Genomic DNA, 55,495 nt, shown 5'->3' on the forward strand with positions numbered 1-55,495 from the left:
GCGACCGCAGAGGAGCACGTCAGCGCCTTCGCGCGCCAGCGCCACGGCGATACCGTGTCCAAGTCCCTTCGAGGACGCCAGGATGAGTGCGCGTTTTCCCTTGATGCCGAGATCCATTTTGGTCGTCCTTCATTTTCGATGGCCTGTGCCGATCCGCTTCATATAGAGCGGCGGCCGGCGGCGCATAAGAAAAATGCGCTGTCTTTTCCATCTGTCCCTTGGCCACGGCATGAAAACTCGGCTCACGGTCGATTGTGCGAATTGGGGGAGCCAGCGTCGCATCCCGGCTCGACAATCCCATTCCGTTTTGACAAGAGATAAGGCAAAACGGGGACAGGGCCGCGCGCAGGGCCAAGTGGAGACGACGCAATGACCGATGCAATGGAACTGCCGGAACGCGAAAGCATGGAATTCGACGTCGTCATCGTCGGCGCCGGTCCGGCCGGCCTGTCGGCTGCCATCCGTCTGAAGCAGGTCAATCCGGACCTCACCGTCGTCGTGCTGGAAAAAGGCGCCGAGGTCGGCGCGCACATCCTGTCCGGAGCGGTTGTCGATCCTGTCGGCATCGACCGCTTGCTGCCGGGCTGGCGTGAAGAGGAGGGGCACCCCTTCAAGACGGAAGTCAAGGCCGACCATTTCATGCTGCTTGGCCCTGCCGGCTCCATCCGCCTGCCGAATTTCCTGATGCCGCCGCTGATGAGCAATCACGGCAATTACATCGTCTCGCTCGGCCTCGTCTGTCGATGGCTGGCCGAGAAGGCAGAGGGGCTTGGGGTCGAGATCTACCCCGGCTTTGCCGCGACGGAGGTGCTCTATAATAGCGCCGGCGCCGTTATCGGCGTTGCCACCGGCGACATGGGCGTCGAGAAGAATGGCGAGCCCGGCCCGAATTTCACCCGCGGCATGGAGTTGCTCGGCAAATACGTGCTGATCGGCGAGGGCGTCCGCGGTTCGCTGGCGAAGCAACTGATCGCCAAGTTCGACCTGTCCAAGGATCGCCAGCCGCAGAAGTTCGGCATTGGCATCAAGGAACTGTGGCAGGTGAAACCCGAGAACCATAAGCAGGGGCTGGTCCAGCATTCCTTCGGCTGGCCGCTCGACATGAAGACTGGCGGCGGCTCTTTCCTCTATCATCTCGAGGACAATACGGTGGCGGTCGGTTTCGTAGTCCACCTCAACTACAAGAACCCCTATCTCTATCCCTTCGAAGAGTTCCAGCGTTTCAAGACCCATCCCGCGATCCGCAGCACGTTCGAAGGCGGCAAGCGTCTTTCCTACGGCGCCCGCGCCATCACAGAAGGCGGCTGGCAGTCGGTGCCGAAGCTCACCTTTCCGGGCGGTGCGCTGCTCGGCTGCTCGGCCGGTTTTGTCAACGTTCCGCGCATCAAGGGCAGCCACAATGCGGTGCTGTCCGGCATGATGGCGGCCGACAATATTGCCGCTGCTATTGCCGCCGGTCGCGCCAACGACGAAGTTGTCGAGATCGAAAACGAATGGCGCAGCAGCGACATCGGCAAGGATCTGAAGCGGGTGCGCAACGTCAAGCCGCTATGGTCGAAGTTCGGCACGGTGCTCGGCGTCGCACTCGGTGGCCTCGACATGTGGACCAACTCGCTGTTCGGCTTCTCATTTTTCGGAACAGTCAGCCACGGCAAGACCGATGCCGCCTCGCTGGAACCTGCGGCAAAGCATAAGAAGATCGACTATCCGCGTCCGGATGGCGTACTGACCTTCGACCGCCTGTCGTCCGTTTTCCTGTCCAACACCAATCACGAGGAAAACGAACCGGTCCACCTGCAGGTCAAAGACATGGCGCTGCAGAAATCCTCCGAACACGACATCTACGCCGGCCCCTCGACGCGCTACTGTCCCGCCGGTGTCTATGAATGGGTGGAGAAGGACGGAGCTGAAACCTACGTCATCAACGCCCAGAACTGCGTCCACTGCAAGACTTGCGATATCAAGGACCCAAACCAGAACATCAACTGGGTGCCGCCGCAGGGTGGTGAGGGGCCGGTCTACCCGAACATGTGAGGAGCGCCGGGATGACGGGAGATCCAGCCGACAGCTTCATCATCCGGCTGGCCCGGCTTGAGGAGTTGCCACGGCTGACGGAGATCGAACTCGATGCCTTCGCGACGCTCGCCGATGCGCGCGGTGGAAGCCGCGAGGCCCATGCCTTGCCGGAAAGCCTGCTGCGGCAATCGCTGGATGACGATCTGCTGTTCGTTGCCGCAGACAAAGAGAACCAGCCGATAGCCTTCCTCGCCGGCACGCAAAGCGACGAAATGCTTTATATCCGGGAGGTAGACGTTGCACGTGCCTGGCAACGCAAGGGCGTCGGCCGGCGCCTGATGGCAACTGCCATCGAAACCGCCCGCGCCAGTCGCCTGCGCGGCGTGACGCTGACCACAGATCGCTTCGTGCCCTTCAACGCGCCGTTTTATGCCCGGCTGGGATTTTCAGAAATCGTCGACAGCGACCTTGTCCCTGAACTGCGCAAGGCGCTGGAAAAAGAAGTCTCCGTCGGCATGGGTGCAGACCGGCGTGTGGCCATGATCCTGCGTTTTGCCTGATGGTTTGCACGTCGAGCGCAATCCGCCGATGATTGGCGGGCGGCAGCCGCCCGCCTGAGAGGCCTCAGAGCAAGGTGCCGCTGAGGATCGCCAGGGCAACAGTGAAATAGATCACCAGGCCGGTGACATCGACCAGCGTCGCCACGAACGGCGCCGAGGCGCTGGCGGGATCGAGCCGCATCTTCTGCAGGATGAACGGCAGCATCGAGCCGCAAATCGAGCCAAAGGTGACGATGCCGATCAGCGCTCCGAACACCGTCAGCCCCACCAGCTGCCAGTGCGGTCCGTAGTCGAACAACCCCAGTTGCTGCCAGGCAACGATACGGATGAAGCCGACAAGCCCGAGGATTGTGCCAAGCGTCACGCCGGTCGGCAATTCGCGCACAAGCACTCTCCACCAGTCCGAAAGCTTCAGTTCACCGAGCGCCAGCGCCCGGATGATCAGCGACGTCGCCTGCGACCCGGAATTGCCGCCGGAGCTCATGATCAGCGGTATGAACAGCGTCAGCACGACCGCCTTTTCCAGTTCGCCCTCGAAATGCTGCATGGCGCTTGCCGTCAGCATTTCGCCGAGGAACAGCGCCGCCAGCCAGCCGGCGCGCTTGCGGATCATGCCGGTGAAGCTGATCTGCATGTAAGGCTTTCCGAGCGCTTCCATGCCGCCGAATTTCTGGGCGTCCTCCGTGGTGTCGGCAATCATCGTGTCGATGACGTCGTCGACGGTGACGATCCCCAGCATCTTCTGTTCGTCGTTGACGATCGGCAGCGCCAGCAGGTTGTGCTTGCGGATCAGACGCGCGACATCCTCCTGTCTCATCAAAGGATATGCCGTCACCGGTTCGCCCATCTGCGCGACCGTGAGGATCGACGCATCGTTCTCGCCGTTGATCAGCCGCCGCAGCGTGACAACATGGGTCAACGCATGCGTCAGGCTGTCGAGCACGTAGATGGCGTAGACGGTCTCGCGCGAGCGCTCCACCTGGCGGACGTGTTGCAGCGCCTGGCCGACTGTCCAGTCGTCCGGCACGCTCACATACTCCGTCGTCATGATGGCACCCGCCGTGCGTGGCGGATAGCCCATCAGGGCCTTGATCGCTTGTTGCGTGGCAAGGTCCAGCCGCGCGACGAGGGCATCCCGGACATCCTCGTCCATTTCGAGGATAATATCGGCAACGCGGTCGTTGGCGGTGGCGTTGAGCAACTTTGCCGCATGCTCCGGCGGCATCGCGGTCACGATGTCGACCGCGTTGTGCAGCTCCGGCTGGTTGAGGACGTGCACCGCCTTCTGCAGCGATAAGGTCGCCAGTGTCGCGGCTGCTTCCTTCACGTCGAGGGCATTCAGCCGCTCGACGCGTTCTGCGGTCGTGATGCCGCGCGTTTCGTGAAGGAGATTGAGGGCGGCGTGGCCGGCCCGAACGGGTAAGCTGTTGAGGTTCATGAGCTCGCCTTTCTGTCGATCCGCCGCAGCGGCGGATCGTGGCGAGCCGACAGGAGTCGGTTAGTGCACGAAGGCCGCTGACGGCATAGGCAATCGACTGCTACTGTCGCTAGGCATCGTAAGATGACTCCGGTTGATCGGCATGGATGTCGTTGACGTCCACGCCGCGAGAGATCGCGCCAAATGCCCGAAAAGTCAAGCGCGATAGGGGCTTGCAGCCGTTGCCGCATCGCTTTTTTCACGACCGTCAAAAGCTGCATCGGCGGGTTGAGGAGGGGCAGTTTAGCAATTTGAGGCAGTAAAGCCGGGTGGTGACCCGGCTCCAATGTCTTCGTGAGTCTTCGTGATCCTCAGGAAGCCGTGAAAGCTTTAGAACCCTGCCAGGACGATCTTGCCCTTCGTCGTGCCACTTTCCAGCATCGCGTGTGCCTTCTTCATGTTGGCGGCGTTGATGGTGCCGAGCGTTTCGGTCAATGTCGTGCGAACCTTGCCTGTGTCCACGAGCCCTGCCACCTCGGTGAGAAGCTTGTGCTGCTCGATCATGTCGGCGGTTTTGAACAGCGAACGCGTGAACATCAGCTCCCAGTGCACCGAGATCGATTTACGCTTGAAAGCCATGATATCGAGCGTCTTGGGGTCGTCGATCAGCGCAAAGCGACCCTGCGGAGCGATCGCCTCGACGATGTCGGCAAGATGCTTTCCGGTGTTGGTCGTCGAGAACACGAACGCCGGTGCGCCGAGGCCAAGTCCCTCGATCTGGGGCGCCAATGGCTTGGAATGGTCGATGACATGGTGGGCACCGAGTTCCCGGACCCAGCTTTGCGTTTCCGGCCGTGAGGCGGTGGCAATGACGGTCAGGTCCGTCAGCGTCCGCGCCAGCTGGATGGCAATCGAGCCGACGCCGCCGGCGCCGCCGATGATCAATATCGTCCGCGAAGCACCTGGAACAGTGTCCTGAACCTTGAGGCGGTCGAACAGTGTCTCATAGGCCGTGATGGCGGTCAGCGGCAGGGCCGCAGCCGCTGCGAAATCGAGACTTTTCGGTTTCAGTGCGACGATGCGCTCGTCCACAAGATGGAATTCGGCATTCGAGCCGCCGCGATCGATGGCTCCGGCGTAGTAGACCTCGTCTCCCGGCTTGAACATCGTGACCTCAGCACCCGTCGCCTTGACGATGCCGGCCGCATCCCATCCGAGAACCTTGTATTGCCCGGCATCGGGTGTGACGCCGGCACGGACCTTGGTATCGACGGGGTTCACGGAAACGGCCTTGATATCGACGAGCAGATCCCGCCCGCTGGCTTCCGGCATCGGCAGGTCGACGTCGATCAATGCGCTTTCGGCTGAGATCGGCAGTGGATTCTGATAGGCGACGGCGCGCATGGGGAACTCCTGTGTTTGTAGCGAGACACGTTAGATGCGCATCGTTCACTGGCAACGCAAGAAGCATCGAACGAGTTCGACGCCACCGAGGCTGTCAAAGTGCGCTGTGAATTTCCGGGGAGGAGGCAGGCTAGGCGATCCCGTCCTTGCGCTCCAGCGCAACGGATATGCCGAAGACCACGAGGCCGCCGACCGAAAGGATGGCGCCGACATAGCCGGTGGCCGCCGCCGTATATCCCCAGGCGATGGCAATGCCGCCCAGCCATGCGCCGAGCGCGTTGGCGACGTTGAAGGCGGAATGATTGGAGGCGGCGGCGAGCATCTGGGCATCGGCTGCTACGTCCATCAACCGGGTCTGGACGGCGGGACAGGCCGCAAAGCCGCAGCCGATCAGGAAGGTGCAGATGCACAGCATGACTGGCTCGGCAGCAGTCATCGAAAACAGCGTCATGATGACGACATTGAAGGCCAGCATGCCGCCGATTGTGCCCTTCAGCGAGATATCGGCCAGCCGCGAACCGACGACATTGCCGACATTCATGCCGATGCCGAACAGCGCCAGCACGACGGGGATCATTCCCACCGAGAGGTGGGCGACATCCGTCGTCGTCGAGGCAATGTAGGTGAAGATCGAGAACATGCCGCCGAAGCCGACGGCAGCGATGGCGAGCGTCAGCCAGACCTGGACGCGCACCAGAGCGCCGAGTTCGCGCAAAACGCTGGCGCCCTCGGTAACCTTGTCTTTCGGCAGGAACAAGGCGATCAGCAGAACCGTCAGGGCGCCGAGGCCGCCAACCATCATGAATGCGGCCCGCCAGTCGAGCAACTGCCCAAGGAATGTGGCGATCGGCGTACCGATCAGCGTTGCGATGGTGAGCCCGAGCATGACGCGTCCGACAGCCCGAGCGCGGCGATGGATTGGCACCATCGAGGCAGCCACCAGGGCTGCAACCCCGAAATAGGCTCCATGCGGCAGACCGGTCAGGAAGCGCAGCAGGGTGAAGCTGGCAAAGGTGGGCGCGAAAGCGCTCATGATGTTGCCGGCGGCAAATACCGTCATCAGCAGCAGCAATAATGTCCGCCGCGCAAGCTTGGCCGACAGTACCGCAATCACCGGCGCGCCGATGACGACGCCAAGCGCATAGGCGCTGATGACATATCCTGCTTCCGGCGTCGTCACATGGAAGGTATCAGCGACGTTGGGAAGCAAGCCCATGATGACGAACTCGCCTGTCCCGATGCCAAAACCGCCCATGGCAAGTGCCAGCATGACAAGCGCGACGGCCGTGCTCGATGGAGCTTCGACTGCGGATGGCGGATCGAGGTTGTCGATGACAAGGTCGGTCACGAAAGCTCCAGATAGGCTGGCTGCAGGAGGCTTTTCGCAGCGCCAGTAAATTTGGCGCCAGCCCCGCTCACAGATCGGAAAAATTGGGATGGCGCGATGCGCCTGGAGATTACTATGAATCAAAAGGATAGCCGCGTCCCCTGCGTTTTTCGCACCGCAGCATGGCCGGTTGTGCATACGTAGGTCTACGACCGGAGCTCACCTTTCTTCACGTTGCCGTGACACGAATGTCTTGATTTCGCTCGACGACAGGCCATCTTAGCGAGAGAATTGCATGGGCTGTCCAATATCGACTGTCCGAACTGAGGAAACCGGGATCCTCTATGAAGCTTATCGGACTTTTCAACCAAGACGGTGGCACATTCCGGACAACGGACATGAATGCCTATCGTATCCATGCGGAAAAGGTTTTCCGCGACGCCGGCCATGACTTCGAGTGTCAGGTGGTGTCGGGAAAGGAAATCGTGCCCGCCATGGAACGGGCGGCGCGGCGCGATGACATCGAGGGCATCATTGCCGGCGGTGGCGACGGCACGATTTCGGCGGCCGCCTCCGTCGCCTGGAAGAACAAGATCGCACTCGGCGTTGTGCCAGCCGGTACCATGAACCTCTTTGCCCGCTCACTTCAGCTGCCGCTGGATATCTGGCAGGTGCTCGACGTGATTGCCAATGGCGAGGTCGATGCGGTCGATATCGGCAGCGCCAACGGCCGGCCCTTCATCCACCAGTATTCTGCCGGGATGCACGCGCGCTTGGTGCGCTATCGCAATTCCTTCACTTTCAGCTCGCGCATAGGCAAGATGTCTGCCAGCGTGCGGGCCGCCCTCGGCGTTATCTTCAATCCACCGGAATTCGATGTCGAGTTCGATATCGACGGCAAGAAGGAGCGCCGTCACGTGTCCGCCGTGTCCGTATCGAACAACCCGTTCGGACAAAATGCATTGCTCTACGCCGACGAGCTGACGACCGGAACGCTTGGCTTCTATCTCGCCAAGCCTATGAAACCGTTGGGCGTAACCCGGCTGGCCTTCGATATGCTGCGCGGCAAGTTTCGCGATAATGTCGATGTCATGGTCATGCACACGCAGTCGCTGCACCTGCATTATCCGAAAATGAGGTCCAGGGCTCACTGCGTGATCGACGGTGAATTGTTGCGGCTCGAGCGCGACGTCGAGCTGAAACTCCACCCGCGCGAGCTCAAGGTAATGGTTGCCCATGGAACGGCGAGCCGTGTTGCCGTCGAGCAGAGCAACGAGCCCGCACCTGTCTGAGCAAGATTCTTATATGCGTGGCAAATATGTACGGTAGTCGAAATTCGAGACGCTGCGCAGGAAATGGATGGCTTCCTTTTCCTTCGTATCCGCAAACAGCGTCTGGTACCTCTCGCCAAAAATCTCCCTTGTGAAGGCCGAGGCGCGAAACCGCTCAACGGCTGTCAGAAAATCATGGGTCAGCTTCGGTGCGTCGATAGCGGCCGCATGGGCGGTGGTCTCAGGCCCGGGATCGAGATCTTCCGTCAGGCCGCCCAGCATGCCGCCGAGGATGGCGGCAATTGCGAGATAGGGATTGGCATCCGCGCCGGCAACGCGGTGCTCGATGCGAGCGCCTGCACCGTTTTTTTCGGGAATACGCAGCGCCGTGCCGCGGTGATCGTAGCCCCAGTTAATGTCGACCGGTGCAAACGATCCTGGCTGGAAGCGGCGATAGGAATTGGCAAAGGGTGCAAACACCAGTTGCGTTTCCTGCATCGTCCGCAGCAATCCGGCACACACCGATTTTAGCTTGGCGGGATCGCCTCCCTCGGCGTCAAGAATATTGCGGCCATCCTTGTCGAGAATGCTGACATGGACGTGAAGTCCGGAGCCTGCATGATCGGTATAAGGTTTGGCCATGCAGGTCGATTTCAGCCCGTGCTGTCTTGCTGCCTGGGCCGCGATCCTTTTCAGGCCGATACAGTCATCGGCGGCAGCCAGAGCGTCGGGCCTGTGCAGCAGGTTCACTTCGAACTGGCCCGGCCCGAACTCGGCAGTCGTCGCATCGGCGGGCAGACCCTGTGCCCGTGCATAGGCGCGCAGCGTCTCGAGATAATCGCCGAGCACGTCGACGGCATCCATGTCGTAGAGCTGAAAGCCGTCCGGCTCGCCACGATAGGTGAGGGCCGCGGGCGGCGACGGGATGCCGGTCTCGCGCCAATCCGCCGCCAGCAGGTAGAACTCCAGCTCCGTCGCGACCACCGGCGTCAGCCCCATCAGCCGATAGCGCTCGACAACGGCAGCAAGGATGGCACGCGGATCCATGAAGCTCGGACCGCCACTCAGCTCATGCATCGTCGCCAGCACCTGGCAGGATCCGGCCGGCGCCCAGGGCATCGGTGCCAGGGTGCGCGGATCGGCGATGCAGCTTCCGTCGGGATCGCCGATCGTCATCGACAAGCCGTTCAACTCATCATTGTCGTAACCCCAGATATCCAGGGTTTGCGTCGACAGGGGCAGCCGCACGTCGCCGGCCCAGACCTTTTTTTCAGCCGAAAGCGGGATCTGCTTGCCGCGCAGCCGGCCGTTCATGTCGACGGTCAGCACCTCGATGCGAGCCGCAGCGTCCAGCGTGTCGTCTTTTGCGGTCCCGACCGTCATGCTCTTGAAAATCCTCGAATGCCCGGCCATGGTCGTAGCCGATCAAGCCCGGCCTTTCAATTCCGAAGGATTTGCAGACGATGACGGAGACGAAACCCTTGTCCAATCTCGCCGCCATCGATGCAGCCCATCACCTGCATCCCTTCGCCGATACCGGGAAGCTGAACACTGAGGGCACGCGCATTATCCAGCGCGGCGAGGGCGTCCATATCTTCGACAGCCTCGGTAAGAAATACCTCGATGGATTCGCCGGTCTCTGGTGCGTCAACATCGGATATGGACGCAAGGAGATCGCCGAGGCGGTCGCAAGGCAGATGAACGAGCTGCCCTATTACAATACGTTCTTCGGCACGACCACCACGCCGGCAACCCTGCTTGCCGAGAAGGTCTGCTCCCACGCCGGGCCCAACTTCAACCACATCTTCTTCACCAACTCCGGTTCCGAGGCGAACGACACATGGTTTCGCATGGCGCGGGTTTACTGGAGCGCTGTCGGCAAACCTTCCAAGAAGATCGTCATCGCGCGCCGTAACGGCTACCACGGCTCGACTGTCGCCGGCGCCAGCCTCGGCGGCATGAAATACATGCATGAGCAAGGCGACCTGCCGATCCCGGGGATCGTCCATATCGGACAGCCCTATTGGTACGCCGACGGCGGCGATCTGACGCCCGAGGCTTTCGGGCTCAAGGTGGCAGGCGAGCTTGAGGAGAAGATCGACGAGCTCGGCGAGGATAACGTTGCCGCCTTCGTGGCCGAACCGATACAGGGGGCAGGCGGCGTCATCATACCGCCCTCGACCTACTGGCCGGAGATCGACCGCATCTGCAAGGCACGCAACATCCTGCTGGTTTCAGACGAGGTGATTTGCGGCTTCGGACGCCTTGGCGAATGGTTCGGCTTCCAGCACTACGGTTTCACGCCGGACCTTGCACCCATCGCCAAGGGCCTTTCATCAGGCTATCTGCCAATTGGCGGCGTGCTGGTCGGAGACCGTGTTGCCGATGTGCTGATCAACGACGTCGGCGAATTCAACCACGGCTTCACCTATTCCGGCCATCCGGTATGCGCGGCCGCCGCACTCGAAAACCTGCGCATCATCGAGGACGAGCATCTCGTCGAGCGCGTGCGCAATGACATCGGACCCTATTTCGCTGCAGAATGGAGCAACCTTGCCGATCACCCCATGGTCGGTGAAGCCGTCAGCGTCGGCTTGATGGGCGCCCTGCAGCTTGCCGCCGATAAGACTACGCGCCGCCGCTTCGACAAGCCGGATGCCGTCGGCGCCATGGTTCGCAATCACGCGCTGGCCAACGGCCTAGTCCTGCGCGCCACCGCCGACCGCATGCTAGCCTCGCCCTCCCTGATCATCAGCCGCGAGGAGGTCGACACGATGGTCCGCATTGCACGTCTGGCGCTGGACGCGGTCTGGGCGGGAACCACCGCCTAAACCGACCATCCAAGTCAGACGATCCATTTCCCTGCCTTGTTCAGAGCAAGGGTCAAGGCTGCGACATGAATGGCCTGGATCATCTCTCCAGCCAGCATCATCCTGATGGCTTCGCGAATAGGCACTCGAACAATCTCGGTCCGCTCTGTCGGATTGTCATCCGGAAGCGCGTTGCATTCAATTCCGAGCGCCAGAACGATATGGCAAAGATTGGTATGGGTTGCCGGGTTCGGGGACAAAGACGCCACCGGCAGCCACTCCGCCGCCGAAAATCCGGTTTCCTCCCGCAGTTCACGCTGCGCCGCCTGCACCGGGCTGCCATCTTTAGCATCAATAGCACCGCCAGGCAATTCCAGCGAGATACGGCCTAAGGCATGACGATATTGTCTGAGCAAAAGAATATTGTCCTCGGTATCGATCGCCACGACCTGAACCCAGTCGCTATACTCGAGGACATAATAGGGAGCGATTTCAACGCCTTCGGATGTGACGCAATCGTCGGCCCTGACCGTCAGCCAGCGATCGCGCAGCGGGTAGCTCGACCTCTTGATTTCCCACGGAGCAAGATTGATAGGCGCGGGCTGGGTCTGATCGCTTGCAGCCATGGCTTGCCTCCGAGTTTTGAAGAACGGATAGCCGCAGTCGTTACTGCGGATAGATCCACGCATAGGCAAAATGTGCCGTGTCACCGGGCTTGCCGTGGATATAGCCGACATCCGCCTGGCGAACGACCGCGTTTACATATTGCGGTCCGAGCGAGGTGCTTACCCATTCGGCAAGAACGGGTGGCATGGCATCACGACCCTTTTTCGGCAGCCAGACGAGCAGCACCGGCCTCTCCGCCGTCCACTGATAGGGCAGCGTGAGGTTGCCGAAAAACCGCGACATGACGGGCACGCCAGCAAACTGGAGCTTGAGGTTGCCGGCCGGAAGCCAGTCGTCCGTCATCACCAGCCCCGGCTTCTTGGCTTCTGTGCTGACAATCTGGCTGGCAAAATCGGCATAGGGAACATTGTAGGCTTCATAAGAGCCGAACAGGCCCGGCACGGTCACGCGGGTCAGCAGGGCCGTCGGGATGAGCAGCATAAGTGCAATCGGAATGTAAACGAAACGCTTGGCAAAATCTTCGGCACGCAGCCCGGCAATTTCCATCTTCAGGCAAAGGTAGATCGGCAGCAGGAATAGAAACGGCAGCAGCCATCGGTCGCGCATTGCAGTCATGCCGATGCCGAAAATCAGAACCAGCACCAGAATCGCTATGGCAACGAAGATTGTCGCAAGGAAACGCGTCCATTCGTTCGACATCTTCAGGCTGGCAAACAGGGCTTTCCCGAACACCAGAGCGTAGACGATAGCGGTCGGCAGGCAGATGACGATGGCGAGCTTGAAAAACTCGAGCGGTCCCTGGACGAGTTTCGCCCAATGGCTCTTCGGCGCGTCCTGCTCCATGATCCCGAGCGTGCGACCGGAGGCCAGATCGAAATTGTGGAGCAGCCACAGGCCGTGCGGCAGGAAGATGATCAGTGCTATCAGCACAGTCACAAGAAACCGCTTGTCGAAAATCCGGGCGCGGCCTTGCGGGTGCAGTAACACGGCAACGACGGTGGCGGCGGCCAGCAGCGCAAAATTGTATTTCGACAGCATGCCGAGGCCAAGTGCCACGCCGGTGATCAGGTATCCGGTCCAGGACGGCGTCTTCAGCGTCCGGATGACGCCGTAGAGAAACAGGTTGATGGTCACCATCTGGGCGACCGTATGGGTGAGATCGCGCTGAGCTTCCCAGAAAAGCTGCGGAATGGTCAGCAGCGACAGGGTGGCGATCACTGCAAACAGCTTGTCGGCCAGGACCAGGCGGGCAAGCTTGTAATAGGTCACGTAGATCAGAAACAGCACGAGGTTCTTGACGACGGAAATGATCGCCAGCGACAGGCCGAAGACCGAAACGAACGCTGTCTGCAGCCAGTTATACAGCGGTGGTTGCGAATCGTAGCCGAGCGTCAGCCATTGCGAAAAGAATGCCTGCTGCGATTCGTCGTAGCGCATGCTGTGCGGCATGAGCATGCGGACGACAAACTCGAGGCAGAAGTAGGCTGCCAGAAGGAGGATCACGGCATCTGGCTTGCGGACCAGCAGCCTATGCATGGGGATGATCCCGATCGAAGATCGTCCGGACGATGTAGTTCGGCGACGTGTCGTCGCGGTAATAGTTGCGGGCAATCATCTCGGCCAGAATGCCGGTCGTGACCATCTGCACGGAGGCCAACAGCAGCACGACGCCGACCATCAGCATCGGCCGGGTGCCGATATCGTTGCCCATGATGAATTTGTCGACGAACAGATAGGCCATGATGACAAGCGCCAGCGCGCCGAAGCCGAGGCCGAGCGACCCGAAGAAATGGCCGGGACGGGCCTTGTAGCGCATGAAGAACATCACTGAAAGAAGGTCGAGGATGACCCGGAACGTCCGCGATATGCCGTATTTCGACTTGCCATGGGCGCGGGCATGGTGGCTGACGACCATTTCGCCGATCCGCGAACTCGGCACCACGCTGGCGACCCAGGCCGGGATGAAGCGGTGCATCTCGCCCATCAGCTTGACCTGCTTGATGATCGCAGCCCGGTAGATCTTCAGGCTGCAGCCATAGTCGTGTATCTTGACGCCCGTCGTCCGGCCGATCAGGTAATTGGCGCACCATGACGGGATCTTGCGCAAAAGCAGTCCGTCCTGGCGATCCTTGCGCCAGCCGACGAGAAGATCGAGATCGCGGCGTTCCAGTTCGGCGACCATGGCAGGAATGTCTTTCGGATCGTTCTGCAGGTCGCCGTCCATCGTCGCGATCAGGCGGCCGGTGGCCGCGTCGATGCCGGCCTGCATCGCCGCCGTCTGGCCGAAATTCCGCTGCAGTTCGACAAGTCGCAGGATCAGGCCTTCCTGGCCCAGATAGCTCCGGGCGTTTACCAGCGTCGCATCCGTGCTGCCGTCATCGATCAGGATCAGTTCCCAGCGACCGGGGAAAATGGCCATCGACTGGGTGATACGCTCGATCAGCGGGCCGACACTGTCTTCCTCGTTGAAAACAGGCACGACCAGCGAAAGCTCGACTGGATTGACGGTATCCGCGTGAAGCCGATTAGACTCTGCCGTTGTCTGCAACGCTACTTTCTCCTAAAAGCCGCTATGATCGGTGGCCGGGCGAGCAAAGTTCGTGCCGTCAGCCAGAGCTCACACGGGTGCTTTCCTACATGAAGAGTCCAATGGTTGCCACCCGACAATCCTGGTTTATTCGAAACCGGATGACGCTGCTGACCCTGGGCGTCGTCTTGCTCTACGCGGCCTTCATAGAATGGTTCTGGGGCTGGAGCGTCATCCTTGCAGAATGGGCAAAAGTTGGCGTCTTGCCGATCGTCGTCGCCCTCGCATTGCTGACCGGCACCTACTTCCTGCGGACGTGGCGTATCTACGACTATTTTCCCGTCGAGACGAAGGGTCACTTCTCAGCCCTTTTCCGAGTCACGCAGATCCACAACTTGCTCAACATCATGATGCCGTTCCGCACCGGCGAAACCAGCTTTCCGCTTTTGATGCGCTCGGAATTCGGCATTCCACTGGTCCGCAGCACCGCGGCGTTGCTGGTCATGCGGTTGCTCGACCTCCACGCGCTACTCGCCGCCGCCGGCATGGGCCTCGCCGTAACATCACCGCATAAAGCCGTTGCCTGGTTGCTCTGGTGCTGTTTTCTGCTCTTGCCGGTCGCAGCCTTTGCCGTGCGCCGCCCGCTGGTCCGGTTCGCCGCGGAGGCGCTGCCTGCAAAGGCGCAGTCCGTCGTCCTCGAGATCGAAAGGGGACTGCCCATAAACGCATCCGCTTTTGCACGGGCCTGGCTGATGACCATCGTCAACTGGCTGGTCAAGGTACTCGTGCTCGCCTGGGCACTCGGCCTTATGCAGGTCGTCCCGCTAGCGGCGAGTTTTGGCGGCGCTCTCGGTGGTGAGCTTTCATCCGTGCTGCCGGTGCACGCGCCGGGCGGCGTCGGCACCTATCCGGCGGGCATTACCGCCGGTGCGCTGGCCTTCGGTGCCCCCTCCGACACGGCGTCGCTCACCACGCTGGCGCAGGCAAGCATCAACGGCCATTTACTGGTGATCGTTTCCGCACTCATCGGTACGGCGCTGGGACTGGCGATGTCGAAAGGCCGGGTCCAAAAGTCGGCCTGATGCCACCGCTCTCTCACCGCGTTGGCAAGAGGGCGGTGCGTGTGTTCCTACTGGAACGCCGTCTCGAAAAAGCTGCGTAGCTTGCGTGAATGCAGCGCTTCTGGCGGCATGGCAGCGAGCTTCTGGATGGCGCGGATGCCGATCTGCAGATGCTGGTTGACCTGCGTCCGATAGAAGGCGGTCGCCATTCCCGGTAGCTTCAGTTCGCCATGCAGCGGCTTGTCCGAGACGCAGAGCAACGTGCCGTAGGGCACGCGGAAGCGAAATCCGTTGGCCGCAATCGTTGCCGATTCCATGTCGAGGGCGATGGCGCGGGCCTGCGATAGGCGCTTGACCGGCCCTGCCTGGTCGCGCAGTTCCCAGTTGCGGTTGTCGATGGTGCCGACCGTGCCGGTGCGCATGATCCGCTTCAGCTCGAAACCCTCGTAGCCGGTAATCTCGGCCACCGCTGCCTCCAGCGCCACCTGCACCTCGGCCAGCGCCGGGATCGGCACCCAGACGGGCAGGTCGTCGTCGAGCACATGGTCTTCACGCATGTAGGCATGGGCAAGCACGTAGTCTCCGAGCCTCTGGCTGTTGCGCAGGCCGGCACAATGGCCGAGCATCAGCCAGGCATGCGGTCGAAGCACTGCGACGTGGTCGGTGATCGTCTTCGCGTTGGAGGGGCCGACGCCGATGTTGATCATGGTGATCCCGGCATGGCCCTTCTTCTTCAGATGGTAGGCCGGCATCTGCGGTAGTCGCGGCGAAGCGATATCAGTATCCGGCGAGCTCGATCCGGCGTTGGTGATGATATTTCCCGGTTCGACGAAAGCTGTATAGCCTTCGCCGCCCTTGGCCATCAGGTCACGTGCCCAGGTGCAGAACTCGTCGATGTAGAACTGATAGTTGGTGAACAGCACGAAATTCTGGAAATGGGCCGCGCTGGTCGCCGTGTAGTGAGCGAGCCGCGCCAGCGAATAGTCGATGCGCTGGGCGGTGAACGGTGCCAGCGGCGAGGGCTGGCCCGGAGGCGGTATATATTCGCCATTGGCGATCTCGTCGTCGGTCGTGTTCAGATCCGGCGTATCGAAAAGATCGCGCATCGGAATGTCGGCAAATGTCGCCGCCGATGCCTCTACGTGCGCTCCTTCGCCGAAAGCGAAATGCAACGGGATCGGCGTCGTCGATTCGGACACGACAATCGGTACGTTGTGGCTGCGCATCAAAAGCGCCAGCTGCTCCGTCAGATAATGCCGGAAAAGCACGGGCCTGGTGATCGTGGTGGTGTAGATGCCGGGCGCGGTGACGTGACCGTAGGACAGCCGCGAATCGACATGTCCGAAGCTGGTAGTCTCGATGCTCACCTGCGGATAGAAGGCCCGGAAGCGAGCAGAGATTGGCTCCCCCTCGGCAAGTTCGGCGAATTTGCCGATCAAGAAGGCCGTGTTCCTGTCGTAGAGCTCGGTCAGAGCATCGACAGCTTTGACCGGATCGTCAAAGGTAACGGGCGCGAAGGGTTCGGGTGAGGATACGTCCAGCGGAGAGAATTTGTTGCTCATGCGCCATTATAGAGTGCTGTCTCCAACAAGCAAATGACGGCAACAGTGGCAGCCGGGATTTCCGCAGGATTTTTTTCCCCATCTGCGGCTCCGGGAAGATGCCAGCCCGCGACCCTTTACTGTACCGTCGAGCAATAAGAGCTTGTCGATTGCAGGCAGGTGAAGTTTGCGCCGAAGTGCGATTGCGAACCGCTGCCCCCGCTGTGCAGGACGGCTGCCGAAAAGCTGATGGCGAAAACTGCGGAAACCAAAGTGATGATGGTGAAGCGCCGCGCCAGAATTGCCATGTCCATTTCCCCCGTTGTTGGAACGGATCGCCCTTGATCCTGACGCCTTTCTGCCACGGTTCGTCTGAACGGCGGCTGATACGGCGGTTCATCCGGCATTCAGCTTGCCGGGTCGGCCTCAATTCGCATCGCCAAGACGGTGAATTCAGGCAAATACGAGCCGGGAAAAATCACGCGCCAACAACCGCGGCTCGATTCAGGGTTAGCAAAGGGTTGATTTGCAGATCCTAATTTTTCGTAAAATGCCAGGCAAAGTCCTTAATTCGCAAGGCCTGCGATGTTTAACAAAATCCCAAGTTTACCAAGCATTTGCACTTTGTTTGCATCAAATTAAGCAAGCATTTTAAGCGCTTTTTGAAGTCCTTATGCGATACTCAAATCATCAAACGAGCGGGGAAAACCCGCCACCCGGAAGGCCACCAAGCTGCGTTAGACGGCAAAGGCCCAACGGAAAACAGGGATTGCACTAACAGGCTGAAACAGGGACCGAACCGATGGCACGCTTTGAAATGACGACGTCTGAAATGGCCACCATGGGTGGCGAAAAAAATGCCGATATCTTTTGCGAAATGGGCCTGATGTACGCAACCGGCCGCGGTTGCGACATCGACCTGATCTCGGCCCACAAGTGGCTGAACATCGCTGCCATCAAGGGCTGCGACCGCGCCGCCGAGCTTCGCGCCGACGTCGCTGCCACGCTAACGAAGATGCAACTGGCAGCAGCCCTTCGCTCCGCTCGCGAGTGGATGACCATGCACTGAGGCAACGTCCTCAGACGATCATTACCAAGAACAATAACCTCGCAAAGAGGGGGAGCGTCAATGTCAAAAGGCAGACGCAACAGCGCGACCGCGACCGGCCGGGACAAGGCCGGCGCGGTTTTTGGCGCGATGATTACCGGAGCGTCTGAAGGACCTGCGGCAGGGCCTGTTCGAAAAGGTCGAGATCGGCTTTCTGTCCGGCGCTGACGCGGACACACCGGTTGAGCGGCGCCACGCCGGGCATCCGGATAAACACGCCGTGATCGAGCAGCCCATCGACAACGGCCTTCGCGTAGACCGCATCGCGCCCACAGTCGATGGCAACGAAGTTGGTGGCCGATGCCAGCGGCATAACGTCGTTGTCGCGCGCGATCATGGCGATCCGTTCCCGGGCGTCGTGGATCTTGCCGATGACCTCTTTAAGATAGCCCTGATCGTCCAGCGCGGTTAGCGCCCCGACGGTTGCCAGCCGGTTCATGCCGAAGTGATTGCGCAGCTTGTCAAACGCTGCCACGGTTTCGGGAACGCCGATCGCATAGCCGACCCGCGCGCCGGCAAGCCCGTAGGCCTTGGAGAAGGTGCGGGTACGCAGGACATTGGGCATGTCGATGAGGGACGCGATCGGTGGCAACGACGACGCCGGCGCAGTCTCGCTGTAGGCCTCGTCTAACACCAGCATGCAGGTCTCCGGCAAGGCCCTTGCGAAGGCGATGACGCTTTCCTGATCCCACCAGCTTCCCATCGGATTGTCGGGGTTGGCAAGATAGACCAGCGGTGCATTCTCCCGCCGGACTGCATCGAGCAGTCCCTCAAGGTTCTCACGGTCGTCGAGATACGGGACGGTGACGAGCCGACCGCCGAAACCGGCGACGTGGAAGTTGAAAGTCGGATAGCCGCCATGGGACGTCACCACCGGCGTGTTGGCGGAAACGATCATCCGGACGATCAACCCGAGCAGCGAATCGACACCTTCGCCTATGGCAATGTTGGCGGAATTTATCCCGAGATGCGTTGCCAGCGCCGCCTTGAGGTCGAAATTTTCCGGGTCGTTATACTTCCAGATCTCGCCAGCTTCCCGGCGCATCGCCTCGATCACCCGCGGCGAAGGACCGAAGCCGCTTTCATTGGCGCCGATCCGGGCCTTGACAGCGACGCCGCGCTGCCGCTCCAGCGCTTCCGGCCCGACAAACGGCACGGTCGAGGGCAGGGCGCTGGTGAGCGGTGTAAAACGCGAAAAGACAGGCATGCTGGTGATTTCCCGGCGAAGCGATTGCAGTCGCCCGCACCATAAGCGCTTGTTGCCGGGTTTCAAGAGACGAGGCGGCTGGCGTCAGCGACGCATGGACCTTGCGGCATTGGCTTCGCGGTTGCCGATCATGAAGTCGGCACGTACCACCAGCCTCAATGTCTCGGGCGTCAGGAAGTTGATGAACCGGACGCCGATCCGGTCGCCATGCCGGTAGGTCTCGGCGCAGCCGATGCGATAGGCGAGACCGAGGATGTTGAGGTAGTAATGTTGCGGCAGGCCCGCAGTGCTGCCGACAAGGAAGGTCGCGCCGCCCTGCGAGATATCGATGATCTCGGCACTGCGCATCGAGACCCCGGTAAGGCAGGGTTTGACGGCGATAAGTCGTGCCGGCCGCTGGACGAAAAAGCGCTCGAAGCTCCGCTCGTAGACCTCGGATTTGACGGACGCCAGATGCGTTGAGCGAAGCATGTTATTCCCCGGACGGTGGCTTACCGAAATCATCTCGGTTTAAGACACAAGCGTCGCACGAAGGCTTTGCGCATTCGTCAATCATATGGATGGCATTTTAGTAATCTGACATTTAGCTGCCAGATGAGTCGATTTCAGGAGAAATACCGCGCGACCGCATATCCGCCGCCCGCGGTGGCAGCCGTGACAACGGTACCCCAGGCCATGTCGACGACGCTGACCATGACGGGCCAGTTCTTCAACGTCGAAAGGTTGGTGATATCGTAGGTCCCGTAAGCTGCAAGGCCAAGCACGGCGCCAAACAGCAGAGCCCGCGTCAACGAACCGGCACCAACCGCAGGCATCACTGCGAGCATGACGACGGCAACGGTGAAAAACAGGTAGAAAAGTGCTGCGATCCCGAAATTCGGCTGAGGCAGCATCAGGTCGCCTAACTGGTCGCGATAGAAGGTGCGCGCCACAAGCCCGAGCCAAGCGGCATCGAGAACAAGCAGCGTCACGAGACAACCTGCGTAGGCGGTAAGCGCTGTCTTGATCATGGGTCGAGCTCCTTTTTCAAAAAGTCCTACGCCGTTCGGCGACGGTCGGATTACCTTTCGTCAAATGATATTCGAACCGTGTGGGCAATTGGGCGTTGTATGTGGGACGATATTGCACGGATTCTTCGGGCGTAAGGTCCGCCCTGACGGAATGCTGCAGAAGTCAGGCGTAAAATTCAGTGACCGATTTCCCGGTCGGCAAAGCCTAGCGCCGAGTGGCTGCTGCTATGTCATCAGGGGAAGGAGAAGCGCGGGGCGGCGGCCCCGCGCTTCTTTGATTCGGGCCGTCGGGTCGAGACGCACGCAGGTGAGCCGCTTTCACGTCCTAGACGCCGACCTCGAAGTTCAAACGCAAGACATGATGTAGAAACTCGGCATTGATCAGCATGTTGAAGCTGACGATGACCCGCGAACCCTCACGTTTGACGAGGGTGCAGCCGATCTCGTCGCGAATGCCGAGGATCTCGAGGAAAAAGTGATTGGGCAGATCGTGGCCGGTGCCCACCTCGAGCGTGGCGCCGGATTGCGACATGATCTTGATCATGCAGTCCGTTTGTACGCTCGTGCTGAGATGATGGCCCACGAAGATGATTTTGCCGGGTCTATCGACAACGAATTCCTGAAGCGCGGGCTGCTGGTCAGTGTTCGTCATGAGGTGCATCTGAAGGGGCATGTTGCCCTCCGCTGGTTGAATGATGTCAGAATAGAACGCTTCGCTTGATGAAGATTTAAGAGACTCCTTAAAAAACAAAGCATGTGTGCAAATAAGCCGCAAATGCTCGTTGCCTGGGCATTCTCGGGCCGGGATATACGCCCCCGGCGCCCTCTCTCCGTATCCGCTACTCTCAGGCCTTTACCAGCCAGGCATGTTCCGGGGCATTGTAGAACTTCCACACCCGTTTCGGCCCCGCCATGACATTCAAATAATAGAGATCGTAGCCGTGGCAGGCTGCGCATGGGTGATAGCCCTTCGGCACCATCGTCACGTCGCCATCTTCCACAGCCATCACCTCGTCGAGCGACCGGTCGTCGGTATAGACACGCTGGAAGGCAAAGCCCTGCGGCGGGTTAAGGCGATGATAGTAGGTTTCCTCGAGATAGCTCTCGTTTGGCAGATCGTCCTGGTCGTGCTTGTGCGGTGGGTAGGAAGAGGTATGGCCGCCGGGCGTGATCACCTCGACGACGAGCAGCGAGTGGGCGGCACCATCGTCTTCCGGCATAATGTTGTTGACGTATCGAACATTCGTCCCCTGGCCTCGCGTCAGCGCCGGATGCGTGCCGGGCGGAATGGCGCGCGCCGGGTGATCGCCGCCACCGGGTGCCGAGCAGACGGCCAGTTCGAGATCTGTTTCCGCGGTGACGGACCAGCTGGACCCGGCCGGGATGTAAAGCGCATGCGGAGCGCCGTCGAATGGGCTCATCCGTTCGCCCAGCAGCCCGAAATCCACATCTCCGGCTGTCGCCCGGCCTTTTCCACTGACCCAGACAAGGCAGACCTCCCGCTCACCCGTATCACCCGCCGCGCTCTCACCCGTCTTCAGGCGGTACAGGTCAAAGCCGACATAGGTCCAGCCGGCTGTTTCCGGGGTCACGTGATGGACTTTGCCAGTGGTCCCGCTGGGGCTGACATGCAGGTGGGACTTCGTCATTTTGAGATCTCCTGTAAACACTGGCGAAGGAACGACAGCCGTTTCATCCCTTCGGAAAACCCTGCGTCTCAACCGTATAGCCGGCCAATGTCATGACGCGCATCAGTTCGGCGTGACCAATTTCAGCCATCCGTTGCGGCGGCGCCTTGCGCGGATCCTGCTCGGCTTCGACCACGAACCAGCCCTCGTATCCGTAGTCGGCAAGCCGCTTGACGATGGCTCCGAAATCGAGCGAGCCGTCGCCCGGCACCGTGAAGGCGCCGAGTGCCACCGCATCGAGAAACGACTGCCGGCTGCGATCAAGTCCGTCGACCACAGGCTTGCGGATATCCTTGACGTGGACGTGGTTGATCCGACCGTGGTGGTTGTCGATGGCGCGCAGCACGTCTCCACCGGCAAAGGCCAAATGGCCTGCATCGAGCAGCAGCGGAATGCCTTCGCCGGAATGCCGCATGAATGCGTCCAGTTCAGCCTCGGTCTCGACCACGGCCGCCATGTGGTGGTGGTAGGACAGCGGCATGCCCTTGTCGGCGCACCATTCCCCAAACTCGGTCAAACGATGTGCATAGGCCTTCATTTCGTCGTCGGACAGGCGTGGCTTGGTGGCCAGCGGCCTGGAGCGGTCGCCCTGGATGGAACGGCCGACTTCGCCATAGACAATGCAGGGCGCATCGACTGCCTTGAACAACTCGATCATCGGCGCGATGCGATCCTTGTTGGCGGCAAGCTCCTCGTCGACAAGCGTGCCCGAGAACCAGCCGCCGCAGAGCGTGACGTCGGCAGCCCGAAGGATCGGCAGCATCACGGCCGGATTGTCCGGAAAGCGGCGGCCCTTTTCCATGCCGGTAAATCCTGCACTGCGGGACTGCCTGAGGCATTCCTCCAGTGATACGTCGTCGCTCAGTTCCGGTAGATCGTCGTTCCACCAGGCGATGGGCGACATGCCGAGTTTGGCTTTCATCATGCTCTCCTCAAGATGTGATCCGGCGATTGTCCGCTATCCGATCCGCTGGGCGGCCCGCTTGGCGACGTAGTTCTTATGGGCCTCGTTGACTTCCGGGCGCAAACTCACCTCGGGAACGGCTACATCCCACCAGTGGCCACCTTCCTCGGTGGTAACCAGCGCATCGGTATCGATGACGAAGACAGACGTCCGGTCGTTCGTCCGGGAGGCTTCTATCGCCTGCTCGAGCTCAGTGATGGACGACACCTTCACGGCGATGGCACCCATGCTTTCCGCATGAGCGCGGAAATCGATGGCCGGCATCACCTCGTGATAGGAGTCCTTCAGGAGGTTGTTGAAGTTGGCACCGCCGGTGGCCATCTGCAGCCGGTTGATGCAGCCATAGCCCCGGTTGTCGAGCAGCACGACGGTTAGCTTCATGCCGAGCATGACGGACGTGGCGATCTCGGAATTCAGCATCATGTAGGAACCGTCGCCGACCATGACGACGACCTCCTTGTCCGGCCGCGCCAGCTTGGCGCCGAGCCCGCCAGCGAGCTCGTAACCCATGCACGAAAATCCGTATTCCATGTGGTAGCTGCCCGGCACCGTCGCCGGCCAGAGCTTGTGAAGTTCGCCCGGCAGACCGCCGGCAGCGCAGAGCACGATGCTGTTTTCGCCGCCGATCGTGCGGGCCACCGCGCCGATAACCTGCGCGTCGGAGGGGAGGGTGGCGTTTGTCGTCGCCATCGCCTTGGTGGCAGCCTCCATCCAGCGTGTCTTTTCAAGCGCTGCTCTCTCGGCGAGCGCTGCAGGGGCTTTCCATCCGGCAAGCCCGGCAGACAGAGCCTTTAGCCCCTCGCGCGCATCGGCAACCAGCGCGTGGGAATCATGCTTGGCAGCATCGAAGGCTGCGATGTTCAATCCCACCATCGAAAGCGCGTCGTTCTTGAACAGCGCCCAGGAGCCGGTGGTGAAATCCTGGCATCGGGTGCCGACGGCAATGATCAGGTCGGCATCCTCTGCAATCGCATTGGCCGCAGACGTACCGGTGACACCGACAGAGCCGAGCGACATCGCATGGCTCTCGTTGATCGCAGATTTTCCGGCCTGGGTGACGACGACAGGAATGCTGTGGGTTTCCGCGAATGAAGTCAGCTCGGCGGTCGCCTGCGAGTAGAGGACACCGCCGCCGGCGATGATGACGGGCTTCTCCGCTTTGCGGATGAGGGCAATGGCGTTGGCGAGTTCGTCGGCATCCGGCCGTGGCCGGCGCTGCGTCCAGACGTGCTCCTCGAAAAGGCTCACGGGATAGTCGAAGGCTTCTGCCTGGACATCCTGGCAAAGTGCCAGCGTCACCGGACCGCAGTCCTGCGGATCGGTCAGTACCTGCATGGCGCGCTTCAGGGCCGAGATGATCTGCTCCGGCCGGGTAATCCTGTCGAAATAGCGAGAGACCGGGCGGAACGCGTCGTTGGCGGAAACCGTGCCATCGCCGAAATCCTCGATCTGCTGCAGCACCGGGTCCGGAGCACGGTTGGCAAACACGTCGCCGGGGAGGAACAATACGGGTATGCGGTTGACATGGGCCACGCCTGCCGCCGTCACCATGTTGAGTGCGCCGGGGCCGATCGAGGTCGTGCAGGCCATGAAGCGCTGGCGAACGCTGGTCTTGGCGTAGGCAATCGCCGCATGCGCCATGCCCTGTTCGTTGTGGGCACGGTAGACCGGCAATTCGTCCCGGATCTGGTAGAGCGCTTCGCCAAGTCCGGCGACATTGCCGTGCCCGAAGATCGCCCATACGCCGCCGAAGATCTGCACCTTCTGGCCGTCGATGACGGTCATCTGCTTCGTCAGGAACTGCGCGACAGCCTGCGCCATCGTCAAACGGATCGTCTTGCCCATCGGGCGCCTCCCAGTTTTCTTCTTTTCCAGTCCGCGGGTCTACAGCCCGCGCGTCTTAAGCCAGGCCTCGGTCAGATGCCGGAAACGGCCGGCCATGTCGGCAATCGCCGCCTCGTCGTCGATCTCGCCAGCAAGCCAGTTGCGCGCCGCTTCGGCAAAGATCGTCCGGCCGACGGCAAAGCCCTTGACCGACGGTGCTGCGAGCGTCGCCTCGAAACCTTTCAGCAGTTCCTCGGCTGGCGCCTCCAGTCCCAAAAGCACGATGCCGCGGCAGAGCGGATCGTTGCCGGTCACCACCGCCTCGATGTTCTTCCAGGCGGCACGCGACGCCTGCGGCTCCAGCTTCCACCAGTCCGGCTTTATGCCGAGGTCATAGAGCTCCTGCATCGCCGTCGAGATCGTGTTGTCGTCGAGCGGTCCGTTCTTGCCGGCGATAATCTCGACCAGCAATTCGCGACCGACCTTTCGCGCCGCGTCGAACAACGTGCGCAGCTTCTCCTGCTGCTCGGCCTTCAACTCCGCCGGATCGTCCGGATGATAGAAGCAAAGGCACTTGATGCAATGGTCGACAGGCCATTCCACGAGTTGCGAGCCGATATCCTGGCTAAATTCGAATCGCAGTGGCTTTGACCCGGGCAATTCGACCGGCCGGCCAATCCATGAGAAGTTTTTGGTGGCAGCATCGAAGAAGGCGTCGCGCCCAAAACGTTCGTCGATCAGCATGCCGTAGCCCGGCCGTCCGTCGGCAACTCGCGCCGCTGCCGAAACCGCCAGCCGCTTGAAGGCATTGATTTGCTCGTAGGGGACGCCGAGTTCGTCGGCGACGCTGACCAGCTGCGAGCGGTGATCGATGGCCAGCGCCATCAGCAGCGGGATGTGACCTTTGCGGGTTGTTGCCCAGTGGATGTGGTTGAGGTCTTCGTCCTTGCGCAGTGCGCGCCGCCGGCTGCCGTATTTAAGGAAGCTGTCGAGTTCGGCCCAGGTCGGATATTCCGGCGAGCAGAGCAGCCGCGATACGGCGAAGGCACCGCAGGCATTGGCCCAGGTGGCGCAGGTCTTGAGAGGCTCGTTCTTCAGCCAGCCCCGCAGAAAGCCGGACATGAAGGCATCGCCGGCGCCGAGCACATTGTAAACCTCGATTGGAAAACCGTCGCCGACGATGCCAGCTTCGAGGTCTTCGGAAATTGCGCCATCATAGACGATGCAGCCCATCGCGCCGCGTTTTAGAACGATGGTGGCAGCGCTGAGTTCGCGGATCGTCTTCAATGCGCCGAGCACGTCATCGGCGCCGGACGCGATGAGGATCTCCTCCTCGGTGCCGACGATCAGGTCGCAGTCAGGGAGCGTCTGCTTCATCTTGGCCGTGACGCGGTCGGATTTCACGTAGCGCTCGAAACCTTCGGCATGGCCGGCAAGGCCCCAGAGATTGGGCCTGTAGTCGATATCGAAGACCACCTTGCGGCCATGCGCCTTGGCGACGCGGATCGCCTTGCGCTGGGCTGCCTCGGTGTTGGGTTGAGAAAAATGCGTGCCGGACACAAGCACTGCACCCGATGAAACGATGAAGTCTTCGTCGACATCGTCTTCCGTCAGCGCCATGTCGGCGCAATCTGAGCGGTAGAAGATCATCGGCGAGACGCCTTCAGCCTCTACCGCCAGCAGCACCAGCGCTGTCAGCCGCTGCTTGTCGGTGACGATGCCATCGGTAGCGACACCCTCGCGGGCCGATTGCCCGCGGATGAAGCGTCCCATCTGCTCGTCGCCAACGCGCGTGATCAACCCTGATTTCAGCCCAAGCCTGGCCGTGCCGATTGCGATGTTGGCCGGGCAGCCGCCAACGGATTTGGCGAAGGACGCGATGTCTTCGAGCCTGGAACCGATCTGCTGGCCATAGAGATCGACAGAAGAACGGCCGATGGCGATGACGTCGAGCGTCGGCTCCGGCCGCGCGCCGTTGTTGAGATTTGCCATTGATATCCTCCGTCAAGATTTCCGCCGGCATCTCCCGTTGCCAACGCCGTGCACCGATAATGAAACATCGGTTCCGTAATTTTGTCAATTCGGAATGTTTATTCCATTTTATGTTTTCCGGATTTTGCCATGGCCCACTTTCTGCGCTGCTCCGCGATGGCGACGGGGAAAGCCATGATCAATGCCATGGACGCCGATAACGAACGAAAGCCGGCAAAATCCGATTCTGCCACTTCGAACCAGTGGGTGGCGCAGGCGGCGAGCGGCGAGAATGCCGAATCGGTGATGGCAATGAGTGGTACGCCGCGGTCGACCAGCAGTTGGCTTTGCACCAGGCTTTCTGCCGCATAGGGCGAAAAACTGGCGGCAATGGCTGCATCGCGCGGCGTGGCGAACTGTACAAGCTCCGTATCGACCCCGTTCGGCGAGGCAACGATCTGGTGGCGGATGTTCAGCTTGGAAAACGCATAGGTCATGTGTGCCGTCAGCGGGTAGGAGCGTCGCTTGGCGATCAGGTAGATGGTTTCTGCTGCCGCAAGGATTTCGACCGACGTCGCGAAGGTGTCCGTCTGCACGGTTGCCGCCAGCCGGTTGATCGACTGGGTGGCAGAGGAAATAAACCCGGCAAGGATCGCCGCGTTCTCATCTTCTACGCGCGCCTCCTCCAGCGAGATCAGCCGCTCCTCGTAGCTGATTGTCCGGTCGCGCAGCCGTTCGCGGAAAATGCTCTGCAGATCGGAAAAGCCTTCATAGCCGAGATGGCGGGCCAGCCGCACCAGCGTCGAGGGCTGGACGTCGGACGCCGTGGCGATGCTGGCCGTCGTGCCAAACGCGATTTCATCGGGGTTGTTGAGGGCAAAGACCGCAACCTGCGCCAGCCGTTTCGGCATGGACGCCTTGCGCTCGATGATCGTGCTGCGCAGGCTTTCGAAATCGCGCGGCACCTTCGCCGGTATCGTCACGTCCTCACTCATTCCACGGCTTTCGTTTTTCCCGGTTTTCGGAACATATATTCCATCTGCAATGATACCGCATCTGCCGATTTCCGCCACAGGCAATTCAAGTGACTGAATTGCTTGCCGATTGTTGCAATCCTCTGGCATTTCACAAACGCCAGACTCGCAGCAAAACGATCCAGATGTTCCAAATCGTCCGGTATGACGCTTGATGGGCACCGCTGCGGTTGACGCTTTCGGGACGAGGCGATACGCCTTGCCTTTGAAGCGCGATGCGCGGCCGCTACGGCTTCGTGTCCCCAATTTCTGGAGGGCTTGCGTGACGGGTAGATTGGTCATTGTCGGAGCAGGGCAGGCCGGCTTTGCTGTTGCTGCCAAGCTGAGGGCTCTCAATGACACGCGGCCGATCACGCTGGTCGGCGCGGAAGAATCGCTGCCGTACCAGCGCCCGCCGCTGACGAAGAAATACCTGCTCGGCGAGATCAGCTTCGATCGCCTGATGTTCCGTCACGAGCACTGGTATGCCGAGCACGACATCGACATCCGTCGTGCGACCTGGGCCGAACAAATCCATCGCGACAAGAAGCAGGTCGTCATGCAGGACGGCAGCGCGCTCGACTACGAAACCCTGGTGCTGGCGACAGGCGCAACCCCGCGCCGACTTCCTGCTGCCATCGGCGGCGATCTCGAGGGCGTCTATGTCGCCCGGGACAAGCGCGACGCCGATCTCCTGTCAGGTGAAATGCGCGCGGGCCGCCGCGTCCTTATAATAGGCGGCGGTTATATCGGTCTCGAAGCAGCGGCAGTCGCCCGTCATCGCGGGCTGGAAGTCACCGTCATCGAGATGGCCGATCGCATCCTGCAGCGGGTTGCCGCCAAGGAAACCGCAGACATTATGCGGGTCATCCACGCAGACCACGATGTCGTCATCCGCGAGAAGACCGGCCTCAAGCGACTGGTGGGCAAGGACGGCCGTGTCGTTGCCGCAGAGCTCTCCGATGGTTCCACCCTCGACGTCGATTTCGTCGTCGTCGGCATCGGCGTCGCGCCGCTGGATCGTCTTGCCAAGGAAGCCGGCCTTGTGGTTGCCAACGGCATCGTCGTCGACGAATACGTCCGCACCTCCGACCCCAGCATCTATGCCGTCGGCGACTGCGCCGCGCTGCGCTGGCAGGGCGAATTGATCCGTCTCGAATCGGTACAGAATGCGGTCGACCAGGCAGAGGCTGCGGCCGCGATCATCGCCGGTGGCAACGAACCCTATGTGCCGAAACCGTGGTTCTGGTCCGATCAGTATGACGTCAAGCTGCAGATCGCAGGCTTCAACAAGGGCTACGACGATACGGTGCTACGGCATGGTGCCCGCGAAGGATCGGCTTCCGTCTGGTATTTCAAGGCCGGCCGGTTGATTGCTGTCGATGCGATCAATGACGCCCGCGCCTATGTCACTGGCAAAAAGCTCATCGACGCCGGCCAGACGCCCGATCGCGACCTGCTGGCCGACGCCGGCACCGACCTCAAGACCTTGCTCGGATAAGTGACGATGACCCTGCCACCCAATGCATTCAAGATCGCCCTGCGCGAGCGCCGCCCGCAGATCGGCCTCTGGGTGGCGATGGCCGATGCCTATGCCGCCGAGATCGCCGGCCATGCCGGTTTCGACTGGCTGGTCCTCGACGGCGAGCACGGCCCCAACGATCTTCGCAGTATAATGGCGCAGTTGCAGGCCCTCCAGGCCTCGCCGTCGGAACCGGTGGTTCGCCTGCCGACCGGGGCAAGCTGGATGATCAAGCAGTTTCTCGACATCGGCGCCCGCACGCTGCTCATCCCGATGGTCGATTCGGCCGAGCAGGCAGCAGAACTCGTTCGCGCTGTCCGCTATCCGCCGGACGGCATCCGTGGCATGGGCGCCGGCATCGGCCGCGCCTCGCGGTTCAACACCGTTGCCGGCTACGTTGCCGATGCAGGCAAGGATATCTGCCTCCTCGTCCAGGCCGAAACCCGCGCGGCGCTTGCCGACCTCGAGCGGATTGCCGGTGTCGAGGGCATCGATGGCATCTTTATAGGGCCTGCCGACCTTGCTGCCGACCTGGGCTTTCCGGGTAATCTCGAGGCGCCCGAGGTGCAGGACGCGATAGAGGCCGCCATAGCCACCATCGTCAAAGCGGGCAAACCGGCCGGAATCCTGACATTCAACGAGACCCTCAACCGCCGCTACCTGGAACTCGGCGCCACTTTTGTGGCCGTCGGCGCCGATGTCACCGAATTCTCCACGGCACTCCAGCGCCTTCGCCGACGCTACGGACCGGAACCGGAAAATGCCGAAGCCGGCCCACGCGGCTACTAGCCCTCGCACTCCCGGGGTTTAGCGCACAGCAAGACACTTTTCTGACGGCATTGGAAAAAAAACCTTGCCTTTGGAGCCTTTGCCCAATAGTCACGGCCTCGGAGAGGTGGCCGAGTGGCCGAAGGCGCTCCCCTGCTAAGGGAGTATACGTCAAAAGCGTATCGAGGGTTCGAATCCCTTCCTCTCCGCCATTCTTTCAAATGTGCGGATTTATCTAATCATTACAGCGTCTTACGTCCACAATTGTAGATTATTTGTGCCAAGCGCTTGTGCCAAAATATTCGTTCCATCGCCAAATCAGGCGATATCAACTGCGATCATCTAGTCCGGGACTGGGAATCATCCAATCGAAAGACCGGAACTCAGTAGTGCGGTCCCAGCGGTAATCGCAATTTCCCGAAGGCCTACACCTCAACGAAGATAGAGCAGAACTACAGTTCAGTTTCAAGGCGGCGTATCTTAACTAGGGTTGTAATGGTTCCCATGAAATTCCCGTTGGTGTAATTATCCTCTTGCTCCAGATATCAATGGCTATCGACGTGAGAGGCTTAAGTATTCGGGGTCAAGGTCAGTCGGTTGCCGTGGTCGAATGTAGACATCTTGTAAAAAGTAAAAGTCGCTGGGTGGAGATTGGACCTAGTGTGTTTTCTCAAGATGTATTAGCTATTTCCAAATGCTAAGATACTTTATCTCTTCCCTTTCGGTAATTATGAAGAAATCGTGCGGCCTTTTCCTAATCGCCGCAGTTATGCTTTGCACCTTTACGATTTCTACGCCTGCTAGTGAGAATGAGGGGTTTCCGGTAAGGATAGTAAGTCAGCCAAAGCCGTCCTTGGAAGATCTGGAAAGGGAGCGGCAGACTACCGCCCGACAGCAGGCCGATCTTACCGCTCAGCAAACCGTGGCATCAGCGACCGTTAGTTTGTCGATGTGGAGCAAGTGGCAGTTTATGCTTAGCCTTTTGGGAACTGCGGGAATTGCTATTTCGATAATCCTAGCTCGGGAGCAGATCAAAAGTGCTAAGCACGCCCTTGAGACCACTGAGCGGGCTTATGTGGTCGCTGGGGGGATACGTTACATATCGCATCCATCCCCAACTGGCCTGTTTTGGAGAATGCGTCCTTCTTGGATCAATCGAGGTGCTACGCCTACCCGTAAAGTTCGTGTCAGCGTTGGCTACGAGTTGCGAGACGATGATCTGCCAGGAGACTTTGATTTTGTGGGCAGCTTACCACCCCGCATTGCGACAGTTAATCTTCATCAAGACGGTGGGTCTATTGAAGCCAATCCTATTGACTACTATGCCTCGGATTTGCTTCTCATCGCTACAGGTAAAAGGCGGCTCTTCGTTTTTGGGCAATGCGACTATGAAGACGTTTTTGGTCGGTCTCACACGACGCGCTTCTGTGTAACTGCGATCAACATTACGGGAGATGTATCGATGCCGTACACGCCCGCCAACAATGTGGAAATTCCTTGGGCCGTTCTAGATAGGTTCAATTCTGATGACTGATTTCGTCAGTTTGGAGACAACACGCGCTGGCTTTCGGGTAAACCCAGCGTCCTCCTTTCGTTGTGGCCGGGAGGTGTAAGCCGCTCGATTGCCTTCCCCGCCTTTCTTTCGTAAAATACAAAAAAAGCCTGGCGGGAACCGAGCCTGTGTTGACGTTTGCTGCGGTGAAATATCGAGGCGAATGGTCTACACGCCCTATTTACAGGGCTTCTAGGCTTCTAGGCTTCTAGGCTTCTAGGCTTCTAGGGCTTTGCTGTAGCCTGTCGATGGCTAATTAGCCACTTTGGTCAGCCATTGAAATCCTTAGGTTCACCTCAGAAATCTCCGAGATCAACAGCAGCCTTGGGCCATTCCCTACTGCCTGTGACAGCTTCCGATACCTCGGTAACTGTAACGTCGGTTATCGGCGCTTACGCCGATGGTCAGCTCGTCGGTTTCGTGAATGGTGCGTGGGATGAGGCGTTCACGCCTTTATTCTCGACACCCGCGTCGCCCCTCGAATGCGAAGACAGGGGATTGCTACCGGCATGATAAAAGAGGCCACCAGTATTGCGCAGGAGCACGATGCAAGGTGGTTGAGTGTCAACGTCGAGCCGCAGCTGGTCTCACTCTACCGTAGTTGCGACTTCTGGCCGACGGAGGCGGGGCTTATAGAGCTGAAGTAATGACGTCCGCCGGACCGGATGCCTACCCCATGTCTGCACCCAAGCTCGAATCGCAGGCGGAATCGCACACACGATCCGAATCGACGTCCAGCGCATGTCCATTCCCCAACCGGGAATCGTTGCCGGGCTGTTTCCAAATGTTGCCGCCTGCCGTGGAAATGCCGTACATGTGGCAGGGTTTCCAGGGATTTTGTGCGTCGGCAGGTCTACCGAAAGACTGTGACGGGCCGGCGCGTCGGGGTTAAGTCCGTGCGAGATAAGGCTTTTTCTTAATAAAGGCTAAATAAACCACCCTTCATCTCACCGTTTTGTGTCCTTTCGGCAACATGAATTGGGGAAGGGTCCCCCCAAAACCCCCTTCCGGCAAGATGTCGATTGCGTGACGGCGCCCGTCGAGTATTTTCAACAACGGAAGCGAGGGCGTGATCGTCCACTTCTTGAAACATGGGGATGGGGCAGGGAATGCCTTCGGGTTAAAAATCCCAGACCCAATTGAAACTTTGAACTGGAGGTCAATCATGAACATCAAGAGCCTACTTCTCGGCTCCGCTGCTGCCCTCGCAGCAGTATCCGGTGCTCACGCTGCAGACGCTATCGTAGCTGCTGAGCCTGAGCCGCTTGAATACGTCCGCATCTGCGATGCATACGGCGCTGGCTACTTCTACATCCCAGGCACGGAAACCTGCCTCAAGATTGGCGGCATGGTTCGTACTGAAGCTCAGTGGCACAACCCATACGCTGTTGGCGATCGCTTCAAGCGCGGCACGGAATGGCACACTCGCGCTGAACTCAACGTCGACACGGCAACGGACACAGAATACGGTCCGCTGAAGACCAACATGGTTTACCGTTTCGACTCGACTGAAGGTGTCAACGACTCCAAGGTTCTGTTCGCAACGATCAGCCTCGGCGGCTTCATCGTTGGTAAGACGGACTCGCAGTACAATCAGTGGATTGGTTATGCTGGCAACGTCATCAACGACGACGTGATCGGCGATGGACCTTACGAGCTGAACCAGCTCTCCTACGTATACGACGGCGGCAACGGCTTCACCGGCGTTCTGTCGGTTGAAGACAGCCAGTCTGGCGACCTTGCAGTTGATCCGAACAATCCTGGCCGCGACATCTCTGACCACTACACACCTGACTTCGTTGCCGGCCTCGGCTACAAGACTGGCATGTTCGGTCTGAAGGTTGTCGGCGGCTACGACTCGGTTGTTGAAGAAGGCGCTGTCAAGGCTCGCCTCGACCTCGACTTCGGCACGTTCTCTGCCTTCTTGCTCGGCCAGTACAACACTGACGGCAACAAGATCAACCGCTACGCCAATGGCGACGCTAGCGGCGCTTCGACCGGCGATTGGCAGGTTTGGGGTGGCACGACTGTCAAGTTCAACGACAAGCTCGAGTGGAACACTCAGGTTTCGTATGCTGACAGCAAGACCTTCGAAGCTACGACAAACCTCAACGTTTTCGTTGCTAAGGGCTTCAAGATCCAGCCAGAAATCACCTACGTCAAGTACGACAACGCCGTTCTCGACGACAACACGTTCTCTGGTATCCTTCGCTTCCAGCGCACGTTCTAATTCAATACGACTTCGGTCGATTGAAAGGAGCCCGGCTTTCGAGCCGGGCTTTTTCGTTTTTGCTCTTTGTCTGTTCTCCAGGTCTTGTTTCCGCTGCCTTTTCCAGGCCGCGAGGTGATCAATCACCTTTCATGACGGAATTATCACAGTTTCGTGACGTGATTTTTGTGCAACGCACCAATCCAAAGCTTTGTCACAAACGGTGCCTGTTACGCATTGATATTTCATTGTTATATTCAATCGCTATGGTCTGCCCAGAACCGAAGCAGACGCGCTTTGGTTCTCCCCAAGGGGGGGTCACAAATACAGGGATGGGGTAGGACACGCCGATTTTTCGGCGCGACGTCTCACGCCCAGTCGTCTTTTGATTGGAGCTAATTGCAATGAACATTAAAAGCCTTCTTCTCGGCTCGGCCGCTGCCTTCTCGGTAGTATCCGGTGCACACGCTGCCGACGCCATCGTCGCTGCTGAACCTGAGCCGCTGGAATACGTCCGCATCTGCGACGCTTACGGCGCGGGCTATTTCTACATCCCGGGCACGGAAACCTGCATCAAGATCGGCGGCAAGGTTCGCTCTGACGTCAGCTGGTACAACGCTTACAAGGCCGGCCAGGACGCTGCTGCTCGCGGCACATACTGGAAGACACGTGCCGAACTTTCGATCGACACTGCAAGTGACACTGAATATGGCGCCCTGAAGACTGACGCCGTTTTCCGCTTCGAGTCGGCCGAAGGTAACAACACCAACAAGCTTCTCTGGGCCAACATCAGCCTGGGTGGTTTCCTCGTCGGTAAGAATGACTCGGTCTACTCGACCTTCCTCGGCTACGCTGGCGACGTCATCAACGACGACATCATCGAATACGGCATCAACGGCACCGACGAACTGAACCAGCTGACCTACGCCTACGACTCTGGCACCGGCTTCACGGCTGTTGCTTCGCTCGAAGACAGCACCAACGGCACTGCAGCTGGCGCCAATGGCGAGAACAGCTCGGATCACTACGCTCCGGACGGCGTTCTCGGTCTCGGCTACAAGGCCGGCGCTTTCAACTTCCGCGTTGTCGGCGGCTACGACTCGATCGTCGAAGAAGGCGCTGTCAAGGCTCGTGTTGATGCCAAGTTCGGCGGCTTCACCGCCTTCCTCATGGGTGGCTACAACACCGATGGCAACAAGCTCAACAAGTATGCTGGTGCCGGTGGTGCTGGTATCGGTTGGGGCGACTGGGCTGTCTGGGGCGGCATTGGCCAACAGATCAATGACAAGCTGAAGGCCAACGTGCAGCTGGCCTACGACGACAAGAAGACGTTCGCAGCAACGGGCAACCTGAAGTTCAACCCGGTCAAGAACCTGCTCATCGAGCCGGAAGTCACCTACGTCAACTACGACAGCGTCAACAAGGACACCTGGTCTGGCATCATCCGCTTCCAGCGTTCGTTCTAATACTGAGTTGATCTAACCTCCTGTCAAAGAGATGGCCCGGTATCCCAGCCGGGCCATTTTCGTGCCGACAATTTCGAGTCGGTGAGCTCGGGAATTGGATCCCGGGCACAAACTCTGTGCCCGTCAGTCGGCGGGAAGGGTGGCGGACCTAACGAATCGGTAAGCCGCGAAAGGCCCCTTCAGCCGCGTCCGTGGATGAGGTCCTGCTCGATATCACTCTTCTGACCAAGCCGAGCCTTGTAGACCTCGTAGTTTTCCATCACCCTTTGCACATAATTGCGGGTTTCCGGAAAGGGAATGCGCTCGATCCAGTCGACGACTTCATCCATCGACTTGCCGCGCGGGTCGCCGTAGCGGCTGATCCATTCGGGCACTTTTTTCGGACCGGCGTTATAGGCAACGAATGTCAGGATATAGGATCCGCCGAATGCATCTATCTGCTCGCCGAGATAGTGCGAGCCGAGCGTCGCGTTGTAGCCGGCATCTTTCGTCAGGCGGTCGGCTGAATAAACGATCCCGTGGCGACCGGCCACAGCCTTGGCGGTCTTCGGCAGCAGTTGAAGCAATCCACGGGCATCTGCGGACGACACGGCCTGCGGATTGAAGGCGCTTTCCTGTCGGGCGATGGCATAAGCCATGGCCTTTCCGGAGCCAGCGATATTGGCATCGTCTGGAATGACGCCGATCGGAAAGGCAAGCGCTGCGACATCGACGCCGCGTCCATAGGCGATCTTGCCGACTTGCAGCGAAAGCTGGTGATTGCCGGACTGCTCGGCGCTGGCCGCAAGCAGCGCGATCTCGCCCGGGCTTTGCAGCTGTTGGGCTAGCGCGCGGTAAAGACTGTCGGCGCGCCAGCCATTGCCGGCTGCCTCTAGGCGCGCGATCGCCAGCACCGCTTCTCGCGATTGAAAGCGCTGCCGGTCTTCCGGCGATGGCGATGGGTAGGTCACGTCCAGCATCTGCCGTCCGAGCTTTTTCGCGGCAAGCTGACCGTAGAACGTGCTCGGAAGGGCGGCGGCCTTCGCATAGAAATCACTGGCCTTGCCCGGGCCGCCGGCTTCCGCCGCGCGTCCCAGCCAATACCAGGCACGAGAGACGGAGATCGGTCCGTTCGACACGCCGAGGATTTTGCGAAAATGCGTTGCTGCCGTGGAGGGATCCTTCAGGCCGCGCAGCGCATACCAGCCTGCATGGAACTCCGCTTCGCCGACATCGACCGGGGTGACGGCGACGTTGTCGTCGGCAATTCTGTATGCAGCCTTGTAGTTACCTTGGTCGACAAGGCCGCGGCTGACGATTCGCTGCTCGTCCCACCACTGGCTCGCGTCGATCAGCAGGCTGCGATCGCGCGGCATTCGCGCCAGCAGGGCTGCAGCCGTATCGTAGTTTTCCTTGCGGCGCTCAAATTCGACCCGCATGAAGAGATAGGCCGGATCGCTTTTCCACTGCGTCGAGATGTTGGCAAGCAGGCTCGCAGCCTTGGGGCTTCGATCGTTGACAGCTGCCCATGCAGTATAGAGTGATTGTGCCTTGCCTAGATCGCCAAAACGCTTCGCCTGCGCCGTCTTGCTTCGGTAGAGCAACAGATCCATGCGTGCTTTTTGGTCGGCGGGGCTGAGCAGGCCGCCAAAAGCTGCCAGATATTTGTCCTCGAGCGATGCGTCCAGCGTCTGGTTTCGCCAGACGTTGCGGATATAGGCGGCTGCCTGGGCGGGCTTTCCAACGGCAATGAGGGCCTTTGACAACACGAATGCACCTTCCGGCGTTTCCGGTGCGGTCTCTCCGAAGGCAGCGAGCACCTCGGCCGTGGACGGATTCTCGTTGTAGATCGCCCGCTCGGAGAAGCCACGCAGACTGGCGAGCCCCGGCCAGCCCGCAAGCTCTTGCGAGGCGGAAGCGATTTCGGCGGACGGTATCCCGGTCTGTCCCGACGTGGCAATTGCCCAGGTGAGGATGTGGCGGTCCAGCGTTCCGCGCGCCATGCCATTGCGGACGGCGATGGCCTGCAGCGGCTTCCGGTTCGACAGCGCGTCGAGGCCAGCCTTGAGATCGGCGCTCGCAGGCGCGATGTTGGAAGCGCGTGGAATAGAACCAGTCGTCAGCGGATCGTTCGGAATTGCCATGGCGACTGATGTCTGCGGCTGCCCGGCCGGATCAGGGGCGCTTTCAATCGGCAGCCCGGCCGCAAGACAGCCCCAGGCAATGGCAAGGCCTGTGGCGGACACGACCAGGATCGATTTGTTCATCCGGCTACTCACGCGAATTCAGATCCCCTCAATCTGCCGAAAGCCATCTTAACGAAACCTTAGCGCATGCACGAATTATCGATCTAACATGATACCGGAATTTGCAAACGAAGCCATAAAGCGCGCTTGTCGGAGCCAGATGGCCGCTTTATGGTGCGCAGATTCATAACCAAGGATTGCGGCCGAAGCGTGAAATGCCAGGCCTTGAGGAGTTTGCATGTTCAGGGGATCCATTCCCGCTCTCGTTACGCCCTTCACCGCTGCGGGCGCCGTCGACGAAGCTTCTTTTGCCTCGCACGTAGAATGGCAGATCACCGAGGGGAGCACCGGGCTTGTCCCTGTTGGCACCACCGGCGAATCGCCGACCCTGTCGCACGCCGAGCACAAGCGCGTCGTCGAGCTGTGCATCGAGGTCGCCGCCAAGCGCGTGCCCGTCATGGCAGGCGCGGGATCCAACAATACGCGCGAAGCGATAGAACTGGCACAGCATGCCGAAAAGGTTGGCGCGAATGCAGTCCTGGTCGTCACGCCCTATTACAACAAGCCGACGCAGAAGGGGCTCTATGCTCACTTTTCGGCGATTGCCGAGGCCGTTAAGCTACCGATCTACATCTACAATATTCCAGGTCGCTCTGTCGTCGACATGACGCCTGAAACCATGGGTGCGCTGGCTAAGTCCTATGGGAATATTGTCGGCGTCAAGGATGCGACCGGCAAGATCGAGCGCGTTTCCGAGCAGCGCATCACCTGCGGCAATGATTTTCATCAGCTGTCGGGCGAGGATGCGACCGCTCTCGGCTTCAACGCCCATGGCGGGGTCGGATGTATTTCGGTGACGGCAAACGTCGCGCCGCGCCTCTGTGCCGAGTTACAGAAGGCGACCCTTGCCGGCGACTACAAGGCGGCGCTTTCGATCCAGGACCGGTTGATGCCGCTGCACAAGGCAATCTTTCTCGAGCCCGGTCTCTGCGGTGCAAAATATGGCCTGTCGCGTCTGGAGCGGATGAGCCGCCACGTTCGCTCGCCGCTGCTGTCTACGCTGGAACCGGGTACGGAAGCAGCGATCGATGCTGCGATGCGCCACGCCGGCCTGCTGAATTGATAGCTTGAGGCGAAGGCGGCGGCGTTCGTCGCCGTCGCGTCTTCACAATCCGGTCATACTCCCCTATCTAGGGCCCTGAACATCACTGCGGCCCGCATTTTCTCATGTTTGAGCGCCGCCGGTACCCGAGGGACGGAACAACAGATCATGGCACCCAAAGGCAGCCAACGCGTCGTCAAGAAGGTTGTCGCCGATAACCGCAAGGCTCGCTACAACTATGAGATCCTCGATACCTATGAAGCCGGCATCATGCTCATGGGCACCGAGGTGAAGGCGTTGCGCGACGGCAAGGCGAATATCGCGGATAGTTATGCCTCGGACGAAGGCGGCGAGATCTGGCTGATCAATTCCTATCTGCCGGAATATCTGCAGGCCAATCGCTTCAACCACGAGCCCCGCCGTCGCCGCAAGCTGCTGCTGACCGCCCGCGAAATCAACAGACTTCGCGTCGGCATCAATCGTGAGGGCATGACCCTCATTCCGCTGAAAATCTATTTCAACGATCAGGGCCGCGCCAAGCTCGAACTGGCTCTTGCCAAGGGCAAGAAGCTGCACGACAAGCGACAGACGGAAAAAGAACGCGACTGGAACCGCCAGAAGACCCGAATTCTGAAGGACAACGGCTGATGCAGATGGTGAGGCTGACCGTCGGCGACCTGGTCTTCGTCGCTCGTTTCGAGAACAAGAAGGCGCCTCGGACCTGCAAGGCATTCCAGGCTCTGCTGCCCTTCGTCAATCAGACGATCCACTCGCGCTGGAGCGGCGAAGCGGTCTGGGTACCTCTCGGCGATTTCGAGTTCGGCGTCGGTTTCGAAAACCACACCACCCATCCGTCACGCGGCGATATCCTGCTTTATCCCGGCGGCCACAGCGAAACGGAGCTGCTTTTCGCCTATGGCAGCTCGTCATTTGCCAGCAAGATGGGCAGTCTTGCCGGAAACCATTTCCTCACCGTCGTCGAAGGCGCTGAGCACCTGCCGGAGATGGGCCGCCGTGTTCTCTGGAACGGCGCGCAGCCAATCCGCTTCGAACCCATTGGCTGACCGTCTAACGCAGTCTCTCTAGCCAGGCGGATACGGATATCGTCGACCGAACTATTCTTCCTGTTCGGCCGTCGGTGACGCGTCCACAAGCCGTGCCGGTCTTTCGGACGGATCCCTGCCGATCTCGGATTTCAGCGAGACCAGGTCGATGAAGTGATCGGCCTGCCGACGAAGGTCGTCGGCGATCATCGGCGGCTGGGTCGCCATCGTCGAGATGACGGAAACCTTGCGTCCGCGACGCTGCAGCGCTTCGACAAGCGTCGTGAAATCGCCGTCCCCGGAGAAGATCACCATGTGATCGACAGTCTCGGACTGCTCCATGGCATCGATGGCCAGCTCGATATCCATGTTGCCCTTTATCTTGCGGCGTCCCATGGAGTCGGTGAATTCCTTGGCGGGCTTCGTGACCACCTTGTAGCCGTTGTAGTCGAGCCAGTCGATCAGCGGCCGTATGGAGGAATATTCCTGGTCCTCGATCAGCGCAGTGTAATAGTACGCGCGCAACAGGTAGCCGCGTTTCTGGAACGCTTTCAGCAGCTTGCGATAATCGATGTCGAAGCCGAGACTTTTGGAGGCGGCGTACAAATTCGCGCCGTCAATGAAGAGTGCAATTTTCTCGCGAGGGTCAAACATGGCTGGTTTATCCATTGCTGCAAAAAGAAAACACTAAAAGGCAATCAAAACAAAGCCTTATCGCTAAAATATAGAAACAGGTCGCTTAATTCACGAATTGTTCATATAAGGAGATTTAGGGCAGGATTCCAGTTATTCCAAGCAACTCTGGATTGAAATGAAAAATTCAATTTCCGTTTCCTCGTCCAGCAGCGGTTGTTATCTGTCGCCTTGCGAGGAAAAACTTGAATTTGCCGCCGTTTGATTGTATCCGGCATCCTAATTCCATACATGTCGACGACATCACGACCGTAAAGGACAGGCAATGGCCCGTGTCACCGTAGAAGATTGCATTGATAAGGTAGAGAACCGGTTCGAGCTTGTTTTGCTCGCCAGCCATCGCGCCCGGCTCGTCTCCCAGGGTGCAGCGATCACCATCGACCGCGACAATGACAAGAACCCCGTGGTTGCCCTTCGCGAAATCGCCGACGAGACCCTGTCTCCAGACGATCTGAAGGAAGACCTGATCCACTCGCTGCAGAAGCACGTCGAAATCGATGAGCCTGAGCCAGATCCGGCAACTCTTGCCGCCGCTGGTTCTTCTTCCGAGGAAGACGACGACAAGCCGGAAGCTGTAACCTTCGACCAGATGTCGGAAGAAGAGCTGCTGGCCGGCATCGAAGGCCTTGTACCGCCGGAAAAGAGCGACGATTACTGATCGTCAATCTTGATGCTCCGCGTTGGAGCTATATGATGGTGAAATGTCTGTGCGCCAGTCATCCGATTGGCGCGCTTTTCTTTTTACCGGAGTAGCGTTGGATGATGCGGCAATACGAGCTTGTAGAGCGAGTTCAGAAGTACAAGCCCGATGCCAACGAAGCGCTTCTGAACAAGGCTTATGTCTATGCGATGCAGAAGCATGGACAGCAGAAGCGCGCCAGCGGCGATCCATATATTTCCCATCCGCTGGAAGTCGCTGCGATCCTGACGGATATGCATCTCGACGAATCGACGATTGCGGTCGCCCTCCTGCACGATACCATCGAAGACACGACGGCAACGCGGGCCGAAATCGACGAGCTTTTCGGTGAGGACATCGGCCGGCTGGTCGAGGGGCTGACGAAGATCAAGAAGCTCGATCTCGTCACCCGCAAGGCAAAGCAGGCTGAAAACCTCCGCAAGCTGCTGCTCGCCATCTCCGACGATGTGCGCGTATTGCTGGTGAAGCTCGCCGACCGCCTGCACAACATGCGCACGCTCGACCACATGCCGGCAGACAAGCGCGCCCGCATCTCGGAAGAGACGATGGACATCTATGCGCCGCTTGCCGGGCGCATGGGTATGCAGGATATGCGCGAGGAACTGGAGGAACTGTCCTTCCGCCATATCAATCCGGAAGCACACGACGCAGTCACCAAGCGCCTCGAGGAGTTGTCGCAACGCAACGAGGGGCTGGTCAAGAAGATCGAAACCGAGTTGCGCGATCTCCTGGTCGCCAACGGCCTCGACAATGCCGTCGCCAAGGGCCGGCAGAAGAAGCCCTATTCCGTCTTCAGAAAAATGCAGTCGAAGTCCCTGTCGTTCGAGCAACTGTCGGATGTCTATGGCTTTCGTATCATCGTTGACGATCTGCCTGCGTGCTACCGGGCTCTCGGCATCGTCCACACGCGCTGGCGCGTCGTTCCCGGTCGTTTCAAGGATTACATCTCCACGCCCAAGCAGAACGACTACCGTTCGTTACACACCACCATCGTCGGCCCGTCGAGCCAGCGCATCGAGCTGCAGATACGCACCCGGCGCATGAACGAGATTGCCGAATACGGCATTGCAGCTCACGCGCTCTACAAGGATCAGAACGCGGCGGAAGGTGATCTGCTGTCGCGTGAAAGCAACGCATACTCATGGCTGCGCCGCACTATCGAGGCATTGGCGGAAGGTGACAGTCCGGAGGAGTTTCTTGAGCATACCAAGCTCGAACTGTTCCAGGATCAGGTCTTCTGTTTCACGCCGAAGGGCAAGCTTATCGCGCTGCCGCGCGGCGCAACGCCGATCGACTTTGCCTATGCCGTGCATACCAACATCGGCGATACGACAGTCGGTGCCAAGATCAATGGTCGGATCATGCCGCTCGTCACACGGCTTGCAAACGGCGACGAGGTCGAGATCATTCGCTCCGGCGTACAGGTGCCTCCCGCCGCCTGGGAAGAGATCGTCGTTACCGGCAAGGCGCGCGCCGCCATCCGTCGCGCCACCCGCATGGCCATCCGCAAGCAATATGCCGGCCTCGGCTACCGCATCCTCGAGCGTACATTCGAGCGCGCCGGCAAGATATTTACCCGCGACGCCCTCAAACCGGCGCTGCACCGGCTTGGCCAAAAGGATGTCGAGGATGCCATTGCTGCCGTCGGGCGAGGGGAGATGTCGTCGCTTGACGTGCTGCGCGCGGTCTATCCTGACCACCAGGACGAACGGGTGACGGTTAAGCCTGCCGGCGACGAGGGCTGGTTCAATGTCCGCAGCGGCGCCGGTATGATTTTCAAGATACCTGGCCAGAGCAAGGTCGCCGATCTCGCCAATGCCGGCATTGACGACCTCGAAACCCTGCCGATCCGCGGACTGGCTGCCGACGTGGCCGTACATTTCGCGCCGACGGGTGCAGTGCCCGGGGACCGTATCGTCGGTATCCTCGAGAAGGGCCGGGGAATCATCATCTATCCCATCCAGTCGCCTGCGCTGCAACGCTTCGACGACCAGCCGGAATGCTGGATCGACGTGCGCTGGGATCTCGACGAGGCCAACAAATCGCGGTTCACCGCCCGCGTGCTGATCAATGCTCTCAACGAACCCGGCAGCCTTGCCAAGATCTCGCAGACAGTCGCCGACATCGACGTCAACATCCGTATCTTCAATACCGTGCGTGTTGCAGCCGATTTCACCGAGATGGCACTCGATGTCGAAGTCTGGGATCTGCGCCAGCTGAACCAGATGTTGCTGCAGTTGAAGGACCTCGACTGCATTGCCACGGTTAAGCGGCTTTATGAATAATTAACCGCGTCGCAGGTGCCGGAGGCGCCATGTGCATCTTTTATGATCGTTTCTTAGTCATTTTGTCGCAGGTAATGGCCTACATATGCATAGAATGCATGGCTGCACTGGTAATCGGGCGTTGGTCATTAACGCCTGCACGAGCTATATTCACCTCATCGAAAGAAACAAACCAGATGAGGAAATGACAATGTTTGGTCCCTTCAAGAAATTCGCCCGCGCCCTCCGCGTTCCTAGTGTTGAAGAACGCGAAATGGCTTACCTTAACGGTTCTAACGACCGCTTTGATCTTGAGTATCGTCAGCGTCAAGTCGACCGTGGTGCATTCCGCAACCGTTAATCGACAGTAGACTTACGAAATGGGAAAGGCGGCGTGCAAATGCAACGCCGCTTGCGAGTGGTAAAACACTTGCACCACTCGCTAAAAGAAGCGCATGAGCGCTCTTGTCATCGCGGCTTCGCCTGCACTAGATATGCCGCATGTTATTTCGCCGAAGAAAACCACAGAAGCTAACTGAAAAGCTGCGCGACATGGTCTGGCCCCGCAAGGGCTTCATGCGTCCTGTCCGCTATTTCCAGAGACGCATCGTTCGCCTCAGTGCTTCCCCGCATGCCATTGCGGCTGGTTTTACTGCAGGCATCCTTGTTTCATGGACGCCCGTGATCGGTGTACATATCGTCATCGCTTTCGTGCTGGCTTACATCGTTCGCGGCAACCTGCTTGCAGCAACCCTCGGCTGCCTTGCGGCCGGCAATCCTTTTACCTACCCCTTCATTTGGGCCATCACCTGGGAGATCGGGCACCTGATCCTCGGGCGCGATAGCGGCAACCAGGGCGGATCCATCGACCTCCCGGCGCTGTTCCACCAGCTCGACGTCTGGCAATTGTGGGATGTCGTCCTGAAGCCGATGCTGATTGGCGCCATTCCCCCTGCCATCGTCTCTGGTGTCATCGTCTACAGCATCACGTTCTACGGTGTCCGGGGCTTTCAGCGCCGCCGCAAGGCACGGCTTATGGAGCGCGCCCGCGACCGCGTCACGCTTGCAGTCGAGAATGCATCCAGCGTCTAGGCGCAAGGTATCGCGTCTACCAGGAGATCCGGCATGATCATCGGCATCGGCAGTGATTTGATCGACATCCGTCGGGTCGAAAAATCCATCGAGCGCTTCGGAGAGCGTTTCACCGGACGTTGCTTTACCGCCCTCGAACGCCAGAAATCCGACGGCCGCAAGAACCGTGCGGCGTCTTACGCCAAACGTTTCGCGGCGAAGGAGGCCTGCTCGAAGGCCCTTGGCACGGGGCTTGCCCAGGGCGTGTTCTGGCGCGACATGGGCGTCGTCAATCTCCCGAGCGGCAAGCCGACCATGCAATTGACGGGCGGAGCTGCCGATCGCCTTGCCGCGATGATGCCGGCTGGCCACAAGCCCGTCATTCACCTGACCATCACCGACGACTTTCCGTTGGCTCAAGCCTTTGTGATCATCGAGGCTGTGCCCGCGACATCCTGATGCCTTGCTTCAGTCGCTTTTCATGCGGGTGGCATTGCAGCAGTGATATGAAGCGGCTAGAGAGTGCCTGACAGTCAATTGCGCCGGTGGGGTGCAAAAAAGGAATAAGACTTCGTGTCCGAGAAAGCCGTAAAGCAGCCGAATGCCCTGTGGGAAAACGTCAAAGTCATCGTTCAGGCATTGCTCCTGGCAATGGTGATCCGGACGGTGCTTTTCCAGCCCTTCACCATCCCGTCCGGCTCGATGATGCCGACGCTGCTTGTGGGCGACTATATCTTCGTCAACAAGTTCGCATATGGCTATTCGAAGTACTCCTTACCGTTCTCGCCCAATCTCTTCAGCGGACGGATATTTGCAAGCGAGCCGAAGCGCGGCGATGTCGTCGTCTTCCGGTTCCCGCCCAATCCCGAGATCGATTACATCAAGCGCCTTGTCGGCTTGCCGGGCGACCGCATCCAGGTCAAGGACGACCTTCTCTATATCAACGGCCAGGCCGTGCCGCGCGCGCCGGACGGCAGCTTCACGTCGGATTACAAGCAGGATCCAGGCGAAGACGTTCCGGTGTTCCGCGAAACCTTCGACAATGGCAAGACGTTCGACACGCTCGACCAGTCGCCTGTGTCGCGTGGCGACAACACGCAGGAGTTCGTCGTTCCGCCAGGTCATTATTTCATGATGGGCGACAACCGCGACAACTCGCTGGATAGCCGTTTCGACGTTGGTTACGTGCCGGCTGAAAACCTTGTCGGTCGCGCAAGCGTCATCTTCTTCTCGCTGGGCAATGACACCTCCTTCCGCGAAATCTGGAAGTGGCCGAGCAACATGCGCTGGAACCGCATCTTCAAGGTCGTGCAATGACCAAGCTACAGGCACTTTCGTCGGCCGACCGTGCCAGACTTGAGGCAGCGATTGGTCACGAATTTGCCGAAAAGGAACGCCTCGACCGCGCGCTGACGCATGCCAGTGCGCGCACGGAAAAAGGTGCCAACTACGAGCGCCTCGAATTCCTCGGGGATCGGGTGCTCGGCCTTTGTATCGCCGAGCTTCTGTTCAGCACCTTCGGCAAGGCGGACGAGGGTGAACTCTCGGTTCGCCTCAATCAGCTTGTCAGCGCCGAAACCTGCGCGCAGGTGGCCGACGAGATGGAATTGCATCTGTTCATTCGCACCGGTGCCGACGTCAAGAAAACGACGGGCAAGCGGATGCTCAACGTCCGCGCCGACGTCGTCGAAAGCCTGATTGCCGCGCTCTATCTCGAGGGTGGCCTGGAGGTGGCGCGGAAGTTCATTTTGCGCTATTGGGAGGGGCGGGCCATTCGCGCCGATGGCTCCCGGCGCGATGCCAAGACAGAATTGCAGGAATGGGCCCACGCAAAGTTTGCCGTCAGTCCGGTTTACCGGATTGAAGACCGCAGCGGACCGGATCATGATCCCCGCTTCACGGTGACGGTAGAGGTGGCGGGAACAAAGCCTGAGACTGGGACAGATCGCTCCAAGCGCGCCGCCGAACAGGTGGCCGCGACCAAGATTCTGGAGCGCGAAGGCGTATGGCAGAGTTCGTCTGCCGGAAAATGACGGAAAAAATGACCGAAACTGAAGACACAAGCGCTGTTGACGGCGTGGCCGTAGCCGATGAACGCCCGACACGCTCGGGCTTCGTCGCCTTGATCGGGCCGACCAACGCCGGCAAGTCGACCCTCGTCAACCGCTTTGTCGGTGCCAAGGTGTCGATCGTCAGCCACAAGGTGCAGACGACGCGCGCGATCGTGCGTGGTATCGCGATCCACGACCGCACCCAGATCGTCTTCATGGATACGCCCGGCATCTTCAAGCCGCGCCGCCGGCTGGACCGCGCCATGGTGACGTCTGCTTGGGGCGGCGCCAAGGATGCCGACCTGATCATGCTGCTGATCGACAGCGAGCGCGGTCTTCGCGGCGATGGCGATGCCATCCTCGAAGGCCTGAAAAACGTCTATCAGCCGAAGATCTTGGTGCTGAACAAGATCGACCAGGTCAAGCATGAAGACCTGCTGGCGCTGGCGCTGGCTGCCAACGAAAAGATCCCCTTCACCCAGACCTTCATGATCTCGGCCGAAAAGGGCCACGGTTGCGACGATGTCATGGACTATCTGGCAAAGACACTGCCGGAAGGTCCGTGGTACTATCCGGAAGACCAGATTTCCGATCTGCCGATCCGTCAGCTGGCCGCTGAAATTACCCGCGAAAAGCTGTTCCTTCGCCTGCATCAGGAGCTTCCCTATTCCTCGCATGTCGAGACGGAGAAGTGGGAAGAGCGCAAGGATGGTTCGGTGCGCATCGAGCAGGTGATCTACGTCGAGCGCGATAGCCAGAAGAAGATTGCACTCGGCAAGGGCGGCGAAACGATCAAGGCTATCTCGAGCGCATCCCGCAAGGAACTCGGCGAAATCCTGGAGCAGACGGTTCATCTCTTCCTGTTCGTCAAGGTCCGTGAAAACTGGGGCGACGATCCGGCCCGGTTCCGAGAAATGGGGCTGGATTTCCCGAAGTGACCCTCACTTTGGTACTCCACCCACAGGCTTCCTAACGGCGGGTCCGGACGGTCTCGCAGCAAGTTGCAAAGTTAGCTATGAGCAAGACCGCCAATACGAATGATACCCGGACCCCATGCGAGCTTTGCCCGCTGAGGGCGAAGCCGAGTTTTCGGGAGTTCGATGCCGACGAGCTCGATTTCGTCTCGCATTTCAAGCGTGGCGAACTCGCCGTCGATGCGGGCGCGACAATCCTCGTCGAGGGTTCGCACAGCGCCCACCTTTTCACCGTGCTTTCCGGCTGGGCCTTTCGCTACAAGGTCCTGGAAGACGGTCGCCGCCAGATCCTTAATTATGTCATGCCCGGTGACCTTCTAGGTCTGCAGGGAACGATCATGGGCGAGATGCAGCACTCTGTGGAGGCACTTTCGCCGGTGACGCTCTGTGTGTTCGAGCGCGACAAACTGATGACGTTGTATAACAGGCATCCATCACTGGCATACGACCTGACATGGATCGCGGCACAGGAGGAGCGCATCCTCGATGAGCACCTGCTCAGCATCGGCCGGCGTTCGGCGCTGGAAAGGGCGGCCTATTTGCTGGCCTATCTGCATCAGCGTGTAAGTGCCATCGAGCTGTTCAGCGGCAGGACTGTGCTGCCTGTCACCCAGCAGCATATTGCCGACACTCTGGGTCTTTCGATTGTTCACACCAACAAAACGCTGAAGAAACTCGCCGAGCGCAAATTGATTCGCTGGCAGGAGCGCGGTTGCGACGTGCTGGACGGGCAAGGATTGGCCGATCTGGCGGAATGGAGCGGGATAAGCGGAGGTAAACGCCCATTCATTTGATATCCGAATGAAAATACATGTCTTTTTTAAATGCTTAACCGCAGGAAACAGCATAGGTAGAGCGGGTCGTTAATTATAGGCGTTTGCACAACTATGGTAAGATGGCCCGAAACGACTACAATAGAGGGAAGGCAAATGCCTTCCATCGACATGGCTGCGCGGAACGCCGGAGACCAAGATGAGACTTCTACTGGCAGACTGCGCTTCGCACCGGCCTTCTTGGCAAGAAAGATGCCAATGATTCCGCAGCGCGTTCTCGTTCTCGAAGACAATCTTATCATTGCGATGGAAGCGGAGGAAATCCTTCGTGAAATCGGCTCGACCAAGGTCGAGCTGGCGTCGAACCTCGACGAAGCTTTGGCAGCGATTAACCTCGGCCAATATGATCTGGCTCTTCTCGACGTCAATCTTGGCGAAGCGATGAGTTTCAATTTTGCAAGGCTCCTGACGGAGCGCGGCATCCCCTTCGGTTTCGTCAGCGGATACTCCGATACGCAGGAGTTCCCAGATGACCTGCAGGATGCGCCACTGCTGGTGAAGCCGTTCGACGAACGGGCCATGCTACAGTTCCTGGCGAAGATGTTTCCGGCCACCGTCTGAAGCGGTTCTCGTGACAGCCTGCCTGCTTTCCACTAGACTTGTGTCTTCATAGGAACGAGTGCGTCGGATGCAGTGGCAGGACCAAGCCATCATTTTGGGTATCAAGCGCCTTGGCGAATCGAGTGTGATCGCCGAGGTGATGACCCATGGCCATGGTCGACATCTGGGGCTCGTCCGCTCCGGCCGCTCGCGTTCGATGCAGCCTGTGCTGCAGGCCGGGAACCAGGTCGAAGTCACCTGGCGCGCGCGGCTGGACGAGCATCTCGGCGAATTCCGCGTCGAGCCAGTGCGGCTCCGCGCAGCCCGGCTGATGGAAACCGCGACGGCGGTCTACGGGGTGCAGGCAATGGCAGCACTTCTTCGGCTGCTGCCCGAGCGCGACCCCCATCCTCACCTCTACAACGCGCTCGACGTCATTCTGGAGAACCTGCATGATCCCGCCGATGCCGGCGAGCTTTTCGTGCGTTTTGAATTGGCCGTCCTCAACGACCTCGGCTTTGGCCTCGATCTGGCGGAATGCGCTGCGACCGGCGTGAGGGAAGACCTCGTCTACGTTTCTCCGAAGTCGGGCAGGGCCGTCAGCCGGGCTGCAGGTGCTCCCTGGGCAGACAAGATGCTGGCGCTTCCGGCCTTTCTGGCTGTCGGCAACGGCAAGGCGGCGGACGGGGAAAGTCTGGCCGCTGCGTTTCGCTTGAGCGGCTTCTTCCTCCACCGCCACGTCTACGAGCCGCGGGGCATCGATATCGGCGCAACCCGCCACGGTTTCGTCCAGTCGGCACTGAAGGCGCTGGACAGGGCAGCAGCAGCTGAGCTTGAAGAATCCCCCCAAGCGGTTCCGCTTTAGACCGGTGCGCCACTCACCGTCGCTTGAACGCCCAGCCTTCGCTGCGCTCTTCGATGATCTTCACGAGGTTGCCGACCTCGATCATGCCTTCACCACGGGGCACGGTATTCCAGCCGAACAGCGGGCCGGGGACGCGCCGGTCTGCAGACATCCTGAGGCGTCCCATGGAAGGCATCGGATTGGCGACGTCGCGAGAACCGGTGAGTTGATCCTGGGTGGTCATGATGCAGCGGGCGCAGGGTTTGACGAGATCCAGCCTAATGCCGTTGATCTCGATCGCCGCCCACCGATCCTCCTGCCACGGCTCTGGACAATCGATGACGATATTTGGGCGAAAGCGATCCATTCCGACGGGCGACGAGCCATGGGTGGCAAGGTCCTCGTTCAGGGCGGACAGCGAGCCGGTTGTCGTCACCAGGATCTGGAAGCCATCGGCAAAGGTCACAGGCGCTGCACTGCCGACCCAGGCTTCCTCCGCGAGGCGTTCCGATGCGTCGTCGAAAATCGCAAGTTTCACATCTCGGCCGAGCCAGTCGGACAAAGCCCGGTTGGTTGCCTCGTCGGCCACAGCAGCACTGACGATCGATTTCCAGATGTCCACATCGAGACGCGCGACCGGGCTGGGGCGCTGGACGACGATATCGCTCTGTCCCTCCATACGCAGGAGGAGTGATCCATTGTTGGCTTCGACGGTGATCCGGGCCAGTAGCGGCAGTTCGCGCTGGGTGATCGCTTTTCCGTCGGGAGCCACCACCATGGCGCGCCGGTCGCCGACGAGGCCGAAGGCATCGACCGCCGAGGCCTGCAACGCGGTACCGCGTGCGCTCTTCACGGGGTAGATGAACAGGTCGCTGATACGCATGGTGCCTCTCAGATTTCATCGATTAACATGGAAAGCACGGTTTTCAGACGTTCATGCCGCGTCTTGGCTATGGCCGCGCCCGTCTTCGTCTGGAACTGGTCCGCAAGTTTGAACAGCTTTGTCTCGAAATGGTCAATTGCAAAGCGCTTGTCGTCGAGCGGTCGCTGGATAGCCAACGGATCGAGCGGATCGTAAAGACCGGAGCCAAGTCGCCCGGCGATGTAGAAGCACCGGGCAGCGCCCACCATCCCGATCGCATCGAGCCGGTCGGCATCCTGCAATATTCTCGCCTCCAACGTCTGCGGCGGCAGGTTGGCGGAAAAGCTGTGGGTGGTGATGGCGTGCGCCACTGCAGCGATGTCGTCGGGCACCCACCCCATGCCCGCAAGGATGCCTGACGCCTTGTCTGCCGCAAGCGCGGAAGCCTGATGACGCAGCGGCGAATCTTTCTCGACCGAAATGCAATCGTGCAGCAACACGGCCGCGGTCAGGATACGTCCGTCGCCACCATCTACTGAGCGGATATGCATGGCGTTTTTGAACACCCGCAGGATATGAGCGATGTCATGGGAGCCATCGTCGCTATCCGTTGCATGGGCCACGAGGGAGGATGCCAGTGCACCGAAAGGAGAAAAGGCTTCCGACAGCAGGGTATCACGCATCGCCGTTCCGATCGTTTGTGGAGAATCGGCCCGATTGGACCAGGCCCGATCCTAGCTGGTCGGGGGTGGGAGACGATAGCCGTGATCCACGGCGCCATGGTTCGCAATCGTGATCTCGCCTGCCTCAGATTGCCGAATCACGTTAGTAGGGTCGTTCAGGTAGAAATCACTATGGTTAATGACCATTAACTTTTTGTTTTGACCCGGAGCGCAAATCGGTTTACTTATTAAGAAATTATTTAAATTGTACTGCGTCTAACCGACGTCGCATGAGGCGGCACCTTCCCTAGGAGGTTCCCTATGTCCCATGTATCAGTATCAACATCTTCCTATCCCTACCGTGGAACGCTTCTTCGCCTCGATGCCAATGGCGACGGGCTTCTGAGCCGTGAAGAGATTGCCGCAGATCAGCGTCCCGGCATCATGGCAACCAATGTCGACGAGCAGCCGAGCGTCAGCACCAGCAGCAGCGCGCTTGTCAGCCTGGTCGCAAAGCTGATGCAGATTCCGAGCGATGGAAATGGCGCGCCCCTGCTGGGCGGCACCGCGGACGCAGATCCCGAAAGCGATGCACAGCCCACCGACATCTACCGCAACACCTACGGCCAGTATGCCTTGGATGACATGGCTGCCTGACCCGCTTTTTCGACGTTGCCGCCGCGACTGGCGGGCGTCTCCCTTCGTTTAACGATTTCGATCTGCGTCCACCTACACCTTTTATAGCCGGCAGACATCGCTGGCCTGATTTACACGCCAGCGATGATCGCCTGGTTGTCCAGCTCCACCCGTCTTGAGCAGTTGTGATTGCGAAGGCTCTTCATACGCCGCAACCGAACCGACGTGCGCCAATGCGCCGAAGGGACGGCCCATTTATTTCCGCTACGGAGACCACGGCAATGTTGAAAACAGTTCAGTTTCCGCAAGGAATACACATTCTTGGACCGCAGGCCGCTTCTGCGCCCGGCACGGAGATCGGGAGCAGGGTCAGGCACGACGCGCTCGAAGACTATCTAGCCGAGATGCAGGCCGAAATGTCTGCCTACACGGACCCGGCCGCACCCTATGAGTTCGGCCGTTCTTTACCCGTCAATAGCGCCGTGTAGTTTGCGTCCCGATCGCGACAAGCGAGCATCAGGAAATCTCGATCTCCCTGGCATCGAGTGACGCCTTGGTCTTGCGCATCATTTCGCGGGTCGTGGTGCTCCAGCCGCCGGTGCTGACCCAGTATTGCAAAGTCACACTGATCGTTCCGCCGAGGCTGTTGACATAGGCAGTCGGCGCAGGCGTTTTCTCCACGTTGGGATCGCTTTCCGCTATCTCCATCAGCGTCGCCAGCACCGCATCGATGTCGCCTTTCGAACTGACGCCGATGGTGATCTTGTGCTTGCGGCTGGGCTCGCGGCTGAAATTGGTGATCGGCGTGTTCCAGAGCGTCGAATTCGGGGCCAGTCGGTAAAGGCCTTCCGCCGTCCTTAGCTCCGTGGCGAACAGCCCGATTTCCTTGACCGTGCCGGTGACGCTTCCCGTCTCGATATACTCGCCGACCCGAAATGGCCGCAGCACCAGCAGCATGATGCCAGCAGCTATATTCTGAAGCGTACCCTGCAGCGCCAGCCCGACGGCGAGCCCCGCAGCCCCGAGAGTGGCGATGATCGATGCCGTCTGCACGCCGAACTGGCCGAGCACGGTGACGAACACCAGGATGAGCAAGCCATAATAAAGCACATTGGTGAAAAAGCGCGCCAGTGTTTCATCGATGCCGTGGACGCGGGAAATCCCTGCGAATGCCCAGCGGCTGACGAAGCCGGCCAGGACCCAGCCGGAGATCAGCAGGATGAGCGCTCCCATGATCGAAAACGTATATTGAACGGCCAGCGCACTCGCCTGCGTCAACGCAGTCCGTGTAGCGACGATAAGGTTCGCTGCCTGATTTTCCATGATGATAGACCAGCCTTTTCTGCAATGTCGGGCGGTAGATGGAGCAATTGCCGGCCCGGTCAACCAGCCGGGTCGAGCGGCAAGACGAAAGGCATGTTGCCATCGCTTTCCGCGCCACGCCCGGCAGCCTTGACCGCTGCGACCAGTCTGCCCTGCCGTCCCAGCAATTGATCGCCAAACGCCACCAGTCTTGAATTCGGCGTTGCCTGCGGTGATGCGCGGCGAAGGCGAGCGACGAGGGCGCCATCGTCTACATCGGGATCGATTGCCAGTGCTGCGATCAGCGCTGCTGCCGGCGAACGGGAAACACCCATCCAGCAGTGGATCAGCAACGGGGCGGAGCGGTCCCAGCTTCGCGCAAAGGCGATGATCTGCTCGACATGGGCTTCCTGCGGTGCGACCAGCTTGTCATTGCCGGCAAAAGTGATGTCGTTCATGCCGAGCAGCAAATGGCGGTCGGCCGAGATGACGGCGGGCCGGTGAAAGCTGTGCTGTTCGGCCATCAGGCTTATCATCTCGCGGGCTGAGTGGCGCACAGCCATCTCGGCAATGCGCTCCAGCGGTGAAACGACGATGGCGCTCATCGTGCGGAACCCGCAGCTCTGCGTCTCTCCGCCTCCAGCGCCTCAAACCGGGCGAGGAACAGCGCTTGCGCCTCTATGGCGGGCAGGGGATCGATCGGCAGCATCTCCTGGACGATGTCGCGCGGCTGGCCGAAGAATTTCCTCGCCTCGACAGGTGTGAAACCGGCAAGAACGGTCGCTTCGAAATAGGCGGCGATGGCATCCGCCTTCTTGATATTGTCCTTGAGCAAGCGCGACGGATGGGCGGGCAGGCCGAAGCGCAGGTGGATGGCGGCTTCGAGCCGCTTTTCCACGGCCTTGTAGCCGCCACCGACCACCGCTTTGAACGGCGAAATCATGTCGCCGATGACATATTCCGGCGCGTCGTGCAGCAGGGCCACCAGCAGGTCATCAGCTGTACTCGGCACGATCCGCCGCAGAATATCCTCGACGACGAGACAATGCTGTGCGACCGAAAATGCGTTGCTGCCGGACGTCTGGCCGTTCCAGCGGGCGACGCGCGCCAGCCCGTGGGCAATATCTCCGATTTCGACATCGAGCGGCGAGGGATCGAGCAAATCGAGGCGACGCCCCGACAGCATACGCTGCCACGCACGCGGTTCTTTCGCCGATGTCACGCCGTTGCCTCGTCGGCCTTGCTTGGGAATGAAAGCCCGGACCACGCGGGCAGGGCCAATGAGACCGGCAGTTCGCCAGCAAGGATCGGTGTGTCGGTCGCCATGGCCTCTCCCGCCCTGTCGATGCGGACGATGGCTAAGCCTCTATTGGCGGAGACGGAGCCCAACGTGCCGATCGGCTTCCCGCCGGCAAGAAGAGGCGTTCCAGTTTCCGGAAGATCGGCATCAGCCGAGACCAGCACCAGCCGCTTGCGGGCGGTGCCGCGATGCTGCATGCGCGACACCACTTCCTGGCCGACATAGCAGCCCTTCCGGAAGGAGAGTCCGCCGTTCAGATCCATCAGCACATCATGGGGAAAGGCGTCCTGCAGCGAAAAGTCGATACCGGAGGAGGGAACGCCCGCTGCAATCCGCGCAGCGTCGTAAATGGCAACGGGACCGTCACCCTGGGCGCCGGGAACGCGGTGAAGTGCAATGCCCGCCTTGGCAAAGCGGCTGTCGGCATATCCGCTGTTGTCATCGTCGCCCCAGCTGACGGTCACGCCCTGCTCGTCGGAAGCCGTAATCTCGACCGCCGCCCGAAGTCGGTACATCGAAAGCCGCTTCAGCAACGCTTCGCCCTGGACGCTGTCCGTCTCGACGACAAAGCCGTCGCCGTCGCGCCAGATCATGAAGTCGAACATGATTTTGCCCTGCGGTGTCAGCAGTGCTCCCGGACGCGCTTCGCCTGCAGCAAGGGCGCCGAGATCCGTCGTGATCAGGTTTTGCAGGAATGATTCGGCATCTGCGCCGGTGATGCGCAGCAGCGAGCGATCATTGAGAAATACGGCTGGCATGGGCAATCCGTCACGTTTGTGATGAGGCCTGGAAATAGGCATGACGGGAGACGATCGCAAGTTCCCGCCGCTGGCAGGCTATTCGCTGGCCGAGAAGAACTTCCACTTGCCGTCAGGCGTGATTCCGACCCGGTAGAAATTGTAGCCACCGAATTCCAGCATGTCGGAGTAGTCGCCAGCCGTGACGATCCGCATCAGGTCGACCTTTTCCGGCGCCGTCAGTGTCTTGATGTCTTTTTCGGCGAAGTACGGCCAGACATACATTTCATTTGGCGTCCCCTGGCCGACATGGGCAAAGCCGGTCGATAGTAGGTCGAGAAGGATCGACATCACCTCGATACCGTCCTTGTCGCCGGAGAGGTCGTGAAGGGACTTGATCGGGTCTTCGCCCGGATCGTCAGCCGTTACCTGCGTCTGGTTAAGACCGCCGCCGACATTCATCAGCGGGCGCAGGCGTTCCGGATCGCCGGAGGCAGCGGCCTCGACGATGGCCTCGCGCAATTTCCGCACCGCATCAGGCGCCTTGTTGATATCAAAGAGGAATTCGACAGATTTGGTTGGAGTGCCGCTCGCTGGCGCACTGTCGCCTGTGCTCGGCGCGGCCTGGCTGTTCACCAGCGGGTCAGGCATGGGGATGCCCTTGCTGGGTGCTTCCAATGCCTGCAGGACGGGCTTCTCGCGTGGTGCAGCAGGAGCTTGCTTCACAGCATCGTTAAGGAGCGAAAATGCAAAGGCGGGTGTGGCCGACATGGCGCTTGTTGCCAGAAGCGTC

The 55,495-nt window shown here is 59.8% G+C and carries 55 protein-coding genes, 1 tRNA gene and 1 pseudogene (2 of these 57 only partly in view); 29 read left to right on the forward strand and 28 right to left on the reverse strand.

Annotated features, from left to right (window positions below; genetic code table 11):
• Positions 1-117 carry the start of an SDR family oxidoreductase gene (locus tag EQW76_RS15120; RefSeq protein WP_142829824.1) on the reverse strand. It extends 672 nt beyond the left edge of the window, so the window shows 117 of its 789 coding nt (coding positions 1-117); it begins with the start codon at positions 115-117; its stop codon lies off the left edge, out of view.
• A 252-nt stretch (positions 118-369) separates the two neighbouring features.
• Between EQW76_RS15120 and EQW76_RS15125 the strand changes: the two genes are divergently transcribed.
• Positions 370-2,034, forward strand: a complete 1,665-nt coding sequence (locus tag EQW76_RS15125) for an electron transfer flavoprotein-ubiquinone oxidoreductase (RefSeq protein WP_142829823.1) — start codon at positions 370-372, stop codon at positions 2,032-2,034.
• Between the two features lie 11 nt (positions 2,035-2,045).
• Positions 2,046-2,576 (forward strand): GNAT family N-acetyltransferase, encoded by a 531-nt coding sequence (locus tag EQW76_RS15130; RefSeq protein ID WP_142829821.1) that lies wholly within the window; start codon positions 2,046-2,048, stop codon positions 2,574-2,576.
• A 64-nt stretch (positions 2,577-2,640) separates the two neighbouring features.
• Here EQW76_RS15130 and mgtE read toward each other — a convergent pair whose 3' ends face one another.
• The 3 genes from mgtE to EQW76_RS15145 all read right to left on the reverse strand — a co-directional run bounded on the left by mgtE (position 2,641) and on the right by EQW76_RS15145 (position 6,730).
• Positions 2,641-4,014 carry a magnesium transporter gene (gene mgtE, locus EQW76_RS15135; RefSeq protein WP_142829819.1) on the reverse strand — a complete coding sequence of 458 codons (1,374 nt, stop codon included), beginning with the start codon at positions 4,012-4,014 and terminating at the stop codon, positions 2,641-2,643.
• Between the two features lie 369 nt (positions 4,015-4,383).
• On the reverse strand, positions 4,384-5,397 hold the full coding sequence (locus EQW76_RS15140) for a zinc-binding alcohol dehydrogenase family protein (protein ID WP_142829817.1): 1,014 nt from the start codon (positions 5,395-5,397) through the stop codon (positions 4,384-4,386).
• A 130-nt stretch (positions 5,398-5,527) separates the two neighbouring features.
• Positions 5,528-6,730, reverse strand: coding sequence for an MFS transporter (locus EQW76_RS15145; RefSeq protein WP_224128086.1), 1,203 nt, complete (start codon positions 6,728-6,730; stop codon positions 5,528-5,530).
• A gap of 338 nt (positions 6,731-7,068) precedes the next feature.
• On the opposite strand from EQW76_RS15145, the gene EQW76_RS15150 reads away from it, so the two are divergent.
• On the forward strand, positions 7,069-8,016 hold the full coding sequence (locus EQW76_RS15150; RefSeq protein WP_142829814.1) for a diacylglycerol kinase family protein: 948 nt from the start codon (positions 7,069-7,071) through the stop codon (positions 8,014-8,016).
• A 9-nt stretch (positions 8,017-8,025) separates the two neighbouring features.
• Here EQW76_RS15150 and EQW76_RS15155 read toward each other — a convergent pair whose 3' ends face one another.
• Complete coding sequence (locus tag EQW76_RS15155) at positions 8,026-9,378, reverse strand: glutamine synthetase family protein (RefSeq protein WP_244615346.1); 1,353 nt, start codon at positions 9,376-9,378, stop codon at positions 8,026-8,028.
• 80 nt (positions 9,379-9,458) lie between these two features.
• Here EQW76_RS15155 and EQW76_RS15160 point away from each other — a divergent pair, with 80 nt between their 5' ends.
• Entirely contained in the window at positions 9,459-10,826 is a 1,368-nt protein-coding gene (locus EQW76_RS15160) for an aspartate aminotransferase family protein (RefSeq protein WP_142829810.1), read from the forward strand.
• Positions 10,827-10,840: 14 nt separating this feature from the next.
• Here the strand turns inward: EQW76_RS15160 and EQW76_RS15165 are convergent, their stop codons facing one another.
• From EQW76_RS15165 to EQW76_RS15175, 3 genes are read right to left on the reverse strand one after another with little or no spacing between them, the layout of a single operon-like run.
• Positions 10,841-11,494, reverse strand: coding sequence for an NUDIX hydrolase (locus EQW76_RS15165; protein WP_244615344.1), 654 nt, complete (start codon positions 11,492-11,494; stop codon positions 10,841-10,843).
• On the reverse strand, positions 11,472-12,968 hold the full coding sequence (locus tag EQW76_RS15170; RefSeq protein ID WP_142829808.1) for a glycosyltransferase family 39 protein: 1,497 nt from the start codon (positions 12,966-12,968) through the stop codon (positions 11,472-11,474). Before EQW76_RS15170 ends, EQW76_RS15165 begins: the two co-directional genes overlap by 23 nt.
• A complete protein-coding gene (locus EQW76_RS15175; RefSeq protein ID WP_142829806.1) occupies positions 12,961-13,980 on the reverse strand; it encodes a glycosyltransferase family 2 protein in 1,020 nt (339 codons plus the stop codon). Before EQW76_RS15175 ends, EQW76_RS15170 begins: the two co-directional genes overlap by 8 nt.
• An 89-nt stretch (positions 13,981-14,069) precedes the next feature.
• Between EQW76_RS15175 and EQW76_RS15180 the strand changes: the two genes are divergently transcribed.
• Positions 14,070-15,041, forward strand: coding sequence for a lysylphosphatidylglycerol synthase domain-containing protein (locus EQW76_RS15180; RefSeq protein WP_142829805.1), 972 nt, complete (start codon positions 14,070-14,072; stop codon positions 15,039-15,041).
• A 47-nt stretch (positions 15,042-15,088) separates the two neighbouring features.
• Here the strand turns inward: EQW76_RS15180 and EQW76_RS15185 are convergent, their stop codons facing one another.
• Both EQW76_RS15185 and EQW76_RS29250 read right to left on the reverse strand, forming a co-directional pair.
• A complete protein-coding gene (locus EQW76_RS15185) occupies positions 15,089-16,582 on the reverse strand; it encodes an AMP nucleosidase (protein ID WP_111220375.1) in 1,494 nt (497 codons plus the stop codon).
• A gap of 116 nt (positions 16,583-16,698) precedes the next feature.
• Complete coding sequence (locus EQW76_RS29250) at positions 16,699-16,968, reverse strand: hypothetical protein (RefSeq protein ID WP_142829803.1); 270 nt, start codon at positions 16,966-16,968, stop codon at positions 16,699-16,701.
• A gap of 395 nt (positions 16,969-17,363) precedes the next feature.
• Between EQW76_RS29250 and EQW76_RS15195 the strand changes: the two genes are divergently transcribed.
• Complete coding sequence (locus tag EQW76_RS15195; protein WP_111220376.1) at positions 17,364-17,630, forward strand: sel1 repeat family protein; 267 nt, start codon at positions 17,364-17,366, stop codon at positions 17,628-17,630.
• Positions 17,631-17,763: 133 nt separating this feature from the next.
• Here the strand turns inward: EQW76_RS15195 and EQW76_RS15200 are convergent, their stop codons facing one another.
• The 9 genes from EQW76_RS15200 to EQW76_RS15240 form a co-directional block, all read right to left on the reverse strand.
• On the reverse strand, positions 17,764-18,876 hold the full coding sequence (locus EQW76_RS15200; protein ID WP_142829801.1) for a pyridoxal phosphate-dependent aminotransferase: 1,113 nt from the start codon (positions 18,874-18,876) through the stop codon (positions 17,764-17,766).
• 84 nt (positions 18,877-18,960) lie between these two features.
• Complete coding sequence (locus EQW76_RS15205; protein WP_111220378.1) at positions 18,961-19,347, reverse strand: PilZ domain-containing protein; 387 nt, start codon at positions 19,345-19,347, stop codon at positions 18,961-18,963.
• Between the two features lie 134 nt (positions 19,348-19,481).
• Positions 19,482-19,883: a DUF2177 family protein gene (locus EQW76_RS15210; protein ID WP_142829929.1), complete on the reverse strand. Its 402-nt coding sequence runs from the start codon at positions 19,881-19,883 to the stop codon at positions 19,482-19,484.
• A gap of 328 nt (positions 19,884-20,211) precedes the next feature.
• On the reverse strand, positions 20,212-20,547 hold the full coding sequence (locus EQW76_RS15215) for a hypothetical protein (protein ID WP_142829927.1): 336 nt from the start codon (positions 20,545-20,547) through the stop codon (positions 20,212-20,214).
• A gap of 184 nt (positions 20,548-20,731) precedes the next feature.
• Positions 20,732-21,535: a 5-deoxy-glucuronate isomerase gene (gene iolB, locus EQW76_RS15220; protein ID WP_142829799.1), complete on the reverse strand. Its 804-nt coding sequence runs from the start codon at positions 21,533-21,535 to the stop codon at positions 20,732-20,734.
• Between the two features lie 43 nt (positions 21,536-21,578).
• Positions 21,579-22,496: a myo-inosose-2 dehydratase gene (gene iolE / locus EQW76_RS15225; protein ID WP_142829797.1), complete on the reverse strand. Its 918-nt coding sequence runs from the start codon at positions 22,494-22,496 to the stop codon at positions 21,579-21,581.
• 36 nt (positions 22,497-22,532) lie between these two features.
• The gene (iolD, locus tag EQW76_RS15230) at positions 22,533-24,383 is read right to left on the reverse strand and encodes a 3D-(3,5/4)-trihydroxycyclohexane-1,2-dione acylhydrolase (decyclizing) (protein WP_142829795.1); all 1,851 of its coding nucleotides are present in this window, start codon (positions 24,381-24,383) and stop codon (positions 22,533-22,535) included.
• A 39-nt stretch (positions 24,384-24,422) separates the two neighbouring features.
• Positions 24,423-26,354 carry a 5-dehydro-2-deoxygluconokinase gene (iolC, locus tag EQW76_RS15235; protein ID WP_143122963.1) on the reverse strand — a complete coding sequence of 644 codons (1,932 nt, stop codon included), beginning with the start codon at positions 26,352-26,354 and terminating at the stop codon, positions 24,423-24,425.
• A gap of 98 nt (positions 26,355-26,452) precedes the next feature.
• Entirely contained in the window at positions 26,453-27,328 is an 876-nt protein-coding gene (locus EQW76_RS15240) for a MurR/RpiR family transcriptional regulator (protein WP_142829791.1), read from the reverse strand.
• 301 nt (positions 27,329-27,629) lie between these two features.
• On the opposite strand from EQW76_RS15240, the gene EQW76_RS15245 reads away from it, so the two are divergent.
• From EQW76_RS15245 to EQW76_RS15275, 7 genes and pseudogenes are all read left to right on the forward strand, one after another.
• A complete protein-coding gene (locus EQW76_RS15245) occupies positions 27,630-28,847 on the forward strand; it encodes an FAD-dependent oxidoreductase (RefSeq protein ID WP_142829790.1) in 1,218 nt (405 codons plus the stop codon).
• A 6-nt stretch (positions 28,848-28,853) separates the two neighbouring features.
• Positions 28,854-29,657, forward strand: coding sequence for an HpcH/HpaI aldolase/citrate lyase family protein (locus EQW76_RS15250; protein ID WP_142829788.1), 804 nt, complete (start codon positions 28,854-28,856; stop codon positions 29,655-29,657).
• 100 nt (positions 29,658-29,757) lie between these two features.
• A tRNA-Ser gene (locus EQW76_RS15255) sits at positions 29,758-29,848 on the forward strand.
• A gap of 641 nt (positions 29,849-30,489) precedes the next feature.
• Positions 30,490-31,170: a hypothetical protein gene (locus EQW76_RS15260; RefSeq protein ID WP_142829786.1), complete on the forward strand. Its 681-nt coding sequence runs from the start codon at positions 30,490-30,492 to the stop codon at positions 31,168-31,170.
• A gap of 396 nt (positions 31,171-31,566) precedes the next feature.
• Positions 31,567-31,835: pseudogene (locus EQW76_RS15265) on the forward strand (GNAT family N-acetyltransferase); the annotation flags it as partial.
• Positions 31,836-32,353: 518 nt separating this feature from the next.
• A complete protein-coding gene (locus EQW76_RS15270; protein WP_142829784.1) occupies positions 32,354-33,418 on the forward strand; it encodes a porin in 1,065 nt (354 codons plus the stop codon).
• A gap of 383 nt (positions 33,419-33,801) precedes the next feature.
• On the forward strand, positions 33,802-34,863 hold the full coding sequence (locus tag EQW76_RS15275; RefSeq protein ID WP_142829783.1) for a porin: 1,062 nt from the start codon (positions 33,802-33,804) through the stop codon (positions 34,861-34,863).
• Positions 34,864-35,042: 179 nt separating this feature from the next.
• On the opposite strand, the gene EQW76_RS15280 is transcribed toward EQW76_RS15275, so the two are convergent.
• The gene (locus EQW76_RS15280) at positions 35,043-37,109 is read right to left on the reverse strand and encodes a lytic transglycosylase domain-containing protein (RefSeq protein ID WP_142829781.1); all 2,067 of its coding nucleotides are present in this window, start codon (positions 37,107-37,109) and stop codon (positions 35,043-35,045) included.
• A gap of 217 nt (positions 37,110-37,326) precedes the next feature.
• Between EQW76_RS15280 and dapA the strand changes: the two genes are divergently transcribed.
• From dapA to EQW76_RS15295, 3 genes are all read left to right on the forward strand, one after another.
• Positions 37,327-38,211 carry a 4-hydroxy-tetrahydrodipicolinate synthase gene (dapA, locus tag EQW76_RS15285; RefSeq protein WP_142829779.1) on the forward strand — a complete coding sequence of 295 codons (885 nt, stop codon included), beginning with the start codon at positions 37,327-37,329 and terminating at the stop codon, positions 38,209-38,211.
• A 147-nt stretch (positions 38,212-38,358) separates the two neighbouring features.
• Complete coding sequence (gene smpB, locus EQW76_RS15290) at positions 38,359-38,838, forward strand: SsrA-binding protein SmpB (protein WP_111220398.1); 480 nt, start codon at positions 38,359-38,361, stop codon at positions 38,836-38,838.
• A complete protein-coding gene (locus EQW76_RS15295; RefSeq protein WP_142829777.1) occupies positions 38,838-39,254 on the forward strand; it encodes a DUF3830 family protein in 417 nt (138 codons plus the stop codon). Before smpB ends, EQW76_RS15295 begins: the two co-directional genes overlap by 1 nt.
• Positions 39,255-39,305: 51 nt before the next feature.
• Here the strand turns inward: EQW76_RS15295 and EQW76_RS15300 are convergent, their stop codons facing one another.
• Positions 39,306-39,887: an NYN domain-containing protein gene (locus EQW76_RS15300; protein WP_142829775.1), complete on the reverse strand. Its 582-nt coding sequence runs from the start codon at positions 39,885-39,887 to the stop codon at positions 39,306-39,308.
• Positions 39,888-40,191: 304 nt separating this feature from the next.
• On the opposite strand from EQW76_RS15300, the gene rpoZ reads away from it, so the two are divergent.
• From rpoZ to recO, 11 genes are all read left to right on the forward strand, one after another.
• On the forward strand, positions 40,192-40,584 hold the full coding sequence (gene rpoZ / locus EQW76_RS15305) for a DNA-directed RNA polymerase subunit omega (protein WP_111220401.1): 393 nt from the start codon (positions 40,192-40,194) through the stop codon (positions 40,582-40,584).
• Between the two features lie 101 nt (positions 40,585-40,685).
• A complete protein-coding gene (locus EQW76_RS15310; RefSeq protein WP_143122964.1) occupies positions 40,686-42,911 on the forward strand; it encodes a bifunctional (p)ppGpp synthetase/guanosine-3',5'-bis(diphosphate) 3'-pyrophosphohydrolase in 2,226 nt (741 codons plus the stop codon).
• A gap of 190 nt (positions 42,912-43,101) precedes the next feature.
• Positions 43,102-43,251, forward strand: coding sequence for a DUF3563 family protein (locus EQW76_RS15315; RefSeq protein WP_111220403.1), 150 nt, complete (start codon positions 43,102-43,104; stop codon positions 43,249-43,251).
• A gap of 140 nt (positions 43,252-43,391) precedes the next feature.
• Positions 43,392-43,982: a DUF2062 domain-containing protein gene (locus tag EQW76_RS15320; RefSeq protein ID WP_111220404.1), complete on the forward strand. Its 591-nt coding sequence runs from the start codon at positions 43,392-43,394 to the stop codon at positions 43,980-43,982.
• A 33-nt stretch (positions 43,983-44,015) separates the two neighbouring features.
• Entirely contained in the window at positions 44,016-44,420 is a 405-nt protein-coding gene (gene acpS, locus EQW76_RS15325; protein WP_142829771.1) for a holo-ACP synthase, read from the forward strand.
• Positions 44,421-44,534: 114 nt separating this feature from the next.
• Positions 44,535-45,278: a signal peptidase I gene (gene lepB, locus EQW76_RS15330; protein ID WP_142829769.1), complete on the forward strand. Its 744-nt coding sequence runs from the start codon at positions 44,535-44,537 to the stop codon at positions 45,276-45,278.
• Entirely contained in the window at positions 45,275-45,994 is a 720-nt protein-coding gene (rnc, locus tag EQW76_RS15335) for a ribonuclease III (RefSeq protein ID WP_142829767.1), read from the forward strand. The genes lepB and rnc overlap by 4 nt, the downstream gene beginning before the upstream one ends.
• Before the next feature lie 8 nt (positions 45,995-46,002).
• On the forward strand, positions 46,003-46,950 hold the full coding sequence (gene era, locus EQW76_RS15340) for a GTPase Era (RefSeq protein WP_142829766.1): 948 nt from the start codon (positions 46,003-46,005) through the stop codon (positions 46,948-46,950).
• 77 nt (positions 46,951-47,027) lie between these two features.
• A complete protein-coding gene (locus tag EQW76_RS15345) occupies positions 47,028-47,780 on the forward strand; it encodes a Crp/Fnr family transcriptional regulator (protein ID WP_142829764.1) in 753 nt (250 codons plus the stop codon).
• Between the two features lie 237 nt (positions 47,781-48,017).
• Positions 48,018-48,380, forward strand: a complete 363-nt coding sequence (locus tag EQW76_RS15350; RefSeq protein ID WP_111220783.1) for a response regulator — start codon at positions 48,018-48,020, stop codon at positions 48,378-48,380.
• A 67-nt stretch (positions 48,381-48,447) separates the two neighbouring features.
• Positions 48,448-49,224: a DNA repair protein RecO gene (gene recO / locus EQW76_RS15355; protein ID WP_142829762.1), complete on the forward strand. Its 777-nt coding sequence runs from the start codon at positions 48,448-48,450 to the stop codon at positions 49,222-49,224.
• Between the two features lie 13 nt (positions 49,225-49,237).
• Here recO and EQW76_RS15360 read toward each other — a convergent pair whose 3' ends face one another.
• Together EQW76_RS15360 and EQW76_RS15365 are read right to left on the reverse strand one after the other, a co-directional pair.
• Positions 49,238-50,086 (reverse strand): MOSC domain-containing protein, encoded by an 849-nt coding sequence (locus EQW76_RS15360; protein WP_142829760.1) that lies wholly within the window; start codon positions 50,084-50,086, stop codon positions 49,238-49,240.
• A gap of 8 nt (positions 50,087-50,094) precedes the next feature.
• On the reverse strand, positions 50,095-50,748 hold the full coding sequence (locus EQW76_RS15365) for an HD domain-containing protein (RefSeq protein ID WP_161990955.1): 654 nt from the start codon (positions 50,746-50,748) through the stop codon (positions 50,095-50,097).
• 300 nt (positions 50,749-51,048) lie between these two features.
• Between EQW76_RS15365 and EQW76_RS15370 the strand changes: the two genes are divergently transcribed.
• Together EQW76_RS15370 and EQW76_RS15375 are read left to right on the forward strand one after the other, a co-directional pair.
• The gene (locus EQW76_RS15370; protein WP_142829758.1) at positions 51,049-51,384 is read left to right on the forward strand and encodes a hypothetical protein; all 336 of its coding nucleotides are present in this window, start codon (positions 51,049-51,051) and stop codon (positions 51,382-51,384) included.
• Positions 51,385-51,644: 260 nt separating this feature from the next.
• Positions 51,645-51,851, forward strand: coding sequence for a hypothetical protein (locus EQW76_RS15375; protein WP_142829756.1), 207 nt, complete (start codon positions 51,645-51,647; stop codon positions 51,849-51,851).
• 28 nt (positions 51,852-51,879) lie between these two features.
• Here EQW76_RS15375 and EQW76_RS15380 read toward each other — a convergent pair whose 3' ends face one another.
• The 5 genes from EQW76_RS15380 to EQW76_RS15400 form a co-directional block, all read right to left on the reverse strand.
• Positions 51,880-52,686 carry a mechanosensitive ion channel domain-containing protein gene (locus EQW76_RS15380; protein ID WP_142829754.1) on the reverse strand — a complete coding sequence of 269 codons (807 nt, stop codon included), beginning with the start codon at positions 52,684-52,686 and terminating at the stop codon, positions 51,880-51,882.
• Between the two features lie 59 nt (positions 52,687-52,745).
• Positions 52,746-53,270, reverse strand: a complete 525-nt coding sequence (locus tag EQW76_RS15385) for a tyrosine phosphatase family protein (RefSeq protein WP_142829752.1) — start codon at positions 53,268-53,270, stop codon at positions 52,746-52,748.
• The gene (locus EQW76_RS15390; protein ID WP_142829751.1) at positions 53,267-53,887 is read right to left on the reverse strand and encodes an HD family hydrolase; all 621 of its coding nucleotides are present in this window, start codon (positions 53,885-53,887) and stop codon (positions 53,267-53,269) included. The genes EQW76_RS15385 and EQW76_RS15390 overlap by 4 nt, the downstream gene beginning before the upstream one ends.
• Positions 53,884-54,723: a folate-binding protein YgfZ gene (locus EQW76_RS15395; RefSeq protein ID WP_142829749.1), complete on the reverse strand. Its 840-nt coding sequence runs from the start codon at positions 54,721-54,723 to the stop codon at positions 53,884-53,886. Before EQW76_RS15395 ends, EQW76_RS15390 begins: the two co-directional genes overlap by 4 nt.
• A gap of 78 nt (positions 54,724-54,801) precedes the next feature.
• Positions 54,802-55,495 carry the 3' portion of a hypothetical protein gene (locus tag EQW76_RS15400; protein WP_142829747.1) on the reverse strand. It continues 56 nt past the right edge of the window, so 694 of the gene's 750 nt are visible here — the last part of the coding sequence; the start codon falls outside the window, past its right edge; its stop codon occupies positions 54,802-54,804.

This window comes from Rhizobium sp. rho-13.1, from assembly GCF_007000305.1.
GTDB lineage: Bacteria > Pseudomonadota > Alphaproteobacteria > Rhizobiales > Rhizobiaceae > Rhizobium > Rhizobium rhododendri.

Bases quoted from the DNA above. Each gene is read 5' to 3' on its own strand.
- EQW76_RS15375 (WP_142829756.1), top strand. From the start codon at position 51,645: ATGTTGAAAACAGTTCAGTTTCCGCAAGGAATACACATTCTTGGACCG.
- smpB (WP_111220398.1), top strand. From the start codon at position 38,359: ATGGCACCCAAAGGCAGCCAACGCGTCGTCAAGAAGGTTGTCGCCGAT.
- EQW76_RS15295 (WP_142829777.1), top strand. From the start codon at position 38,838: ATGCAGATGGTGAGGCTGACCGTCGGCGACCTGGTCTTCGTCGCTCGT.
- EQW76_RS15180 (WP_142829805.1), top strand. From the start codon at position 14,070: ATGAAGAGTCCAATGGTTGCCACCCGACAATCCTGGTTTATTCGAAAC.
- EQW76_RS15195 (WP_111220376.1), top strand. From the start codon at position 17,364: ATGGCACGCTTTGAAATGACGACGTCTGAAATGGCCACCATGGGTGGC.
- EQW76_RS15240 (WP_142829791.1), bottom strand. From the start codon at position 27,328: ATGAGTGAGGACGTGACGATACCGGCGAAGGTGCCGCGCGATTTCGAA.
- EQW76_RS15345 (WP_142829764.1), top strand. From the start codon at position 47,028: ATGAGCAAGACCGCCAATACGAATGATACCCGGACCCCATGCGAGCTT.
- EQW76_RS15140 (WP_142829817.1), bottom strand. From the start codon at position 5,397: ATGCGCGCCGTCGCCTATCAGAATCCACTGCCGATCTCAGCCGAAAGC.
- recO (WP_142829762.1), top strand. From the start codon at position 48,448: ATGCAGTGGCAGGACCAAGCCATCATTTTGGGTATCAAGCGCCTTGGC.
- iolE (WP_142829797.1), bottom strand. From the start codon at position 22,496: ATGAAAGCCAAACTCGGCATGTCGCCCATCGCCTGGTGGAACGACGAT.
- EQW76_RS15155 (WP_244615346.1), bottom strand. From the start codon at position 9,378: ATGACGGTCGGGACCGCAAAAGACGACACGCTGGACGCTGCGGCTCGC.
- iolD (WP_142829795.1), bottom strand. From the start codon at position 24,383: ATGGGCAAGACGATCCGTTTGACGATGGCGCAGGCTGTCGCGCAGTTC.
- EQW76_RS15130 (WP_142829821.1), top strand. From the start codon at position 2,046: ATGACGGGAGATCCAGCCGACAGCTTCATCATCCGGCTGGCCCGGCTT.
- EQW76_RS15205 (WP_111220378.1), bottom strand. From the start codon at position 19,347: ATGCTTCGCTCAACGCATCTGGCGTCCGTCAAATCCGAGGTCTACGAG.
- EQW76_RS15360 (WP_142829760.1), bottom strand. From the start codon at position 50,086: ATGCGTATCAGCGACCTGTTCATCTACCCCGTGAAGAGCGCACGCGGT.
- EQW76_RS15150 (WP_142829814.1), top strand. From the start codon at position 7,069: ATGAAGCTTATCGGACTTTTCAACCAAGACGGTGGCACATTCCGGACA.
- EQW76_RS15125 (WP_142829823.1), top strand. From the start codon at position 370: ATGACCGATGCAATGGAACTGCCGGAACGCGAAAGCATGGAATTCGAC.
- EQW76_RS15315 (WP_111220403.1), top strand. From the start codon at position 43,102: ATGTTTGGTCCCTTCAAGAAATTCGCCCGCGCCCTCCGCGTTCCTAGT.
- EQW76_RS15270 (WP_142829784.1), top strand. From the start codon at position 32,354: ATGAACATCAAGAGCCTACTTCTCGGCTCCGCTGCTGCCCTCGCAGCA.
- iolB (WP_142829799.1), bottom strand. From the start codon at position 21,535: ATGACGAAGTCCCACCTGCATGTCAGCCCCAGCGGGACCACTGGCAAA.
- EQW76_RS15385 (WP_142829752.1), bottom strand. From the start codon at position 53,270: ATGAGCGCCATCGTCGTTTCACCGCTGGAGCGCATTGCCGAGATGGCT.
- EQW76_RS15280 (WP_142829781.1), bottom strand. From the start codon at position 37,109: ATGAACAAATCGATCCTGGTCGTGTCCGCCACAGGCCTTGCCATTGCC.
- EQW76_RS15350 (WP_111220783.1), top strand. From the start codon at position 48,018: ATGATTCCGCAGCGCGTTCTCGTTCTCGAAGACAATCTTATCATTGCG.
- EQW76_RS15160 (WP_142829810.1), top strand. From the start codon at position 9,459: ATGACGGAGACGAAACCCTTGTCCAATCTCGCCGCCATCGATGCAGCC.
- EQW76_RS15185 (WP_111220375.1), bottom strand. From the start codon at position 16,582: ATGAGCAACAAATTCTCTCCGCTGGACGTATCCTCACCCGAACCCTTC.
- era (WP_142829766.1), top strand. From the start codon at position 46,003: ATGACCGAAACTGAAGACACAAGCGCTGTTGACGGCGTGGCCGTAGCC.
- EQW76_RS15275 (WP_142829783.1), top strand. From the start codon at position 33,802: ATGAACATTAAAAGCCTTCTTCTCGGCTCGGCCGCTGCCTTCTCGGTA.
- EQW76_RS15380 (WP_142829754.1), bottom strand. From the start codon at position 52,686: ATGGAAAATCAGGCAGCGAACCTTATCGTCGCTACACGGACTGCGTTG.
- rpoZ (WP_111220401.1), top strand. From the start codon at position 40,192: ATGGCCCGTGTCACCGTAGAAGATTGCATTGATAAGGTAGAGAACCGG.
- EQW76_RS29250 (WP_142829803.1), bottom strand. From the start codon at position 16,968: ATGCCGGATGAACCGCCGTATCAGCCGCCGTTCAGACGAACCGTGGCA.
- EQW76_RS15250 (WP_142829788.1), top strand. From the start codon at position 28,854: ATGACCCTGCCACCCAATGCATTCAAGATCGCCCTGCGCGAGCGCCGC.
- EQW76_RS15300 (WP_142829775.1), bottom strand. From the start codon at position 39,887: ATGTTTGACCCTCGCGAGAAAATTGCACTCTTCATTGACGGCGCGAAT.
- rnc (WP_142829767.1), top strand. From the start codon at position 45,275: ATGACCAAGCTACAGGCACTTTCGTCGGCCGACCGTGCCAGACTTGAG.
- iolC (WP_143122963.1), bottom strand. From the start codon at position 26,354: ATGGCAAATCTCAACAACGGCGCGCGGCCGGAGCCGACGCTCGACGTC.
- EQW76_RS15165 (WP_244615344.1), bottom strand. From the start codon at position 11,494: ATGCGTGGATCTATCCGCAGTAACGACTGCGGCTATCCGTTCTTCAAA.
- acpS (WP_142829771.1), top strand. From the start codon at position 44,016: ATGATCATCGGCATCGGCAGTGATTTGATCGACATCCGTCGGGTCGAA.
- mgtE (WP_142829819.1), bottom strand. From the start codon at position 4,014: ATGAACCTCAACAGCTTACCCGTTCGGGCCGGCCACGCCGCCCTCAAT.
- EQW76_RS15320 (WP_111220404.1), top strand. From the start codon at position 43,392: ATGTTATTTCGCCGAAGAAAACCACAGAAGCTAACTGAAAAGCTGCGC.
- EQW76_RS15370 (WP_142829758.1), top strand. From the start codon at position 51,049: ATGTCCCATGTATCAGTATCAACATCTTCCTATCCCTACCGTGGAACG.
- EQW76_RS15215 (WP_142829927.1), bottom strand. From the start codon at position 20,547: ATGCACCTCATGACGAACACTGACCAGCAGCCCGCGCTTCAGGAATTC.
- EQW76_RS15200 (WP_142829801.1), bottom strand. From the start codon at position 18,876: ATGCCTGTCTTTTCGCGTTTTACACCGCTCACCAGCGCCCTGCCCTCG.
- EQW76_RS15395 (WP_142829749.1), bottom strand. From the start codon at position 54,723: ATGCCAGCCGTATTTCTCAATGATCGCTCGCTGCTGCGCATCACCGGC.
- EQW76_RS15365 (WP_161990955.1), bottom strand. From the start codon at position 50,748: ATGCGTGATACCCTGCTGTCGGAAGCCTTTTCTCCTTTCGGTGCACTG.
- EQW76_RS15170 (WP_142829808.1), bottom strand. From the start codon at position 12,968: ATGCATAGGCTGCTGGTCCGCAAGCCAGATGCCGTGATCCTCCTTCTG.
- dapA (WP_142829779.1), top strand. From the start codon at position 37,327: ATGTTCAGGGGATCCATTCCCGCTCTCGTTACGCCCTTCACCGCTGCG.
- EQW76_RS15310 (WP_143122964.1), top strand. From the start codon at position 40,686: ATGATGCGGCAATACGAGCTTGTAGAGCGAGTTCAGAAGTACAAGCCC.